This window comes from Thermodesulfobacteriota bacterium, assembly GCA_035559815.1.
Taxonomy (GTDB): domain Bacteria; phylum Desulfobacterota_D; class UBA1144; order Nemesobacterales; family CSP1-2; genus DATMAT01.
In genome coordinates, this window is record DATMAT010000017.1 from 1 (window position 1) to 55,633 (window position 55,633).

A 55,633-nucleotide genomic window follows, 5' to 3' on the forward strand; every position below is an offset into this window, starting at 1 on the left:
GAGCCTACCAGAAGCCAAGAAGAAGATACTAAAAAGAGGGTTTTATTTAGCGCACATAAAATTTCATGGTGGTTCTGGTCCGTATAGTCAAAACCCTATTTCGTTTTTCAGGTGGATAAAGGAAACCTTCCTTTCAGGGGAGAGGATAGAAATTTGAAGGTTAGGAGGTTGGCAGATGAATGATTTATCACTGGTTGAGGTTCTTAGTATAGTAGAGGCAAATAATCCCGGTTTCTTGAGGGATACGAAAATTGAATCAAAAGACGACCTCGAAGCATATCCGATAACTCTAGTTATTCTTTTGGTACAGTCGGACCAAACAGTAGTTGCGAAAGCAGCGAACATCAATATAACGGAAAGAATTATTGAAAGTATCGAGCAAAAAAGCTCTTTTGTGCGAGAAGTATCGGAAACGGTTACTCCTCGACGCCTAACCATACATCTATTCGTGGATGATGATATGCACAATCGGGAAGTAGTTTCGATATAGAAGGTTTAGTGAAATATCAAATTGAGCATACTAATGTTACAGTGATTATCTGTATGCATCGCCCCTTGGGAATATGTTTACAACGGCGATGATTTTTGATTCTTTGATCAATCCAAAAATTATTCTGTAATCGCCTACTCTTAATCTGTAGAAATCCTTTAAATCACCGGTTAGGTCTGTTACATGGGGATGTTCTAAAGGCTTCTCATATTTCGACAAATTCACCAGGGCTTCTTTTATTCTTTGTTTGAGTTTCTTATCCAGTTTGTTGTGATATTTCTCTGCATTGGAAGATACTTTAATCGTCCAACTCATTAATGGTTTTTCCGCCGCCCTTTCTTATATCTTCTAGTCCTTCTTTGGATTCCTCTAAGAATCCCGGTATTCTCAACAGCTCAAGGGTTTCTTTATGCCTTTCTATGTAGCCATCAACCAGTTCCTCAAAGATCTTGCTTAAAGGTCTATTCTCGTATCCCGCTATTGCCCTGAGTAATCTTAATTTTTCCTCAGGAAGTCTTAAGGTTGTTGCTCCCATATTTTCACCTCACCATAATATTGTAAGATCGTGATATTACAATGTCAAATTGTGATTACCCAGAATACTGATGAAAATTGTTGACTATTATTGTATAGTTATGCACACTCATAGTAACTGAATTGCAAATATAAATAAGGAGTTGGCAAAATGGAGGAACTTTTAACTGTAGAGGAAGTGGCAAAGCGGCTTAAGATCAGTAAGGCAACGGTAAGAAGGCATATAAGAGAGGGAAGGCTGAAGGCAGTAAAGATTGGCAGGGTTGTTCGCGTCTCAGCCGAGGAGGTTAAGGAGTTATTTCGTCCAATAGATGAAGTGAAATCAAAGGCCTCGACAAGCAGGCTTGCCTGGGTCGATAAATGCCGAAGACTGAGTCAAAAGATAAAGGAAAGTCACCACGGTGTCTTACTTGAAGATTCATCCGAGACAATAAGGAGCCTCAGGGAAGGAAGAATTCTCAGTGAGTAATCCATCGGATAGAATCTGTATCGATGCGAGCCTGGCTCTTAAGTGGGTATTACCGGAGAAACATACAGACTGGGCTCTGGAGCTTCTTTATGATTGGATATCAAAAGGATTTAAGCTTATTGCTCCCACATTGTTTATATTCGAGGTTACCTCTACTCTAAGAAATAAGGTACATAGACAAATCATCTCTTGGGAAGAGGGTTTCTTGGCACTAGATCAAATCAGGCGGGGCAGAATAGAATTGATCTTATCTCCGAAATTGGTCGATAGGGCATGGGAAATCTCAGGTGGCTTGAGATTGCCGACCGCATACGACGCTTTCTATTTGGCCTTAGCCGAGGAACAAAACTGCCAATTCTGGACCGCAGATAGGAACTTAGTGAGTATTCTCAAGAAACATAAGATGGATTGGGCAAGGTGGATTGGGGATTAAAAATGTCAAATAGATGGACATTATTTCCGTAAGGGTTACGGTTCGTGGAAATACTTAATCGGATTCGAATCTAACCAATTTCCACGGGAACATTAATCTTGGGGTTAAAGGAAGGTTAACCAGAGAAGTAATCTATGAGATGATATTGGTTTCTTAATAAAATATTTCATTTGACGGATAAAGCTTTATGTAACTTTGTGTAATACCTTTATTTTTGGGTAGTGACAATGGGTACGCGTACTGTCCGTTTAGATGATGAGACCGAAAAACTCCTTCAAGAGATCATCCAGGCGACAGGTCTATCTATATCCGCAGCGCTCAAGAAGGGACTCCTGGTGCTTCAGGACGAAATTTCCCGGCAAGTTGAGAGAACGCTCTATGACATTTACCGAGAACTAGATCTGGGGCCGGGGGGCTATGCTATAGGGCCTTCTACCCAAACCCGCCTCGGGGTGAAGGGGGCAATTAAGAAGAAGCTCAAACGATGATTCTTGTAGACACGGGTCCTCTTATTGCGCTATTTGATCCAAAAGATGCATTGCACGAATGCTGTAAGAGTGTACTTAAGACGATCAGGGAGCCGCTTTATACTACTATTCCAGTTCTCACAGAGGCTTTTCACATAATTTCCGCTGGGGAGCTACGGAGCGGATCGGCTAAGAGACTTTATCCTCAAAGGCGGCTTGTTCATTTGGTTCATGGATTATACCCGGGTGCAGCGTGGATTTGAGTTGATGGACAAGTACGCGGATCACCCGATGGATTTTGCAGATGCTTCCCTCATCGTCGCTGCGGAGGTATTGAAAACTAATAAGGTCTTTACTATCGACCGGCAAGACTTTGAGACATACCGGGTACGGCGAGGACATCGCTACTACCGGGTCGAGATCGTGTGCTGACAATGGCAGAATACCTCTATATCGCCCGTTTATTCTTAATATGATGTTGTCTGATCCTGTTTGAGGTACGCCAATTCTGGACGGCTGATCAGAATCTTTATTACTAAGAAACATAGAATAGACTGGGCAAGATAGATAGGGGATTAAAGATGTCAAATAGATAGACATTATGTCCATAAAGTTTACATGACTCTCAACTCTTTTATTATCAATAGTTCCAAACCTATCTTGAATAGCCCTATGTAAAGATCCTTGACACTAGTCCTACACAATATTGTATCTGTAAATCAATTAGTTACTAACCAGAAAGAACCTAACTAGCTTATTTTACTATCTTTCTCCGTTATCACTTCAAACCCAATGCCCTTGGCACAATTCTTGTAAAACTTATTAACATGAATTTTTAAAAAATTTTAGGATTGTGTGCTGTTGATTCCTGTGTATAAGGAGGATTAAAAAATGAATAATATAATGGACTCAAAGTCTTTCCCTATTATCTTAGTTTTTTCATTTTTTATTCTGTTTTTCTCCATTCCTTACAGCAATGCTCAGGATGCGGATAAAATCGCAGAGGGAATTGAGAAGGGTGCAAAAATTACAAAGGGAGTAATTAAAGCTCTCGGAGAAATTTTCGGCGATGATGACAAGGAAGAAAAAAAGAAATCGGGTACCGGAGGGGAAGAAGAAGGTGACTTTGAGTCACAAGGCTTGAATACAGAACCTCCTGGTCAACATAATCCGTATCCCATGGGTCAGACTTCTTCAGGAGGTGAATACAACCAAACACCTCATTATCAGCCTTACGGACAAAACCAAACCGGGTTCACAAGTGGAGGGTACAATCAATCTGGGCCATATCAACCTGGTTATAGGGCTGCCCCTGGTGGCCAGTATACCGTGCCTAATCAAACAGTAGGTCCAGGACAATATCCATCTACGGGAGGAGGTTATTATCCCAATCAAGTTAATCAAGGCAACACCCAGTACGGACCGGGTCAGGGAGGTTACACAGGAGGTGGATATAATCAAACAGCACCATATCAACAGAGCTATGGGACTGCCCCTGGTGGTCAATATACTGCGCCTAATCAACCTTATGGGCAAAACCAAAGTGGGTTTACGGGTGGATATAATCAAACAGCGCCATACCAGCCGGGCTCTGGGGTTAATTCCGGTGGTCAGTATACTGCACCTAATCAACCGGGTGGAATCACCAACCCAAATCAAACCCATCAGAGTAATACTGGTACTGGTACCACTTCCAGTAGCCAATCAGCCTATGTGCCGATAAAACCTGTCTCTGTGCAAAAACAAGCAGAGGCCCTGAGAAACGAGGGATATGTCCTTTATCAGAATACTCAGTATCAAATGGCTATCGATGTTCTTAACAGGGCTATCCAGCTTAACCCTATGGATTCTTATGCCTATTTTTACAGAGGTGTTTCTTACATGGGATTAAAGTTGATAGACATGGCTATCAGGGATTTACAAATGTCAATTGATTTAAATCCTGGATATTCTCATTCGTATAGTAATTTGGGAGCTGCTTTCTTGGAGGTTAAGGATTTGGATAATGCAATTAGGACCTGCAGCACGGCTATACAACTTAACCCGAATCACACACTTGGCTACTACAACAGAGGGGTTGCATATATGTTATCAAAACAGTATCAACTGGCTTTTGCAGACTTTAGTCAGGTACTGAGATTAAATCCCAATCATCAAGACGCTAAGGTAAATATCGAATACGTTCAGAAGAAATTAGCAAAAGGAAATCCGACTGATTGATGAGAGGTGAGTGTTGATCATCAAATTTTTAATTGTAGTAGAGGCAGCCAAATAATGGTATTAAGGAGGTTTAAACAGGTGATAAGAGAAATGAGTTCACTAATTTCATTAATCGTACTAACCTTAACAATTTCACCGATCAATATTTATGCTCAATCTCCAGATTCTGTTGAGCCTTTAGCTAGAACTGTGGAGGCTTTGTTTAAGGCAAAGATTTGGTCGAACTTATATATTAGTTAAAGAACAATTTTTCATTTGGTGCGTAGGGGGGAGAAAATGATAAATGTACTAAAGGATTATTGTAGAGTTAGTTGCATAATAATAGTTATTTGTCTATGTAATATCCCTATATCTCAACAAACATATGCGGTTGATTGTAATACAGATTGTAACAGACATTGCAAGAATGTATTTATCAAAGGGGGTTGCATAACAGCATGTGAGGCAGAAAAAGCGATTTCACGTAATAGTGGTTGTGGAGGCGTAGTCTTAACCCCTAGCAACCCTGATTTTGATAAGACTATTTCCAGTTGGCTCAGACAAGGACTAACTCCGCCGATGGTTCGAGAATACTTCGTTTATCTGGAAAGACAAGGAGATGGCACATGGAAAAGATTGCCACAAAGGCTGCATGAAATTCTAATCTTTGAGTATGTAAAATCTAATCTTCGTAGTGTTAAGTACGCTGAGAGCGTTAATACTGTGCACGGACAGCATATTACGGTAGGGGATAACATATATTTTATAAGACCGATAAACCTGAATTATTGTAATCTGAATGAAGTAAAAGTAGATAAAGAATGCGATCTTCATTTGTTATTACACGAATTAGAACACACGAGCCAATATGCAGTTCATGGAGGTAAGGAAGCCTTTGTTGTTAAGTACTTATTGAATGGAGCAATTGAAATAGGGAGAAATGGGTCATTCAATGTTCATGATGCAATAAATCTCGAACAAGATGCAGAAAATAAGGCTGATCGGATAATCCAAAAGATTTGGAACCAATGGTCGTTACGGCCTGTTTTAATACAAAACCAATGCCGCTATCCGGTGCGCCTATCTCTCTTCTATTTAAATCAATTTGGGAATTGGGTAGCTGAAGGATGGTGGAATTTTAATCCTGATCAGCAGTTCTTTCTGAGTGTAAGCGGTACACGAATAGCAACACGCGACAGTAGATTTGATTATTATGCAGAAATCCCGGGCAAAGGAATTTCATGGGGTGGCGATAAATATCGAAAATTTGATGGCAAAATGCTACCTATGCGCGAACGAAAGTTCGGCGTTGATTCAGATGGAAACTATAAGTTTAGTATAGCCTGTAATAATCTTAGAGAAGTAGAAGTTAGCGTCCAACCTGAGTATGATTATCATGCCGTTACTAAATTGCGATCAGTTGAAAGCACTTACCCGTCTTCAATAACATTTGTCAATAGTTCAAATAAAACTGTAGATGTTTACTGGGTGGATTTTCAAGGTAATGAGAAGCCGTATAAAAAACTACTCCCGGGACAATCTTACGATCAGCAAACATATGACACTCATCCATGGGTTGTAAAATATGAAGGTAGCGGACAATTAGTGCTTACGGTTATTGGAACTAAAACCCCACAGGTTGCAAATATTAAATAAGGTGGGGAGGAAAATGAAGATGAAGGATATATTAAGCGGTTGCAGCATTAAATCAGTTTCATTATTTATAATCATAGGTCTTTGGTTTGTCGTTCCTTTAAATGCCGAAGCTGAATGTGGATATGAGACAAATAAATTTGATTTAAAAGCAGGAGTTGAAGGTGGTGGTTGGACGGCTGCATGGGCAGATGACATTTCCGAGACCGACGTAGCTCAGGGCCTTGTTGCCACAGGTGTTTCTATCTACTCGGCTAACCCTGCTCCATTTTATGCCTGGGTCGAAGAATTAATCAGAAGGACTATTCAGTCACTTTCATCTAGCATTCAGGACAGATTTTCTCAGAGAGTTATAGAACAGGCCAATCAACTAGCTTCCGAAGCGATAAAAGCTGCAATTCGAGGTCAGAGTGCTAATGAAGTACTTAGGCAATTCGATACAGTTGATTTCAAAGCCGGTGCGATACAGTATGCGGGTAGGAACTATTGTAAAGGTTTGGGCCAGGATGTGACTTTATCAAATACTTGGGGAATTAAACCATATGTTGCTTTTAGGTGGAGGGGATCAGGTACAGATACTGGGAGTGGCCAAATTTCTGGTTCTGAGGGGTCGGGTTCTCAAGGACCGACTTATCAGAGTTTTATCCTCCACACTGGAACGGCTCTGCATGAGACAGGTGAGGACTTTGACTTTGTGGTGGGAGACTGGAATAGAGATGGAGCTATAGACTTGATAGCGATAAAGAAAAGAGGTACTGGTTCGAACAGCACAGAGGTGCACGTTCTCAATGGAGCATCAAACTTTAGTAACTTCATCCTCCACACTGGGACGGCGTTGCATGAGACAGGAGAGGACTTTGACTTTGCTGTAGGAGATTGGAATCGGGATGGGAGTTTAGACTTGGTAGCGATAAAAAAGAAGAGTGGAACGGGTTCCAACAGTACTGAGGTGCATATTCTGAATGGAGCCTCCAATTATAGCAACTTTATTCTCCAAACGAGCACTGCATTGCACGAGACTGGTAGTAATTTTGATTTTGCAGTAACAGATTGGAATAGAGATGGGAGACCAGACCTTATAGCACTGAAGAAAAGTGGTAGTGGAACGAATAGTACCGAGGTGCATATTTTAGATGGGGCATCGAATTTTAGTAATTTCTTACTCCAAACAGGCACTGCATTGCATGAGACAGGTGAGGACTTTGACTTTGTTGTAGGAGACTGGAATAGAGACGGAGCTGTAGACTTGATAGCTGTGAAGAAAAACCGAACAGGAAGTAATAGCACTGAGGTACATATACTAAATGGAGCATTGAATTTTAGTAACTTCCTGCTTCAAACTGGCACCCCATTACATCAGACGAGTAGTGACTTTGACTTTGTTGTCAATGACATAGATTTAGGCCTGTTTGCTATAAAGAAAAGAGGAACAGGAACTAACAGCACTGAGGTGCATGCTTTGAGATAGAGAAGGATAAGTTGTACAACAATTAGGATCTAGAACCTATGATCGGGTTTTCGATCCAACGATTTTTTAGTTCTTTATTCTTACTTGTTTTAACTTCATCTTGAAGCGAACACCAGGTTCGCCCCCCTACGTTTTCTTAGGATTTATCTAAGGCGTGTGCGCGACCTTTATGGCATTCCCTTCTTTACTCTCCATGAGGTGATATCCCTTTGGTGTATCGACAAGCGGGAGATCGTGGGTAATCACGGCGGTTCGGCCAACCTTGCCGTGCTCGACCAATAGAAGGAGTTTATTGATGTAGTTTTTTGCCGAGGATACTCTGCCTTTAGGTCTTTCAGAGGATTTAAAAAGCATAACTGCTTTTATTGTCCGGGGTACGCTCTATTGTGTGATGTAAGTTTGCTATTCTACCAGATTGTTTGGATATAAGGATAGCGAGCTATCTTTTCATCACGAGTAATTAGAGGAAATCCTAGAGCAAGCGCAGTAGCAATAATGATTCGGTCGGCAGGGTCTGGATGAAGAGGGGAAGGTAGTTGAACCGACTTGATGGCGATTGAATTGTCAACAGGAATAAAATGGACAAACGGTAGTGCCTCGGACTTGGCCACCCATCCGGTTACATCCAAGGTAAGTTGCAAACGACCTCTCTCCACAAGCTGGGCAATTTCCCATACGCTAATGGAAGATATGTATATAGCATCTCTATTCTTGGCTTTCGTAATTAGACGATTTGCTTTCGAGGAAAGACGTTCGATTCCACTAACCCACCAAACCCATACATGAGTATCGAGCAATATCATTTAAGAGCATCCCAATCTTCTACCCCTACCGGTTCAGTGGGGTCTTTGTATTTGAGTACACTGCCGCGCAGTGACTTTAAGCTCGCCTCTGGGTCTGCGGAGTAGGGCACTATTTTGAGGACAGGTTTCCCTCGGTCGGTTATGATTAGTTCCTTGCCCGTTTTTTCGACCTCCCGGAAATATTCAAGCGCTCGTGGTTTGAATTTGGATTTAGAAACGGACTTTGACATTAGATCTACTCCTGAAATGAGAGAGTAACCATAGTCATATTACTATGGTCATTTAGATTGTCAAGGTAATAACCAGTTGGGCGAAGGCAAGGTTCGCCCCTACGTTTTTTACGCGTTTATAGCAATACTTTCCTTTCAAGATGGAAAAAGGTACGGCATGTTTTGTGCGAAATCGAAGGAAGAAGGTGGGTAGAATCATTTTGTTCACCCTCCCCTTTATCCCCTCCCATCAAGGGAGGGGAAATTCCGGTGATGCGCCTTGCAAAGGGGGAATGATTTGGATTTGACTAAGGCGTGAGGACGACCTTTATGGCATTCCCTTCTTTGCTGTCCATGAGGTGATATCCCTTTGGCGTATCGGCAAGCGGAAGGTCGTGGGTAATCACGGCGGTTGGGTCGACCTTGCCGTGCTCGACCAATGGAAGAAGTTTATTGATGTAGTTTTTTGCCGGGCATACTCCCCCTTTTAAGGTTAAGTCTTTCAGGTAAAAATCGAGCATGGGTATGGGAACCGGTTCTATGAATAGCCCGGCGAACGATATTCTTCCCGCCGGTCTCACTATCTTGAAGGCGTCAAGGAGCGCTTCGCTAGAGCCAATGCATTCTAGGACGGCATCGACGCCCCTCCCGTTTGTTATCTCCATTATTTTTTCAACCGGATTTTCTTTATGCGTATTGATTCCGATATCCGCACCCATCTTCTTAGCTACATTTAACCTGAAGTCGTGCCGTCCTATGGTTATTATTAACGATGCTCCAAAGAGTTTTGCCGATGCTGTAGCGAAGAGACCGATCGGGCCGTCGCCGAATACCACAACTGCATCTCCCGGATTTATGTTCGCACACTCGGCGCAAAAGTAACCGGTCGAGAATATGTCCCCGAGGAATATGATTTTATCATCAGGAATATTATCAGGAACCTTCTCCAGAGTACCATCGGCTAGGGGAACCCGGACATACTCGGCCTGGCCGCCGAAGATATCTCCGAATGCCTTTCCAAAACCGAAGCAGCCTCCCCCTCCGGTGCAAGATGTGGGCACGTTATTTCGGCAATTTACACAGATTCCGCAGCTTACCCAGAATGGAGCTACTACTTTATCTCCTTTTCTAAAATTCTTGACTCCTTTCCCGGCGTCTTCTATCACACCCATAAACTCGTGTCCGACCACGAATCCCTCGTCCATAGGAACGCGGCCGCGGTAGAAGTGTAGGTCCGAGCCGCATATAGCGCTCTTGGTAACCTTGAGGATCACGTCATTCGGGTTTGTAATTTGGGGGTCAGGAACGGTCTCCACCCTTATGTCTCTTACGCCATGATATGTCGCCGCTATCATGAGGAACCTCCTTGATTTGTTTTAGTAACTGTTCGGCCACGAAGACACTAAGACACGAAGTTTGGTTTGTAGTTGTATGGTTGATGGTTAAAAGCTTTAACTATCAACTATCAACTATCACCTTATTTCGTAGTACCTTGGTGGATAGTATAGATACTATCATGAGATCGTATTCCATTTCTAGTAGCAAGTAATTCTATCTAAGAATACCGTCGTGTTCTTTTAAAAACCCCAGTACTATGGCATTAAACTCCTCCGGCTTCTCGATGGGGGGGACGTGTCCGCAACCTTTGATTATTACCAGCTTAGAGCCTTTGATGCTATTATGCAGTATTCTAGAGTGCCGGGGAGGGATGAGGATATCTTCCTCGCCGACGATGATGAGGGTAGGGGCTTTTATCTCGGAGATGCGGTCGGCCAGGTTATGTTTCATGCACGCCTTGGCCAGGTTTATGATAGGCTTAGGTGGGTTGTTCTTTATGCTCGCCTCCCTCAGTGCCATTATGTTCTCCAGGTTTTTCTCGACAAAACTATTGGCAAAGAGAACGGGAAGCGCCACATCGTACCTTAGCTCGCTTCCCCCTACCTCCGTCGCCTTTATCCAGGCCTTGAGTATGAGCTCTAACAAAGTATCTATGTAGCTGCAGGTATCAACCAAGACTAAGGCGCCTACTTTGTCCGGATATTTCAAAGCGAAGTGCTGGGCGACCATACCGCCGTTAGAAAGTCCTACAACGTGAGCCTTACCCACATTTATTTTGTCCAGGAGATTATTCAGGTCCTCTGCATGCATTTCCTGTGAGTAATCCATGTCCGGCTTGTCGGACTGGCCTTGGCCACGGCAGTCGTATCTCAGCACGTTGTAGTTTTGCGAAAAAGCATCAACCTGATAATACCAGCCGTTTACATCCATGGTCAGTCCATTTATGAATACCACTACTGGTCCCTCTCCGTCTAATACGTAGTTTAGTTCTATTCCGTTTATCTTCACCCTGGGCATGATAGATTGGTTTTTTATTCCTAGTGTTATTTTTGAAGGGTTTCTGGAGACACAAAATTTTGTGTCTCTACCCTTATTCTTTTAATAAATCTTCCAGGTTGCTTATAACATAATCGGGCTTGATTTCGGACCGGGAAATCTCCTCTTTGGTTGTCGAACCGGAAAGAACCAGGATAGTGGCCAGCCCGGCGCGCTTCCCACCCAGAATATCCGTATCAAGCCTGTCTCCTATTATGGCAGTCCTTTCTGGTGATGGAAGAAGCTTCTTGGCTACGTCGAACATTATCGATTCAGGCTTTCCTACGGTAATCGCTTTTTTCTCTGATGCAACCTCGATAGCCGCAAGCAGGGCGCCGGTAGCTGGAACAAGCCCTTCCGGCGTTGGGAAAACCGGGTCACGATTTGTACCGAAGAATTTAGCGCCGTTTCTCACTGCCATTGCGGCAAGCTTTATCTCCTGATAACTAACCTGCTGGTGGCCGCCGACTACCACATAGTCGGCAAATTTTGCTTCTTCGTCGTCACAAAGCCTTAGACCTATCCCCCTTATTTCTTCCTTGAGCGCATCGGTCCCGACGACATATGCCTTCTTCCCGTCTAGTTCATAATTCTCTTTTATGTGCTGCGCTATAGCCATTCCCGACGTAACTACGTGGTTGGCAGTTACGGAGATACCCATTCTTTCGAGCTTGTCTGAATACTCTCGGGAGGAGCTTCTGGGGTCGTTGGTTAGAAAAATTATGCCCTTTCCCAACTTTCTCAGGGTTTCGATCGTCTCCCTGGCCCCGGTAACCGGCTTGTTCTCGACATAGACCACGCCGTCCAGGTCGATTATGAAATGATCGAATAGGTCAACGAGTTTCATCAAGATATATTGGTGTTTTTAATACCAGCGGAGGAATATAAGTTGATTCTACTGCTACTCCCAGATGTACTTCTTCAGCAGCTCCTGTTTATCCTCTTTGACAAAGCTCCTCTTCACCTGGATTAACTTCATGTGGTCATCCTGAACCATCTCCACGCCGATCAAGCTGAGAATGTCCGTGGCCGCCCGTTTATATCCTTCATAGTAATCCACGACCTCGCCTGCTGCTCTCACCGTTGTAGAGTCTAAAAACAGGGCAATGGCAGCAAATTCCCTGGGCACATCTTCATCGATCTCTAGGCTATAGCCCTCTAGGGCATCTACAAGGAGATGGTTCTTCCACATCTCTACTATTCTATCAAACTCTTCCACTCTCATTTTGTATTTCCCCTCGGTTGGCTTGTTGTTGGGTACTATAAACGGATTTTGTTTATTATAACCAAAAAGTCCGGGTTTTAAAGCTTGGATTATCCTTTACTCGATTAGACTGCTACTGGCCCCTTTTTTGAAGAAGCTTGCTGGCCACGATTATGTTATCCCTTCCTGCGCTCTCGGCTATCTTCACCGCTTCATCCAGGTTCACGCCTGCCGGTAGTGTGGCTAGCTTGAGAAGCATGGGGAGGTTTACCCCAGATACTACCTCCACGTTTTTAGCCTCCAGAAAAGTCAGGCTGACGTTGGAAGGGGTACCGCCAAACATATCCGTCACGATCAGGATTCCGTCCCCCTCGTCTACTTTTTTCATGGCATTCTTTATATCCTGCTTGAATGTCTCGAACTCTCTGTGTGGGTCCAGGCAAACGCCCTCCATCTTCACCGGCGGTTTTACCGATAACACGAACTGCACGGCTGAGATAAGCTCTTCTGCTAGTTTTCCGTGACTGACTACTATAACTCCGATCATGTGTTCACCTCAGCTTTTGGAAACGTCTCTGTGCCAGATGTTGGGAGCCAGGTCCTTGAATCTTTTTGCTATTTCATTGGTTATGACCACCGACCTATGCTTTCCGCCGGTGCATCCTATGGCCACGGTTAGATAGGACTTACCCTCTTCCTCGTATCGCGGGATCAAGAACTCCAGGAAATCCACCAGTTTTTCGATGAATTCTCTGGTGTCTTGGTGTCCCAGGACAAAGTCGATTATGCTCTGGTCGTGCCCGGTTAAATCCTTTAGACCCTCGATGAAGTGAGGGCTGGGTAGGAACCTCACGTCGAGCACCAGGTCCGCGTCGTAGGGGAAACCGTACTTATACCCGAAGGAGAGAAAGTTTATGGAAATCTTCCGGGGAGTGGTTTTTCCGAATGTGCCCTGGATTATCTCTCCTAGCTGATGGACGTTAAAAGAGGAGGTATCTATGATGTGGTCGGCCATATTTTTCACACGAGACAGCAGTTCCCTCTCTTTTGAAATTCCCTCCAGTATGTTTCCATCCGGAGATAAAGGATGCTTTCTCCTGGTCTCTTTGTAGCGCTTTACCAGGACCTCGTCCGAGGACTCCAGGAATAAGAGCTCGACGGAGTGTCCCTTTTTCTTGACTTCTTCTATTACCTCGGGTACCTCCTCGAAAAAGACACCTTCGCGCACATCCATAACTATACCTACTTTGGTGATATGCTCCGCCGAGTGCTTGGCCAAGTCGATAAAAGTAGGGATCAGGCTGGGTGGGAGATTATCCAGGCAAAAATAACCCAGGTCTTCTAGGGCTTTTACGGCAGTGCTCTTTCCCGAGCCAGAAATACCGCTTAAGATCACAATGTTAATCATGATCTTTCCTTTTTAAAGTTGTTCTTTCCAGCCGGGCTTCAAATTCCTCCGCCGTTCTTGTCCCGCTGATTCTCAGTAACTGATTTCTGACTGCGACCTCCACTATTGTAGCCGTGTTCCTCCCCGGGCTCACCGGGAGAATTAGATAAGGTAGGTCCACCTCCATGATTGAATAGGTTTTTTGCTCAAGTCCCAGCCGGTCGTATTCGGTACTAGGGTCCCATTGAGCCAGTTCGATCACCAAATCAATCTCCCTCTTGTCCATCACCGAAGCGGTTCCGAATAAATCTTTTATATTCACTATTCCCACTCCTCGAATCTCCATGAGGTGTCTGATGTTTTCCGGGCCGCTTCCGATCAGCCTAGACGCTCCTACTTTTCTTATCTCCACCAAGTCATCAGCAATGAGTTTAGAACCTCTCAGTATTAAGTCAAGAGCACATTCGCTCTTGCCAATCCCGCTCTTTCCCAGTATGAGCACCCCTAGTCGGTGTATGTCTATGAACACACCGTGCAGGCTCACGAAAGGAGCGAGCCGCTCTTCCAGTATCTGATTGAGGGTGGAAATAAGCCTTCCGGTGCTGAGTTTGGTAATGAATAGGGTCATCTTATTTTTCTCGCAGTACTCTTTCAAAAAACCGGGTGGGATGAGTCCTTTTGAAACAATGAAGCAGGACACATCCTGGGATGTGAGCTTATCCGCTATTTTCTCTTGCTCCCGGCTGGAGAGTTTATTGAAGTAAGAAACCTCGGTCATCCCCAATACCTGTATCTTTCCCTCTTCCAGTTGAATGTCCGGCTCGATCATTCTTAGTCCCGGCTTTTGCACCCGGTTCCATCTCACGCTACGTCTTAATCCGGACTTTCCGGAGACGACCTCTAATTGAAGTTCTTTGCCCCATAGCCTGTAGATTTCTTCGATCTCCAGGGGTTCCTCAGCTCTAATGCTTTGCATCTTCCTCGGCTATTATATCGTAGATTTCGTCCTGTGATTTTGCTTCCATCAGCCTGGACCGGAAAACCGGGTCCCGGAATATCTTGGATATTCTGGCCAGGAGTTTAAGGTGTGCCCCCGAGGAGTTTTCGGGAGCGAGTATCAGGATGAAAAGATGGGAAGGATGACCGTCTAGGGATTCAAAGTCTATTCCCTCGAGGCTTCTGCCAAAGGAGGCAATAATGTTTGTAATTCCGCCGAGCTTACCATGGGGAATGGCCACTCCGGCGTCGACTGCGGTGCTGCACAGCTTTTCTCTTTCCATTAATACTTGAAAAAGCTGGTCGGGGTTGATATTAGGGTAGAGCGATGATAGTAGTTGAGAAAGTTCCCTGATAACTTCCGGTTTATTTTTAGAATGCAGGTCGGCAATCACTGATTCCTTTTTTAGAACGTCTACTAATTTCATAATCCTAGCTTGACTATTAGGGTGCTATCAGCACTACTTTTCCTCTTCTGTTATGAAGGGTGTTTATTTCTCCCGTCTCGCTGTTGCGGAATGTCAGAATATCCTCCCCGGATACCTTTAATTGCAGTATAGCTTCTTCCACCGACATCGGCTTGAGAGGGACCCTCTCAAGGCTGATCCCTTCCCCTTCGAGTCTTTTTTCATTCGATGGACGGAGAGGCTTTTGATTTGTGCCGCCAGTATTTTCCCTCGGTTTTGCGGAGCCCCTTCTCCTGGTTTTTATTCTCATTTCGCTGAGCTTCTTCAGGCGTTTTATAGTGCCGTCGATTGCCCTATCGATGGCCCCGTGCATCTCATCTGATTCTACAGAAGAAGTGATTTTGAAAGTGCCGCTGATCACCAATATCTCGCAGATATTCCTGAACTTCTCCTCAAAAAGAACCACCCTTACTTCAGAGGGATTTTTTCTCGATTTTATATATCTTTCTACCCTCTTGATTTTTTTAAGCGTGTAATTTCTCAGGTTTTCTTGTCGGGCTTGGTTATCTATATGTCTTATGGTCACGGAAACCTGCATCTTTTTTACCTCTTGTTGGCTCTTTCTGAAGAAGAAGGTATTTTAAGTATTTTTCTGTATTTTGCAACAGTGCGGCGGGCCACTTTTATATTTCTTCTCTCCAGTATCTTGGATATGTCTTCGTCGGAGTAAGGACTCTCTGGTATTTCGGAAGAGACGATTTCTTTTATAAGCGACTTTACCTTTTCGAAAGATACGTCTACTCCATGGGAGGTCTCTATTTTTCTGGAGAAGAGGGATTTGAGTTCTATCACCCCGTGCGGCGTCTGAATATACTTTCTGCTGGTTATTCTGCTTATCGTGGATTCATGCTTGTTTATTTCTTCATCGTTGGCTATGTCTTTCAGTCTTAATGGTTTTATGTATTCTTTTCCGTGCTCGAAAAAATCCCTCTGTCTCTCCACGATTTTTATGATGATCTTTTTTATGATTGTTTCCCGCTCTTCGAGGCATTTTATTATTCTCTGAGCGGCCTCTATCTTTTCTTTGATGTATTTCCGCACTTCGGGGGGAAGGTTATTCTCTTTGTTGACCAAGCTCCGGTAATACTGACTTATCCGGACGGTAGGAAAGTCTCGGTTTAGCTGTATTTTCAGTTCATTTCCCAGTTTATAGACGTAGAAATCTGGCACGATATGCTTTTCGGTGTCTTTGGTGTAAAAAGGTCTTCCCGGCTTGGGTTCTAATGACTTGACGGCAAGGATAGCTTCCTCTACTTTATCCGGCGAACAACCGAGAGAGTCGGCGATTAATTTATGGTCTTTTTTGCCTATATCTTCCAGGTGGTTTTCGATCAACTTAATTATGATACTGTCATCGGTGTAACCAATCATTCGTGCCTGGACCAGAAGACATTCTTTCAAATTCCTGGCGCAGACACCAGGAGGGTCAAAAGAGGCTTGGATTTTTTTTAAAACCTGTTCAACCTTCTCGCAGTAAGTAGGGTCGGACTTGATTTGGTTCTGGTAAAAGTGCGCCTTCTCTTCATCCGACGTCTCCTGGATCTTGGAGTCGGAATCAAACCGGTTCTTAACCATCAAGATGGCAATCTCCTCCAGGTCGGTTTCGAGGTATCCGTCTTCGTTGAGGTTACCGATAATCAGCGAGCCGATTTCTTTTTCCTCTGGAGAGAAATCGGAGAGATTTAGCTGCCATTTTAGGTAGTCTAGGAGGGATTCAGGTGCGCTTACCCTGTTCTCCCAGGGGCTTTCTTCTTCCTGGTCTCCGAATATCTCCCGGAAATAGGGGAGGTTGTCGTCACCACTCCCGAGAAAACTCTTTTCGGCGTCGCTAAAATCATACTCATGGTCATCGGAGTGGTTTTCTTCGTTGGCCTTCTTATCTTCTTCGATTTTTTCCTCTAGGATCGGATTCTCTACGAGCTGTTCTTCGAGATATTCCTTGAGCTCAAGCGTAGTCATCTGTATAAGCTTCAGAAAAAGCTGTAGCTCTTGCGTCAGAATAAGACGCTGCTGTAGTGTCTGTGTTGGGCCTATTCTTTGTCCTGGTGGTGTGCTCATGGGTTATGTTCACCAGCTTCGTAATCGCATTTTAAGCTCGTTTCCCCATAGGAAAGCTTAATTCCTATTTTCCGAAACTTCCAGTCCTTTCAAGCCTTTTCAGACTAAACTAGGCCGGTTACAATTAAATCATACCTGTTACAAATTTTTTTTACAGCATCGAAGATAAAGTCCTTGCCTAATTTTGACAGGGCATTAACCTTGATTGAAGAAGAAATTGTGAGCCAGAGAATAATATGGAAATTCAACCCATTGGGAAGATACTAATAGCTCTGGGCGTGCTTCTGGTAATCGCAGGTGTGCTGATGGTCTTTGCCCCAAAGCTTCCATATATCGGTAGATTGCCCGGGGACATATATATAAAACGGGACAACTTTACACTCTACTTTCCTATAGCCTCTTCTATTCTCATCAGTATTATTCTTACTATTATTTTAAGCTTTGTCCTGAGCAAAAAGTGAAAGTGTGGGAATGACCAGTCCAGCCGCTCGCCGTCCATATATGTATCCATATGTATGTAATGCTTAGGCCATGTCCTACTCCGTCAATAACTACGGATAATTCTGAAAGTTTAACGGCCAGAGTCAAAGTATGTGGAGAGGAAAGATATCAAAAGCTCGATTATATCTTAAGTGGTGAATTTTAGTCTAAGCCCTTTCTTCATAGGCTTTAATCTTATCCTCGAGCTTGAGCGTGAGGCTTATGTCATCAAGCCCCTCTAGGAGGCATTTCTTCGCAAAGGGGTCGACTATAAAGCCGATTGTCCAGCCATCCGGGTCCTTGAGCGTTTGGGATTCCAGGTTGACGGTCAGACTATATCCTTCGTTCTCAAAAACTTTAACGAAGAGTTCTTTGACCAAATCGCCGGGGAGAACGATGGGTAGCATTCCATTCTTAAGACAGTTGTTGAAGAATATATCGGCAAAGGAGGGGGCAATTATTACTTTGAAGCCATAATCCTTTAGTGCCCAGGGCGCATGCTCACGCGAACTGCCGCAACCAAAATTGTCCCCGGTAAGCAGGATAGTCGCTCCCTGGTAACGCTCCTGGTTGAGCACAAACTCCGGATTAAGCTTCCCGTCCCGATATCGCCAATCATAGAATAGAAATTCCCCAAAACCGGTTCGCTCGATACGCTTTAAAAACTGCTTGGGTATGATTTGGTCTGTATCGACGTTGACCTTGTCTAAGGGAGCCACCAGCCCGGTAAAGGTTTTGAACGGTTCCATGTTTTTCACCTCAATAAAATGTTCGTGAAATACTCATAAGGTGTCATTACGAGTGAATGTAATGGGCGAAGCAATCTCTCGAAATATCAGGAGATTGCTTCGTCGCGGAGTTCATCCTGAGCCTGCCGAAGGACTCCTCGCAATGACTTCTTATTAATACCCTTATCATTCTAATTCTGACTGGAGGTCTTGGCTTAATTCCCATTCCCGTATATCCACGAAATGTCCTTCAATTGCCGCTGCTGCGGCCATGATGGGGCTGACCAGGTGGGTTCTGCCGTCTTTTCCCTGTCGGCCTTCAAAGTTCCGGTTAGATGTGCTTGCGCATCTTTCCCCTGGGGCAAGGATATCTGGGTTCATACCCAGACACATGCTGCAGCCTGATTCCCTCCACTCAAACCCGGCTTCCTTGAAAATCTGGTCGAGGCCTATCTTCTCGGCCTCCCGCTTCACCAATTGGGAGCCGGGAACGACCATTGCCCGTACCCGGGGGGAAACCTTTTTCCCCTTCACCACCTCTGCCGCCGCTTTTAAATCCTGCAGGCGGGAATTTGTGCATGACCCGATAAAAACACGGTCGAGTTTTATCTCCGTTATCGGAGTCCCGGGGGTAAGTCCCATATACTTGAGTGCGTCCCTGGTTGCTTTTTGTGCGCTTGGGTCGGTGAAGGAATCGGGGTCGGGGACAACCCCGGTAACGTCCGTAACCATTCCCGGACTGGTTCCCCAACTAACCTGGGGGGCCATCTTGGATGCATTCAGGACCACCTTCTTGTCAAAGGATGCACCTTCGTCGGTTTTAAGCTCCTTCCATATCTCTACAGCCTTTTCGAAATCTTGTCCCTTGGGAACATACTGCCTGCCCTCCAAATAACGGAACGTATGTTCATCCGGGGCGATCATTCCGGCACGCGCCCCCGCTTCTATGGACATGTTGCATATGGTCATTCGCTCTTCCATGGAGAGGGATTCTATTGCCTGGCCTCGGTATTCGATCACGGTACCGGTTGCGCCGGCAGTCCCAATATGTCCGATAATGCTCAGTATAATATCTTTTGCAGTAACTCCTTTTGCTCTTTTCCCGTCGACGCGAACCTCAAATACCTTTGGACGGTTCTGCCAGAGGCACTGCGTAGCTAGTACATGCTCCACCTCGCTCGTACCAATTCCAAAAGCAAGCGCTCCAAACGCCCCGTGAGTGGAGGTATGACTATCCCCGCAAACTATGGTCATACCCGGTTTGGTAAGGCCTAACTCCGGTCCTATTACGTGAACTATTCCCTGGTAAGGGTTTTTGAGGTCAAATAGGGTGATGCCGAAGTCCCGGCAGTTTTTTCTTAGCGTATCTATCTGTTTCGCAGAGATTGGGTCTTCAACCGGAAGAGACCTATCGGTAGTGGGCACATTATGGTCCATCGTGGCAAATGTTAAATCGGGCCTTCTTACTCGGCGGCCGGAAATACGAAGTCCTTCAAACGCCTGGGGAGAGGTTACCTCGTGAACTAGATGAAGGTCGATGTAAAGGAGGGTGGGTTTCCCCGGCTCTTCATGAACTACGTGCCGTTCCCAGATCTTATCGAATAAGGTTTTAGCGCTCATATATCTCCCCTGATTAAAGAATAACATTTAATTATAACCGGGGAAAAAAGAGGTTCAATTGCGGCCAAGTAATAGCCGGAAAGAAGTGATTGCTCATGCGATAGTATATTGATTTTCGTGAAAGTTTGGATTTGGTTAGACGGGCAATGTCGGCACAGGTTAAATCTGAACACGCTATCCAAAAAAATTTCGATACATACAATAAGACTGTCCTGGTTTGTGGTAATGGTTCTTTGCTGAAATTCAGCTTAAACTCTCTGGAGAAAATGGCTCTCATGCTGAACCCTTCGTTGCACTCGGGATAAACTCCGTGAAGCATCTAATAATGATTGGATTCTTCACCTTCGGTTCAGAATGACAGGCTGGAATTGCCGCTTATATATACAATTTGTATGGACACTGTCCGTAATACCTAATGTCGACACTTACATCTATCTAAGAACATGTATTAGTATCTTCCCTTAATGCTTCAAAACTTAAAGGCGGATTTCCCCAAAAATCTTGCCTCCTGGCCGAGCTCTTCTTCAATCCTCAACAGTTGGTTATATTTTGCCATTCTATCGCTTCTCGAGGCCGAGCCGGTTTTTATCTGCCCGGAGTTAGTGGCCACGGCGATATCGGCAATGGTGGAGTCCTCGGTTTCTCCGGAGCGGTGGGATATTATATAGGTGTAGCCAGCCCTTGACGCCATGTTGATTGACTCAAGCGTTTCGGTCAGTGTGCCAATCTGGTTCACTTTAATCAGTATGGAATTGGCTACCCCCTCCTTTATTCCCCGGGAAAGCCTTCGGGTGTTGGTCACGAACAGGTCGTCGCCCACTAGTTGAACCTTGTCTCCGAGTTCCTTTGTGATGATTTTCCAGCCCTCCCAGTCGTCCTCGGCCATCGGGTCTTCGATCGATATGATCGGGTATTCATCGACCCAGCGCTTGTATAAATCTACCACCTTCTCTTTACCGAGCTTGCTGTCCTCGATTATGTATTTCCCGTCTTTGTAGAGCTCGCTCGACGCCACGTCCAGGGCCAGGGAGATTCCCTTTCCGGGCTTGTGGCCTGATTGAACAATCGCTTCGAGCACGCATTCGATAGCCTCTTCGTTTGATTTCAGGCTAGGGGCGAAGCCGCCTTCGTCTCCTACGGAAGTTGAATACCCCTTCTTTTTCAGGATCGCTTTCAGGTTGTGGAACACCTCAACACCGGCTCTAATCGCATTCGAGAATGTAGTAAATCCAACGGGCACTATCATAAACTCCTGAATATCCAGGTTGTTATCGGCATGTACTCCACCGTTTATTATGTTCATAAGCGGGACGGGCAGGATACTAGCGAAGACACCGCCCAGGTAGCGGTATAGCGGAAGACCGCTGGAGTTGGCGGCGGCTTTTGCCGCTGCCAGGGATACTCCCAGTATGGCGTTTGCACCCAGCTTAGATTTATTCGGGGTTCCATCTAGTTCGATCAGGGTATTGTCTATCTCTATTTGAGATGTCACTTCCATGCCCATTATCCTACGAGCGATTGCATTACTTACGTTATCCACGGCTTTTTGAACCCCTTTTCCCAGGTATATCTTTTTGTTTCCGTCCCTAAGCTCTAGTGCCTCGTGTTCTCCGGTAGAAGCTCCGGATGGTACGGCGGCTCGGCCGAATGACCCATCATCGCATCTTATGTCCACCTCGACTGTAGGATTTCCTCGGGAATCGAGAATCTCTCTTGCTCTTACCGAAGCTATCTTGGGCACTTTGGTTTTCCCTCCGTTTTCATAGTATTTGATATTGGCTAAGAGGGAAAGTACCATGAGAGATAGTCTTTATCAAATCGTAGTCTAAGGACGTATTCCAGAAAGTCTGGCCATGAAAAAAGCTATTGTAATTGGCTATGGCGTTAGCAGCCTCGGTGTAATTAGGTCACTTGGATTGAAGGGTTTGCAGGTGGCTTCTATGTATTACGACAAAACCGATTTTAGCCATACTTCAAAATACGTCTACGAGGGTATCCAGGTTCCGAGCCCAAATAGAGGGGAAAGGGAGTTTATCTATACGCTCATCAAGCACGCGGATAGGTGGAAGGGGTCGCTGGTATTCGATACTGATGATGCAGTTACCGTCGCTATTTCAAGACATAGGCGGGAGCTCGGTGAATTCTATACCGTGGTAACTTCGGGTTGGGAAGTGGTTAGAAGGTTTATAGAGAAAAAGGAAACCTATCGGATTGCGAAAAAATGTGATGTTCCTTACCCGATGACCCTCTTCCCAAATTCCTTGGATGAGTTAGAGGAGATTAAGGATAAAATAGAATACCCCTGCATACTGAAGCCGGTTCGGGTACATGAATTTGCACGCCGGTTTAATTCAAAAAACTTCAAAGTAGATAACTATGACCAGCTTTTATCCAAATTCATACTTAGTCTGGAGACCGGGCATGAGGTCATGGTGCAAGAGATAATTCCAGGCCCTCCCGGTAATATGGATAACTACACGGTCTACGTGAATACGAATGGTGATGTCGGTGCTAGGTTTCATCGCCTGAAGGTCAGGCAGAATCCCCCTCAATTTGGAATAACCAGAGTCGGTATCAGTCACGATAGGATTCTGGAAGTGGAGGAATTTACCGAAAAATTATTGAGAGAGGCCGGTTTCAGGGGAATCGCTACAGCCGAGTTCAAGAGAGACCCTAGAGACAATAGGTTCAAGCTCTTGGAGGTTAACGCTAGGACGATCAGGTCCAATTGGCTTTCGACTTACTGCGGCGTGAATTTCCCATGGATTGCTTACCTGGACCTGGCTGAAGGGAAACAGATTGACGTCAAAGACTACCGAAAGAATGTGTACTGGATAGATTTGAATGCGGATATCTACAACTTGACTTTTCGCCGCAGCCAGGAAAATTTGGGAATTAAAGACTTTCTCAAACCTTACTTGGCAAGGGACAAATCATTCTCGGTACTATCCCTGGATGATCCTAGACCGTTTCTGACCGAAATAGCTACACTTCCCATAAGACAGTATAGATTATTCCGGTCAGGTAGTTATGAATAAAAATGGAGAGATATGACCAATGATTCCGAAACCGATAGGCTTTTTGAAAAAAATATTGGGCCGACCGGACGTCAAATAAACTTGGCTCTTGAGTGTTCCTCGAATGCTTCCTACCAGGACAGTTGGAATGTACTCAATAGTTCGGTAAAATTCATAACCCTAAAAACCAGCCGAGGCCAAGCTATATGAATAATCAAACAAAGTTAAATTTAATCGTTTCATCTCTTCTCTTTGCGCTTTCATTAACGATTAGCTCTTGCGATACCGGTATCAGCGTAGGGGATGATACCCCTCCGGCTACTACCGAGGACCTCAGTTTTGACCCTTTGACAAAGCTGTTTAATTGGACTGCCCCTGGGGACGATGGAAATAGTGGGACGGCGACTATATACTTTTTTCGGTTTTTAGAGGATACCCAAGTTGAAAGCATTCTCGGTGTAGATTCATTAGAGGGTGTGCCTTTCAGCACCATACAACAAGTCGTACAAGATAATTTTAATGATGCTACACAGATGATAAACGAATTGGAACCGGATAGGGCAGGCACGCCACAAAGCCTTCCGGTCATCAGGCTGGATATTTTAGGGATCCAAAGATTTTTTTTCGCCATGTTTACTAATGACGAAGTCGGTAATTCGTCGGGGGTATCGAACGTTGTCGAGGTGACAACGCCCTTGCGTCCGGTGCAATTTGAGGATAGCGGCGAAGGGAGTTGCTTGGGAGATGCAATTGGCAGCGGTAATTTTAACGGCGACCAAGATTCTGACACTCCAAACCGCTTTGGGCCTGACGACCTGGTTATGGGCGACCCCTGTCTGGGCAGGGTCTATATATTTTATGGCGGTGTCGAACTGGCTCAGTTAGCGGATGACGGAGTTGTTGATGTGACCCAAGCCGATGTAACCATAATCGGCGATCCGGGCATCATGTTTGGGGCGGCGGTGGCGGGGATTGGTAATATTTCCGGTGATTCAGCGGAGGAGTTAGCGATAGGGGCCCCGGGCTTTAATGAAGATACGGGGCAGGTCCTGATTTTTGACGGCAGCAATAAAGGTCTGCCGGCAGTCATAGACCTAACGAACGGAGCCGAGCCTGACCTGGTAATTAATGGCGAGAATGCCGGGGACAACTTTGGTTTTACGATAACTTTGAGCAGGAGAATATTCGTTGGCGCGCCTAACGCCCAGTCCGGCACGGGAAAGGCTTATGAGTTTCGCGGAGATGACATAAAGAGGAATACTCCGGCCAGTGATGCCCGGGCGATAATCGTCGGCGAATCGCCGGGTGATATGTTTGGCTTTGCCATTGCCGATGTAGGACAGGTAGACGACGGCTCTTCGACTGATACTGCCATTAGCTCCCCCGGTGCGGGAAAGGTATATGTATTTTTTGACATTCGGAGCGGCGTGACCAATCTTTCAACGGATGAAGAAGATGTGGTCGTACTTCAAGGTGACCCTGTGGATGGATTTGGTTTTAGTATTTCCGGCGACGGTGATATCGTAGGCATTGTTGAAGACGATGATGACAACAAGTTTGGCGCCGACACTGACCCTGACAATGACGAATGGGACGACATTATCGTGGGCGCCCCTAACTCCGGTATGAATACGGGCTCGGTTTTCCTCTACTCCGGAGAGGATATAAACACGGCTAAAGATAACGGTACCAGCCCCGGTTTCGTTACGGAATTTACCGGCCTGAATACGGAGGACCGGTTTGGGACTTCCGTAGCTGTCCTCGGCGACGTTAATCCGGAGATCGGCTCCGACAAAAGACCGGAGGCTTTTATACTTGAAGTTACTGACACCAATGCCGACTTTATCGTGGGCGCTCCGGGCATATCTCAGGTCTACCTGTTTTTCGGCCAGGAAGAATTTCCGGTTCTAGTTGACGCGGGAGAAGCTGACCTAGTCTTGCCCCTTGCCGATGACCCACCGGCTCCTCCAGGATTTGGAAAACTGGTCTTTAACCTGGGCAACGTGCTCACAGCCCCCCTCGAAGAGAGGGACTTAAATGAGGAATATATGGGGCTCAACACCGATTTTGCCGTCGGCGGGGACGGTTCTGTTAGGATGGAATTTTAATTGCGGTTTAAGCAGTTAAGAGTCTAGAGTTTAAACTTGGATTTAAGATTAATGTCCACAAATTGTTTTTACTCGGAACTCTGAACTTAGAACTGAAAACTGTCTGTTTACTCATACCGCAATGCTTCGATCGGGTCCAACTTAGACGCTTTTTTTGCCGGATAAAGGCCGAAGAAAACACCGATAAGAGCGGCAAATCCAAAAGCTAATATGATCGCACCCACGGAAACCAAGCTTGGCCAACCGGTTAATAGTGAAGCGGTCTTTGTTGCTATTATTCCCAACAATATGCCTATGATCCCGCCTACCAGTGATAGCACCACTGCTTCGATCAAAAACTGAATAAGGATGTCTCTCTCCTTGGCGCCCACGGCCATACGTATTCCGATTTCCCTAATCCTCTCCGTTACGGAAACGAGCATAATGTTCATTATCCCGATCCCTCCCACTATGAGAGAAATAGAGGCAATGCTGCCTAGCAATATAGTCATAATCCTGGAAATGGTGAATATTCTATCGATTATGTTTTGCTGAGTCCTGATATAAAAATCATCCTCCATGCCCGGACGTATCTGGTGACGTTCTCTCAGGAGTTGAGCAATTTGAGCCTCAGCGTATGGTATGTCATCCTGAGTCCTCACGGAGACGGATATTTTTTCTACCTTGGCCATTCCCATTATTCTTTTTTGGAGGGTGGAGTATGGGACTATGACCACATCATCTTGATCCTTTCCGCTCGGGGTCTGGCCTATTGTGGTTAAGACACCAATAACCTTGAATGTGATTCTCCCAATTCTAACAGTCTCGCCTACGGGGTTATGATATCCAAACAGGTTTAAGGCTACGCTTCTTCCAAGAACACATACCCTTTCTGCATTAATAATATCTTGGTCGGTGAAAAAGCTGCCTTGCTCGGGAGGCCAATCATTTATGTAGGTAAAATCGGGAGAAGCCCCTACTATGGTCGTGAACCGGTTACGGTTATTCCATACGACCCACTCGTTTGTATCTAATATCGGCGATACATGGGTTACCATGCTCAGTTTTCCTATAGCTTCTGCATCTTCAGCTGTGAGTGTATCTACTGCCGAGCGTTCGGTTGCCCCGCTTCCTGCTCTCATTCCCGAGCCTATAATCAGGGAATTTCCTCCAAGACTTATGAGTTGTTCTTCGATTAGTTTCTTTGCTCCTTGCGTAACCGCTACCATGGTTATCACCGCGGCAACCCCGATTATGATCCCAAGTGTAGTAAGCATGGAGCGAACCTGGTTCTTTCTGAGGGCGCGGTATGAAACTCTGAGCGCTGCCATCGGGTTCATTTGCTACTCCAAAAGTATAGAGTCATAGATATTGGATAAACGTTAAACACATATTGACTTTCAACTCTTGATTCTTAACTCTGAATTCTTCGTTCTGTCATCGAGAACCTTTCCGTCCCTGAACAAAATTATCCTTTGAGCGTACTCGGCTATCTCTTTGTCGTGTGTGATCATTACTATAGTTTTGCCCTGACGATTTAGCGTCTTGAATATCTCCATTATCTCTATACTGGTATCGGTGTCCAGGTTACCGGTGGGTTCATCAGCCAATATAATGCTTGGCTTGTTTATGATTGCTCTAGCTATTGCTACCCTCTGCTGTTGTCCGCCTGAAAGCTGGGATGGGTAATGTTTTTCCCATCCTTCAAGCCCGACCATAGATAGTGCTTCCGTAGCCAGTTTATTTCTCCTGTTTGCTGGAGTGTTGTTGTATATGAGGGGAAGTTCTACGTTCTCGAGTGCCGTTGTCCTAGCGAGAAGATTAAAATTTTGAAAGACAAACCCGATTTTCTTGTTTCTCATTTCCGAGAGTTCATCTTTGTCCAGTAGCGAAACTTCATTTCCGTCGAGAAAATAACTTCCCTCTGTTGGTTTATCCAGGCACCCTATGATGTTCATGAAAGTGCTTTTTCCCGAGCCGGAGGGACCCATCACCGAGACAAAATCTCCTCCTCTTATTTTGAGAGAGACCCCTCTTAAGGCGTGAACATCGACGTCGCCCATCTTGTATATTTTATGAAGGTTATCCACTACAATGATATTATCCACGGCTTAAAACCTGATTGGCTTTGGTAGAATCGATTCGAGTGAGTCTGAGTTAGATTCACCTTTAATCGTCGCTTCGATAATCACCTCTTCTCCTTCCCGGAGGCCGCCGCCGACGATTTCAGTAAAGTTATCGTCACTGATACCGGGATTTATCCTGACCGGCTTTATTTTCTTGCTTCCAGCAGGAATCCATACTACCGAGGTACCGTCCGGCTCTTGGGAATTTCGCTCGACCAAGGCGTTTGGAGGAGGGATAAACCGGAGGGCTGCCCGGGGGACTCTCAGCGTGTCATCCCGGTGTGCTACCAGTATCCTTACCTCTGCAGTCATTCCCGGCTTGAGTTTAAGCTCTTTGTTTTGTACCCGGATCACCACGTCGTAGGTTACTACGTTGTTGCTGACGATAGGCTCGCTTCTTATCTGTTCCAGTTTGCCGGAGAATTCTTCGTTTGGATATGCGTTCACGGTGAAGACAGCATCCTGGCCGACCTCAATTTTGCCTATGTCTGACTCGCTTATGTGGGCAATGACATTCATGGAAGAAAGGTCTTCGGCTATGACGAAAAGGGGAGGGGAGTTCTGCCCTGCGGTTACGGATTGGCCGACATTGATGTTCTTGGAAATAACGATCCCGTCGATCGGGCTCCGAATTGTCGCATTCAAGAGATTCGACCTGGCTATATCTACCTCCGCTTTTGTCTGCTCCACCGTGGCTGTATCTCTAGAATATTTAACTTTTGAATCATCATACTCCTGCTTGGAGATTAGCCTCTTTTCATAAAGCTCTCTGTTTGCATCCATTATGGTTTTATTGAGTTGGGCATCTGCCTGGGCTTTCTTCAGGTCAGCCAGAGCCTGTTCCAGCTTGGCCCGGAAGGGTGTAGTGTCTATCTCGGCAAGCGGTTCATCTTTCTCCACTGCGGAGTTAAAATCCACATATATTTGTCTTATGGTCCCGGAAACCCGGCTTCCGACCTCTACTCTGGATATAGGATTCACTGTACCGGTGGCAGTGATGTAGGATGATATATCCCCCCTATCCACCTTGGCGGTCCTATAAGCTATCGACCCGTCATCATTCTGTGAATATCGGACGGCGATAAGGATGATAACGACCAGTATTACCAGCAAAAAGATGATCTTTTTACTCTTCAGGTTCATTCTTCGGCTATCTTCTCCCCGGTGGCTCTCTCCAGTTGGGCGATGGCGATTTTATAGTTGTAGATGGCCTCGATGTGGTCTGCGTTTGTGGAGGCCAAAAGTGCTTCCGCTTCTGCCAGGTCGACCGCTGAGCTTTTCCCCAAGCGATACTCCTCCTCGGTCAGTTCGAGATTTTCTTGTGCGGATGTCTCCGATATCTTGGTTACCTCGAGGGCTTCTTCCGCCGTCTTCAGGTTAAGATATAGCTGCTTTACTTCTGATGTTATTTGATTCTTCAGGGATTCTATGTTTGCTCGAGCCTGCTTTAGTTTTGCCCTGTCCTCATTCACCCGGGACAGGTCTGCAAATCCCTCGAACACCGGGAACCTGAGCCCGACACCGGCTATAAAATCCGGGCCGGTTGCCCCCTCGCCATCAAACCGGTATGCCACCCTTCCCAGGATCTCCGGGAAATAAAGGGACTGCTTAGAAGCAGATAAACTCGCCTTCATTCCTGCTTCCTTTGCTCTCAAACCCTTTAATTCGGGACGTCTATCCAAGGCCTTGTTTATGGCGTCATCCAGGTTCAAATCCACCAGTTTATATTCTAACATATCCACGAGCTGGTAGTTAAAGCCGGATTCGTCTATGCCCATGGCGTTTATCAACCTCATCTGGGCATTCTCCAGGTTATTTTTTGCGGTGATTAGGTCGAGCTTGGCGTTACCCAGGTTTACCCTTGCTTTGGTAACTTCCAGCCTGGAGGCCCTCCCGGCTTTAAAAAAACCCTCCGTCTGCTCCAGGCGCTTTTCCTGTTCTTGGAGCGTCTTCTCCGCCGCCTGCAGGATATGCCTATGGGCAAGCACCATATAATAGGAAACCTTGGTATCCAGGATTACGTCCTCCTCCGTTGCCTCCTTATCGAAGATCGAGGACTCCACCTGCGCTTTGCTGGACTTGATTATGTTCGGGGTGCGCCAGAAGTCCCAGATAAGCTGGTCTGCAAATATGCCCGACTCACGCTCGATGAAAGGTATGATAAACCTAAATTCGACCTGAGGATAAAGAATCGATTTTGAATCCTGCAAACGGGCTCTCATGATGTCGACCGATGCGTCTGAGGCCATGATGTTGGGGTTATTTTCGAGCGCGATTCTGATGGCTTCGTCCAGGGATAGAAGTTCGATATCTTGCTCGGCAAGGGCAGTGAGGCTAAAAAAAAGCGAAAATATGAACATAACCTTCAATCTTTTCATTTATGCGCCTCCCTCTTGACCTTTAAAGGAGTATAAATATGATTCTAAAATGTACTTGTTGCAACAGTTTATTTGTCATGGTTCAAGCGGTTGTGTAAAATAGGCCCATGGCTTTCGGAATCTATGTTCATATCCCCTACTGCGTCAAAAAGTGTCCCTATTGCGATTTTAATTCCTACGGCGTGGGGAAGCTGATACCGGAGGAGGAATATACAGAGGCGTTATTAAAAGAGGTCGATTTCTACGAGGAGTGGATAGGGGAGTTGCCCATCTCCTCGGTCTTTTTTGGCGGCGGCACCCCGTCGTTATTTTCTTCACAAAGCGTCGAGAGGATAATCGATCAGATTGTGAATATTGCTCCTTCATCGGACCGCGTCGAGGTCTCCTTAGAGGTAAACCCGAAAACGGCTGATTTAGGGAAGCTCAGGGGCTTTCGAGAGGTAGGAGTGAATAGGATAAGCGTTGGAGTTCAATCCTTCTCCGAGAGAAAACTCAAGGTCCTGGGCCGGATCAATTCGCCCGAGGACAGCCGAAAGATACTGGAGGATGTGGTTAAGGCCGGGTTTCATAATTTTAACCTAGACCTCATGTACGGGGTTTCTGACGAAACGCTCGAGGAATGGAAGCTAGATTTACTTAAGGCGCTAGAGTTTAACACGACCCATATATCGGCGTATAACCTGACCATCGAGGATGATACCGAATTTGCCGCGCTAAATGCGGCGGGGAGGTTAACGCTTCCAGACGAGGATACGCTGGCGGATATGATCGTGTTTACCAGTGAGTTTCTTGAGGAGGCCGGCTACGGACAATACGAGATATCGAATTATGCCAAACCCGGGTTTGAGTGTAGACATAACCTCCTTTACTGGAGGGGGGAGAGTTACTTAGGTCTTGGGGCAGGGGCGCATTCGCATCTAGCTCAAGATGAGAGAACCCCCTGGGGCACTAGGTGGGCTAATCTCAAGGACCCGGTTGCTTACATCAATACTCTCAAGGACGGTAAGAGACCGCTAGCGTTTACCGAGTGGCTAAGTAGAGACGAGGCCATGGAAGATAGGGTTCTGATGGGTCTTCGGCTAAAAGAGGGGATAAGCCTGATTAACCTCGAACAAAAATTCGGTGTAGGATTGTCTTCGGATAAATTGGATTACCTTATGGATAAAAACTTTATACAAATGTCCGATAACCGTCTCCGGCTTACCGGTAAAGGATTCCTCCTATCTAATGAAATTATCTTGAAGGTTCTGGATTCTTTGATATCTTAGAACACGATTATCTTTTGCGTTTTACCCGATGCTTTATTCCTTTGGCCACGATATAAAAGTTATCTCCTTCCTCGATTAGATGCTTGGTTAGCTCGTAATAAGCGGGTCTTAGCAGCCTGGCCTCGTATCGGTCGTTTTTTACCTTGGTATAGGCTACGTTTTCTTCGTTCATCCATAGTTTGCCTAGGTCCAGTTTTTCCTCGGTTTCATCGTTCAGGATTGCGTAGAATCCATCTTCACGCATATCGACCATTTTTACTACAAAAGGCGTGTCTTCAACCTTCACATAAAGCCTGCCGCTGCCCTCATCTACGTAGTATCTTCCTTCTTCGTCTCGGCTGAGTAGCCTGTTATTGTGAAGATAAGTCCATCTATGCAGGACCGGGATACCGTCCTGAAACCAATTGCCCTCTTTATCGATGAAGAACCTAGGCTTAAATTTGTCTGTTTTCTGCTCTTCCATATCGGCCTTGGTGTAACATACCGGAGTAAATTTTTACTCACCCATTACCTTCACAACTACCCTCTTCTTCCTCTGCCCGTCGAACTCGGCGTAGAAGACCCTCTGCCAGGGGCCCAGGTCTAAATCGCCATTGGTTATGGGGACGATTACCTGATGGTGCATTATCAGGTTCTTGAGATGAGCATCGCCGTTGTCTTCCCCGGTTTGATGGTGTTTATAGTCTTTTCGATATGGTGCCAATTTTTCGAGCCACTCCCATATGTCCTCAAATAATCCCTCTTCCAGGTCGTTGACGTAAACGGCTGCGGTTATGTGCATGGCCGAAACCAACACAAGACCCTCCTGCACCGAGCTTTTTTTCACGATTTCCCTGACTGTATCGGTGATGTGTATGATTTCTCTCCTTTTTTTGGTGTTAAACCATAGATACTCGGTGTGGCTTTTCATGCCTAAATCTCTCCGATAAATAGTGTGCTATGCTTCGGCTTATGTTCCATTCTGGTTTTGTGTTGTTGATTTTTCGTCGAGGTACTTTTGTAGCAGTTTGTTCTTCCCTTCTATGTACTTTTCGATTAATGCCTGTTGTCTCTGCTTAAACTCTTCGTATTTGATCCTGAGTTTGTCGGTAAGATAACCGTTAACCAGCTCTTCCCTGAGCCTCTGGTAATCTTTCCAGAGGGATTCCTGTGCGTTCTTATATTCGCCGTAGATATCGTGCTTTTGCTCTTGGCTTTGTGTTTCTTCTTTTCTCGCCGGGGTATTTGAGTATTCCTTTTGTTCTGCGGATACCAAAAGACTGGGAAGGAGAAGAGTGAGAAAAATAAGCGTATAAAATATCGAGACGAATTTTGCCAAACTTGTGTTCCTCCTCCTGTGGTCTTAATACGAATTATAAACTCTTATCCACATTTTTTGAAGAAACTTTCTTTGGTGCGCTGGACGGTGAATTCATACATTTTTTTGGCTAAATAGGCGTGTTTTATTAAGTCATAGCAACCCAAAATTTATAGAGAGAAGCGAATGAAGAATTGAAAGTAGGAGATGGACTGGAGAATCGACTGGGTCGATTTGGCTGCGATCATCCAGCGATTAGAATAATTCAAGACAATCAACACAGGTTGTGCCGGCCAATAAAGCAATTAAGTTAACATCCTCTTGATCGAGTACTAATCATTACCCTTTTCTTACAAGGAAGGTTAAGAAGTAAACCGTAGAAATAACGGGTAATTATATTGATATCTTATTATATAACATAAAGTATGATCAGGTTATATATAAGATGTTCTAAAGCATTATCTCAGAAACTGTGGATAGATAGCTCGAAGCTGGAAATTTGCTTTAAGAGTTGTGGAGACTGGAGGAGTTCGAATATCGGATTGGGCTTTAATGTAATACCCTAGTTCACTGTTATTATTGTCATTATTAAGTGAATTTAATCTTATGCTACTCCTCAATAATCGCAATATGTTGACCTCAATTATACCTTAAGTTTGAATGGCTTGAGCTAGCGGATTAACTATCTGTAATTTCGGTGCGGAACTTAAATTTCGACATTAAAGTTTAATTTAAAATGATGGAAAACGTGAGGAGACGGACACAACCCGTTTCTGTTGTTTGATTATCTTCTTAAAGTTAATTCTTAAGCGTTATTTGATATTCTGGAAATAGCGTACAACTTCTTTGACCAGCTCCTCCACCGTGTATTTACTGCAGATTATTTCCGGTTCTTTGCCAAATATCCTAACCGTATCGGCGGTGATGGGACCGATACAGGCTGCGATTAGGTTTGAAAGAACTTTTTCATCACGGCCCAGAAGCGAGAGGAAGTTTTTAGCCGTGGAGGAGCTAGTAAACGTGACCACATCTATCCTGCCCCTCTTTAGCATCTGTTTGACCTCTAAAACGTTATCGATGGGAGGCTTTTTAGTTTGATAGGCGGTTATGACGCTGACATCTGCTCCCATTCTCCTAAGCTCTTCCGGGAGGATTTCCCTTGCCTCTTTTGCTCGGGGGATGAGGATTTTTTTTCCTCTTATGTCACTTTTGCTAAATTTCTCCACAAGGCCTTCTGCCCTGAAGTCTCCCGGAATCATATCCGTGGCTAGTCCCAGGCCGGCTATTTCTTTCGCCGTCTGTTCTCCTATAGCGGCGAATTTTATTCCCTTTAGCTCCCTTATATCCTTTTTCAGGCTTCGAAATCTTTCAAAGAAAAAATGAACCCCGTTCACGCTGGTAAAGATGACCCAGTGGTAGTTGTTCAAATTTCCTATTGCTCGATCCAGTTCGTCCCAGTTATCGGGAGGGAAGACTTCGATCGTGGGGAATTCTATGACCTCTGCTCCCTCCGCTTCGAGAAGTTCTACCAATGGGCCGGACTGTTTTCTGGCCCTGGTCACCAGTACCTTTTTTCCAAAAAGCGGTTTGGTCTCAAACCAGTTGATTACATCCCTCAGTCTTACCACCTCGCCGACGACTATAACTGCGGGGGCTTTCACTCGGTTTGGTTTTACTAATTCCCCTACATCTCCGATGGTCCCGGTCACCGTTCTTTGAGCCGGGTGGGTTCCCCAGGAGATTATAGCAACAGGCGTCTCCGGGGGTTTTCCAAATTCGACGAGCTTCCTCATATTCTCTTCGATGTTTTTCATGCCCATGAGAAATACTACTGTTTCGGCCTTGGCTAGATTCTCCCATGATAGTCTTGATTTCTCTTTCTTCGGGTCTTCGTGTCCGGTGGCTACTACGAATGAAGAGGTAAAATCCCGGTGGGTAATAGGGATTCCGGCGTAGGCAGGCACGGCAGAGACGGAGGTTACCCCCGGGACGATTTCAAAAGGAATGCCGCGTCTGGCTAGCTCCTCCGCTTCCTCTCCGCCCCTTCCGAAAATAAACGGGTCACCCCCTTTTAATCGGGCGACGATATTGCCTTCCCCGGCCTTATCCACTAAGAGCCGATTTATCTCCTCCTGGGGTAATTCCTTATGTCCTCTCTTTTTCCCTACATAAATCCTTTCCGCTTCCGGTTTGGCGTGTCGTAACAGCTTCGGGTTTACCAAATAGTCATAAATTACGACGTCGGCTTTAGTCAGGCAATCTTTTCCCTTGATGGTAAGAAGCCCGGGGTCGCCGGGGCCGGCGCCGATCAGATAAACTTTTCCTTTTCTATTCATTGTTTAAACAAAAGAAAACCTAAGCCAAGAGGGTTGTCAAGAAAGTCCTTTGTCTTATCCTGGGTATTCCCTACTGGCACGGAACGTTAGCCGGGGTTCCGCCGGTAAGGGCCGCGCATCTGGCCACGTCTGCACAGCTAATTTTTAGATTTTTAAGCGAAGGGTCCATGTACTGGAACCTGGCAATTCCTACGGGAATTTCTGCGCAAATGTCTCTCTGCCTGATTTTGATGTGTTCTTCATCGGAAGTATAGTTTCCTCCGGCACAAGCGGAAAGTAAGAAGAAACCGAATAGCGTCAATATTATTCTCATCCTTTAACACCCTATTATAAAAATCAAACCATCGTATTTGCTCGGGGGATATTCACAATAAATATATCACACGCTGGATAACCGTTCATCGTTCTTTTATTTGTTCTTTTTTACTGCCGACATAGTTATATTTTTCAAGCGCTTTATCCTCGACCCGCCCTTTGGGAATCAGGAAGGAGGAGAGAAACGCCAATACAGCCATGACTAACCCGGCTATGAAGACGTAGTGAAGGGAATGAGCCAGGATTTCCCTGAGCGGCCCCAGAACCTCCGGGGATATCTGTTCTCTCACCGCCGGATTAAGAATCAGGTCTGGATTTTTAATATAAGGTAGTTGGTCGGCTGAAAGGCCATTTGCCGATGTATTCAGGCCTTGATGCATGAAAGCGTTCATCACCACTCCCATTACACTTACGCCCACCGTTGCGCCGATCAACCGAAAAAACTGGGTTGCCGAGGTGGCGATTCCCAGACGGTTCCGGGGCACTGAATTTTGCACGGAAAGGAGTAGGGGTATGAAAATCATTCCCATTCCTGACCCCAGAAATAGCATATTCAATATAGCGTTTAATTGTTTGGTCTCCTCGTTCATCCGGGTAAGCAGGAGAAAGCCTATGGTCACAATAGCGGTGCCGACCAGTATGAGCGGACGGTAACCGAAGCCCAGCATCAGTCTTCCGGAGATGCTGGAGAAAAATACCCAGCTCAGTAACAGCGGCGAGAGGATCATTCCGGCCCTGGTTGCCGTTGTGCCTATTACCCCTTGAATGAATAGCGGGAGGAAGGAAATAGACCCAAACATGGCCATCCCTATCAGGAAGCCGGTTATCGCCGATGTCTTGAAAAAGGGATTTGAAAAAAGTTCGAGGGGAAGAATGGGGTCCTCTGCCCTTTTTTCCGCGGAGATGAAAATCCAGAAGAGGGGAATGCATATTAAAAGCATGAGTAGTGTGGGCGGAGAATCCAAACCGTTTTCCTTCCCGATCTTCATTAGTCCGGTCAGAAGGAGTGTTATGAGGGTGGAGATGATGATCGCTCCCTTGTAATCGAGGGATACCTTTTTGCTTTTGTCTATGCGTTCCTTGAATGCCAATCCCATTATCAACGCCGCTATCAGGCCAAACGGAATATTCAGGTAGAATACCCAGCGCCAGGAAAAGTGGTCGGTAATAAACCCTCCTAAAAGTGGCCCGGCAATACTGGACAGGCCCCAAACACCGCCGAAAAGACCCTGCACCCGGGCCCTTTCCTCGAGCGAAAATATCTCGCCTATTATTATCATCCCGAGCGTTAGAAGCGCACCCCCGCCGATTCCTTGAATAGCCCGGAAGATGATAAGCTCCAGCATGGATTCGGATTGTCCGGACAGGGCAGAGCCCAGGAGGAAAATGGTTATGCCGATGACATAAAAGATTCTCCTTCCGTAGAGGTCTGACAGCTTTCCCCAGAGGGGCAGAGTGACGGTGGAGGTGAGAAAGTAGGCGGAGAAGACCCAACTGTATATGTTTAGACCACCCAGGCTTGATACCACCGTGGGCATGGCCGTGCTCACAGCCGTGGCTTCGATGGCCGCTAGGAACATCCCCACCATCACGCCGGCGGTGACGAATATACGTCTTTTGTCCGAGATTACCCTTGCTATTTTCTCAGGCCCGGCGGAATAGTCTGAGATTGTTTTTTTCGGAGCTGAACCTTGCATTTTTCCTCTTACGGCCTACTGATCATATTTCTAGTTATCATACTGGGAGGACTAGATCTAATTTTACTAAATCCCTAATTCTTATTCTGTAGGTGTTGAATAAACTAAAAGATTTAAGTATACCCGAAATGTAAACCCTGACTGTTTTCTGATTTTCTCGGTATGTCTACATCACTTACAGGTAATTTTGTCTTAGAACCGAGAAACGGATCCAGCTTGTCAGCTTTCTAATTCGTTTTTGCTATATCCCTGATTTATTGCCTTCCGATGTTCGGTCAAGCTATGGTTTTTGAAAAAACCTGGAAAACAGCCTCACTTTTTAGTTTAAGTTTCTGGAAGAATGGTTATAATCTTGAAACCTTTTGTAAAATTCATGGTTATTTAATAGAGAAAGCAAGCGGTATGCAGATGGAAAGCGATATCGAGCTCATGATGAGGACTAAGTCGGGGGATGACTCTGCTTTTACCGAGCTTATGAAAAGGCATTATAAGGGATTGGTGAACTATATATACAGATTTACGAACAGTAAGGAAAACTCGGAGGATTTGGCACAAGAAGTCTTCTTGAGAATTTACCGTTCTGCCGGCAGTTACGAGCCCCAGGCAAAATTTTCTACCTGGCTTTATAAGATAGCTACTAATCTTTGTCTGACTAAGGCTAAATCCAGAGCCAGGGAGAATAACCAGAGCCTCGATGAATTACAGGAGAACAGCGGTGACCTTCAGGATTCAAACTCGGAGAATGCATACGACATAGTCTTCCGGAAGCAGATTAAAGAGGCTATTTTTGAGGCGCTGGAATCGTTGCCGGAAAGGGAGAGAATTGCTATTATACTGTGTAAATATGAGGAACTTCCTTACGAAGAGGTTGCAGAGGTAATCGGATGCACCGTAGGGGCGGTCAAGACCCATGTTTACAGGGGGAGGATGAAGCTTATAGAAAAATTAAAACCTTTTTTGAGGGGGAGAGAGTACCATGAGGTGTGAAGAAATTAGGGAGTTGTTCCATGAGTACACAGCCGGAGGTTTGGACCAAGGCCAGAAGCTTTGGGTGGAGTCCCACGTCCGGGATTGTGAAGACTGCGGTCTATTTTTTAGGGAGTCTAACGAATTGTGGAATATCCTGGACAATTGGGACCGGGTTGAGCCCGGGGAGGATTTTGTTACCGGGTTCTGGAAGAGGGTCTCGGAGGAAGATGTAAAGAAGGGAGGGATTCTCGATTTTTTTAGGAACTTGAAGCTCAACTGGGCCTTGGGTGCGGCCTTAGCGGTGATAATGGTGGTGAGCGTGATAACCTTGAACGTTTTTCATTCGGATAGGGCTAACGTGGTTTTCACCGAGAATGACGAAGCCGATGAGGAGCTTTTGATCAAGCTGGACAAGGCTATTTCCAGAGAGACGGCCACGGCGCTCGATATCTACGGGCCTTGGGAGCAATTCGACAAGAATAACTAGGGAGGGTAAGAGTTGAGAAGTCTATTCATATTCTTTTGTCTGATGGTCTTAGTACCTTCAGGTATTCATGAAGCTTATGCCAAAAAAGAGGGGCATATTAAATGGTGGAAGAATCCCAAGATAGTGAAGGAATTGGACCTTAGCTCGGCCCAGGTTGAGCGCATAGAAGATATCTTCTCGTCTTACAAGGGCAAGATAGTCACCCTCAATTCAGAGCTGGACAAGAAGGAGAAGGAATTAAGAAAGGTAGTTAAGGACCCAAATTCAACCAAAGAAGAGGTGCTCAAGTTAAGTGATGAAGTGGGCCGTACCAAGGGGGAATTGAGAAGACTCGAAGTGAACATGTTTCTGGAGATTAGAGACGTCCTGACCCCGGCACAGAGGGAAAAGCTTCAGACTATAAAGGCAAGATATAGGTAGTTGCTTTTTATATCTCTTCAAAATGAAAAGTCTTGGCAAGCCTTTTTAGCCCTCTACCACCCGTTCTTCAATTCAAAACATTTACAGTTACGGGCACCTGAATTAAACTTAATACCGGTCTATCGTATGACTGCCGAATAGGACAATCTAGGAATGGATTTTGATTTTCCCTGTCATAAGGCGAGTGAATAGAACTGGTTTCATATTATAGGCACGTTGGCAACGGATGCTAGTCACCTCTCGAACTTACGTAAATTTATGGGATTCATCGGTTCCTTCACCCCTTAAAAATGACAGCATTAGCATTTATGAGGCCGTCTCCGGCAATAAAATTGAAGATATCGGCATCGGTCTAAGGGAGTAGTTTTATGAAGGTATCGCAGGCGCTTAGCTTGTTTACTCATCTGATCGCACTGATAGGGTTCTTTACCATCTGCGTCTCTGGGCAAGTGAGCGTGCTGGGAATCACTATTTTTCTCTCTTCACTCTTCCTCAGCTACATAAACGAGAGATACCAGAAGCAGTATTACCTAGACCAGAGGTTTGTAACCCTGCTGGCATTTGCGCTTTTGCTGTATGCGTTTTTAAGTATAGTGGTTTTTGGTAAGGATGCCTTTAATGTTATCCTGACTTTCCTGATATACACCCAGGTCATAAAGCTTTTGGGAAGAAAGGATATGAGGGATTATATCCAAATCTTCATCCTCAGCTTCTTTCATTTTCTTGCCGGAACCATCCTCACCGTCGATTTTTCTTATGGAATAGCCTTTGTCGTGTATGTCTCCGTTGCTCTATGGGCAATCATCGTCCTTAGCATGAGAAAGGAATCCATGGAAGCTTCGAGCAACGATGACCCGCGAGTGGTAACCCCTCTTTTTCTGAGCTCGACCGTGATAATCAGCTTCGGTATTTTTGCGTTCACCGCATTGATGTTTGTTTCTATCCCCCGCTTGAAAAGCGGGTTTCTGACCAGCGCCTTCATCAGACCGGAGGCTTTGAAGACCGGCTTTTCGGACGAAGTTAAGCTAGGACAGGTGGGAGAGATTAAGCTCGATAGCTCCCCGGTGATGAGGGTCAAGATTCTAAATAGCGACCCGGAGTCTCTTCCGGAGACTATATACTGGAGGGGGATAGCGCTCGACCATTTTGACGGAACTACCTGGAGGGCCAGCAACAGAGACTACAAAATGTACAAGAGTGACCCGGAGGGGGTCATACGGGTAAAGGAAAATGGGGACAGAGTTCTGGTGCAGGAAATAGTCACCGAACCCCTTGACACCGATGTAATTTTTGCCGGCAGCTTGCCGGTTGGATTTAAGGGAATAGCCGGGGGCAGGTTAGCCGAGTTTAACGATTCCTATGTGCTCCCGGTTAAACTTTCTTACAGGTTAAAGTACACAGCTTACTCTGACTTATCTAGCCCGCTGCCTAGGGACTTACGTGAAGAAAAAAATAAGTATCCTGCCCTTATAAAAAGGCATTACCTTCAGCTCCCCCCGATGGACGAGAGGATAAGCGAGCTGGCCCGAGAGATAACTAAGCTTGATAGGAATCCCTATGACCAGGCAGTCTCGGTCAAAAGATACCTGGTCACCAACATGGGCTATACCCGGACTCTTCCCCCCGGGGCCGGCGAATTTCCGCTTGAGGACTTCCTCTTTGAGAGTAAAGCGGGCCATTGCGAGTATTTTGCCACGGCCATGGTGGTGCTCTTGAGAGAGGTGGGCATACCGGCAAGGATAGTAAACGGGTTTGTGGGAGGAGAATGGAACGAGTACGGTAACTTCTTTCTCCTCCGCGAAAGCAACGCTCATTCCTGGGTAGAAGTATATTTTCCGGAGAGCGGATGGGTTATTTTTGACCCCACTCCTGCCGGCAATGATAGTCTAGCTGCCGACGACTCTCTCTTTTTTATCCGCTCCTATCTCGATTACTTGAAATATAAATGGAGCAGATACGTTGTGGACTTCAATCAGCAGGACCAGGTCCGTCTCTTCGATGAGTTTCGGAGCGGCTGGTCCTGGCGGAAAAATAACCTGGAAAATAGAGTAGACCGAGTAACAAGTCTTCATAAGAAATGGCTCGTTGGGTTTCTCCTCGTAGCTCTGGTAGGATGGACTCTCTATAACCGGTCGGACCTGAGATACTTCATCGGTTATAGGAGTAAGAAGCCGCTGGAGAAGGCTTCCGTAATCTATAAAAAAAGCCTTTCCCTTCTCTCCAAGAAGGGCTATCCCAAGGCCGAGCACTTAACCCCAAGAGAATTCGCCCGGGATGTGACCAAAGAGGGTGGAGCACGGTTTCATACCTTTGTCGAACTCACCGAAAAATACCTGAACCTCAGGTTCGGAGGCGAAGCCGTGAAGTCTAAACTTCTCGAGTTGGAAGCGCTATTAGATAGGCTTAGAAAAGAGATCAAGTAAAGCCAGCATTTCAATTCGGAGTTAGCTTAAACTTAGATTAATTAGATTATTACTGCGTCTTTTATGAAGTTGCTTATGTTTGCCTATCCAGGAATGTAGAATGTAGGGAACGCATATATGCGTTCCTTACAATTAAAATTGTTCATGCGTAAACCGTGGAATCAAGCATACTTTTACCACGAAGCCGTAGTGAATCAGTCATTTAAGTTTTACGAGAAATTAATCTTGAAACGAGTTATATCCACTCTCATAAACCAAAAGCAAACCGAATTATTACATATGGAATAGAGCTCAAGATTACGACCACTATTGCCCTTGGCGTCTCGCAGTCTAAGGCCTGCCTTACCGCAACGACGAAGGCGGCCAGGCCCCAGAAAAATACTACCGCATATACTAAAAAGCCGACCAAGGGTATTAGACCGAGGATATTTAACACATGCGGAGAATAAGCAAATCCGAGACACCTCAGGAGCTCGCTGATTCCCACTCTCCGGTTAAGGAGTATGGCTACCAGGAAAATAATGGCGCTCCACAGTACCCATCCCACTATTGCCGATATCAGCCCTTTTAATATTCCCACCGAGTCCCCCGTCCCCAGTGTTCCGATCGCGCTGCAGATCCCCACTATTAAAACGACCAGCAAGGCTTCTCTTGTAGCCTCCTCGTCCTTTTCCACCTCTTCATAGAACTCGGCCTCGAGCTTCGCCGCTCTTATCATCTTCTCGATTAGATTCATTCTTGGCTCCCCTGAAGATAGTTTCATAATTTATAACAATTTTTTGGTAATAAAGTCAAATCCGTTTTCTTTGGATTAACCATCAAAAATCTCCTCTAGAGACCTGTCCTGAGCAGCGCCGAAGGATGTGTTCCTTGTAAGTCCCCGCTAGAGAGGGGTGTCCCGAAGGGACAGGGTGTGTTGTAACAGCAGATGCAAATCCGCTCGTACTGAGCCCATAGTAAGTAACACCTGTCCTGAGCCTGGTTGAAGGGCAGAGAGATACGTTCCTATTTTTCAGCCCTGCTACCGATTATCTGGCCAGTTTATGAAGCTTTTCTTTAAGCCAGGTGTTAATCAGTTTCTCAGATGACACTTTCTTCTTTTTAGCAACTTTATTCAGCTTGGGAATTATTTCTTCATCAATTGCAACGAGATGTTTTCTATTTTTGATTCTTATATCAAAATGAGCTTCTGGCATTTGATCTACATACTCGCCCATATCGTGAGTATCGAAGAACTCTATAAGCTTATCTAATGATTCAAATTTCGGTAGGGCTTTAGCTTTATTTCTTGCCATATAATTTTCTTTCCTTATCTGCCATGTCTCTTGCGCTCAATACCAAGGCCTCTTTAGTTTTCTTGTAGATAAACAATACTGCCAGGTACCTACCAGCGTCTGTTCGTCCTAGTGCCATATATACATCCTCTCCTTTTCGCTCACCCTTTTGAATAAGCCGAATTTTAGGCTTGCTATTGAGTGCTTGTTCAACCTCATCGGGTTCGACGTGATGTTTGAAGGCGAGTTTGTCTACTACTTCTCTGAGCCAGATTACGCCCTCAATTTTCATCAGGTGTTCTCTCACTTGCACCTGTGCAGTCTATTTTACCCTATTTTTTCAATGCACTGAAACGAGGTTTGTATCAAACAGAAACCGTTCTATATTAACCTGGGTTCTAGGTTAGAGTAGGTTGTAGGAAATGTAATTCTTGGTAGGGAACGCAGAACCTGTCCTGAGCAGCGCCGAAGGATGTGTTCCTTGTAAGTCCCCGCTAGAGAGGGGTGTCCCGAAGGGACAGGGTGTGTAACTGTGTCCTACTTTCCGTGCTTTTTCTCATACTCCAAAATCCAGCTTTCTATGGATTGAAGAACGCTGTTTACATCTTTTTTAACTTCTCTATCATCAAACCTTAAGAAGCGAACTCCGAGGCTTTCCAGTCTTTGCTCCCTGGTCATATCTCTTATATAAACCTTCTCGGAATCATGGCTGACTCCGTCGATTTCTACTGCCAGCATGAGCTTGCTGCAAAAAAAATCTACGATATAGTCGTCAATCGGTTTCTGTCGGTGAAAATCGTAACCGAGCATTTGTTTCCCCTTCAGATGTTGCCAGAGAAAGATTTCAGATAATGTGCTGTTCTTCCGCAATTTTCTGGCGAGTTCTTTTAGCTTGGGGTTGTAGGGGATGATTGTGCGTCTCTTCAATATGCACAGATTACACACCCCTAAATCCCCTCTCAAGAGGGGACTTGATAGAAAATCCCTCTACAGAGTTGTGACTCAGGGGGGTCGTGGTGTGTGCCTCTCGAGAGGGTGTCCCGAAGGAATGGAAAAGATATTTTAAGGAATATGGCCAGGGCAGAACTTACATAGCAAATATAAAAAGAAGGTAATCTGATTTTAAGAAGGCGTTTTTATCTGTAGGGAATGCATAACCTATCCTGAGCAACGCCGAAGGATGCGTTCCTTGTAAGTCCCCTCTAGAGAGGGGTGTCCCGAAGGGACGGGGTGTATTGGTTTTAACAGAGGTATCCCTAAGGGTACAAAGGCTGTTTAATCAAATATGGTCAGGACTGCAGTTGCATAGCGAGCACAATTAATGTCAATTCGGAGTATAAGTAGGTTGCGAGAGTTGTGCTTTCTGTAGGGAACGCCGATCTGCGTTCCTTACAATTTCAGCTCAGAAAAGGCTTTTGTACCAGCTAGCCAGCTCTCTACCAATGAAATGTGGATTGTCCTCTTGCAGGTAATGGATCCCCGGTCCAATATCCACCGTCTTCAAGTGCCTCAAGTTCTGCTTACACCATTCCAACACCGGCGCTTTGATAAGCGCACCCGGATTACCATAGAATAGTAGCTTCGGCAGGTCCGTCCTCTGGAGCCACGCGTTGTAGGTTTCGACAGTCTTTACCACATCGGCGGGTTCTCCTTCGATGGGGAGTTCGTTGGGCCAGCGCCAGACGGGCCTAAGGCTGCTCGTTTCTTTGAACGGCTCCCGGTAGTGGTTCATTTCCTCTACGCTCAACTTTCGGACTATTGATCCAGGTAGTATTAGTTCGATGAACATGTTCTTGTTCACAATCATGTCCCAGCCCACATCCGGAGTCCGAAAGCCCTGGAAAATCTCTTTGACTTCCTGGGGAAACATTTCCCAACTTGGCACTGGTAGGACGATCGCTTCCATGAATGCCAGACCCTTAACATTGCTCTCGTGGCGCATGGCGTAGTAGAAGCCGAGGGCCGAACCCCAGTCGTGTACCACTAAGGTAATATTCCTTAGACCCATCTTTTCGATGAAGCCATCTATGTATTTCAGGTGGTCGAAAAAGCGATATTCTATATCCGGCTTGTCCGACTTGCCCATTCCGATGAGGTCAGGAGCTATGCAGCGGGCCAAGGGTGTCACATAAGGGATGATGTTCCGCCAAAGGTATGAGGAAGTGGGATTGCCGTGAAGAAAGAGCACCGGGTCTCCTGTGCCCTCGTCAACATAGTGCATCCTTGAACCGTGAACCTCGATGTAATTGGGTTTGTAAGGAAACTCCGCCGAGATTTCTTGTTTTGTAGTCATTATTATTGCTCCTTGATTGTGATATTTGAGTGTTACACACTCCTATATCCCCTCTCAAGAGGGGACTTCACAACAAAATCCCCTCTAGAGAGGGGTGACTCGTAGAGTCGGGGTGTGTTAGTCACGCCGTCGCCCACTCATAAGAAAGCACTTCCGCCTGCTCAAGCACGGTCTGTGTTGCCTTTTCCTGTTTGTCCGGCGGGTAGCCGTATTTACGCAAAATACGCTTAACCAGTACCCGTAAATGAGCGCGTACGTTCTCTCGCATAGTCCAATCAATGGTGACGTTGGCGCGAACTGTCTTTACCAACTCGCGCGCAATCGTGCGAAGTGTCTCATCACCCAATACCTTCACTGCACTGTCGTTGGTCTCAAGTGCGTCATAGAATGCGACTTCTTCTTCGGTAAGGCCGAGTGCCTCTCCCCTTGCGTTTGCCTGTCGCATCTCTTTGGCCAGCTCGATCAATTCCTCGATTACCTGTGCCGCTTCGATTGCCCGGTTCTGATAGCGCCGGATGGCTTGCTCCAGCATTTCGGAGAAAGAGCGTGCCTGTACTACATTTTTACGCCTGCGAGTACGAATCTCGCCGGACAGCAGCTTACGTAAGAGTTCCACGGCGAGGTTTCGCTGTGGCATCCCTCGTATCTCAGACAGGAATTCATCCGATAGAATAGAGATGTCAGGCTTTTCCAGCCCGGCGGCGGTAAAGATATCTATCACACCTTCGGGTGCAATTGCACGCGAGACGATCTGCCTGACAGCCTGGTCCAGCTCTTCCTCAGTTCTTGCCTCACCCGGGGCGCGTTTGACCAGGCTGGCCCGCACTGCCTGGAAGAATGCAACGTCGTCCCGAATGCGAAGCGCATCTTCATGAGGAACGGCCAGTGCAAAGGCCTGGGACAGCTCTAGTACAGCATGCAACAATCGGTTCTTCCCATCCTCCTGGGCCAGGATATGTTCCTGTGCAGATGGCAGTACCCCAAGACGCTCCCCAGGGGTTCCAGTGATCCACTTTGACCAGTCAAAGCCGTGGAAGAGGCCGCAGCAGACTTCATATTTTTCCAGCATCGCCGCGACTGCTTCCTTTTGGTCGATGGCCGTCTTTCCCGTGCCGCCGCTCTCGGTGTAGGTGGCGAGCGCCTGCTTGAGTTCGTGTGCTAATCCCAGGTAATCCACCACCAGACCGCCCGGCTTTTCCCGGAAGACGCGATTCACCCGCGCAATCGCCTGCATAAGACCATGCCCGCGCATAGGTTTATCCATATACATTGTATGGAGTGATGGTGCGTCAAAGCCGGTGAGCCACATATCACGAACGATTACGATTTTGAACGGGTCTTTCGGGTTTCGGAAACGATTGGCAAGTATTTCTCGGCGCAGTTTGTTGCGGATATGAGGCTGCCAGTCTAGCGGGTCAGAGGCCGAGCCGGTCATAACCACCTTAATCATTCCCTTATCATCGTCTCCGTGATACCAGTCAGGCCGTAATTCAACGATCTCGTGATGAAGCTCGACGCAGATACGACGGCTCATGCACACTACCATCGCCTTTCCTTCATCACCCGTCTGCCGCCACATAGCATCGGCACGCTTTTCGAAGTGCTCGACTATATCTTTGGCGATAAGCTTGAGACGCTTCTCAGAGCCTACGATAGCTTCAAGCTGGGCCCACTTGCTCTTGAGCTTCTCCTTACGTTCAACCTCTTCGCCCTCGGTTACCTCCTCAAACTCCGGGTCGATTCTCAGCCTTTCCGATTCGTCCAGGTCGAGTTTCGCCAGTCTACTTTCATAATAGATTGGTACAGTCGCCTTGTCTTCGACCGCCCGCTGGATGTCATATATGCTGATGTAATCGCCGAATACCGCGCGGGTGTTCTTGTCGGTGAGCTCGATCGGAGTACCGGTGAAACCGATAAAGGAAGCATTAGGCAGGGCATCATGCATGTGACGGGCGAAGCCGTCGATGAAATCATACTGACTCCGGTGAGCCTCGTCGGCTATGACGACGATGTTGCGGCGAGAGGAGAGCACTTCTTTTCTTCTCCCTCTCCCCTCCGCGGGAGAGGGTAGGGGTGAGGGGGATTCAGGCAGGAACTTGTGAATGGTGGTGAAGACAACGCCGCCCGCGTCTACTGAAAGTTTAGCCCGCAGGTCCTCGCGGTTCTCTGCCTGTACCGGGGGCTGTCGCAGTAAATCCTTACATCGTGAGAATGTGCCGAAGAGCTGGTCATCCAGGTCGTTACGGTCGGTGATAACGACGATGGTGGGATTCGACATTTGCGGCTCTCGGATCACGCGGCCTGCATAAAAAGCCATAATAAGGCTCTTTCCCGATCCCTGTGTGTGCCAAACCACTCCGATACGCCGGTCTCCGGGCTGGCCGCCGTGCCGGAGACCTGCTTCGTATCTGCCCTCTTTTTCTTTTATGCGCTTTAAATTTGCTGCCCTGAGAGTCTCTGTAAGGGCAACATTAACAGCATGAAACTGGTGATAACCGGCCATCTTCTTGACCGGCACGTCGCTGCCGTCATCCTCGAACACTATGAAATATCGGATCATGTCGAGCAGTCTTCGTTTCTCGAAGATACCTTCGATCATCACCTGAAGCTCCGGCAGATGTGGATCGGCCAGGGTCTCTCCGGTGATTGTTCTCCAGGGCTTAAACCACTCGCGGTTTGCAGTGAGTGTGCCTATTCGCGCTTGCATACCATCGGAAATAACCAGCAGTTCGTTAAAAGCAAAGAACGTAGGCAGTTCTGCCTTGTAGGTTTGTAACTGCTGAAAAGCAGACCAGATTGTTGCGCCCTCGTCGGCCGCGTTCTTAAGCTCGATTGCGGCGAGAGGCAAGCCATTGATGAATAACACTACGTCTGGCCGCCGCGTGTGCTTGCCTGCCTGTCCGGCAGACAGGTTCTCACTGATAGTGAACTGGTTGACGACGAGAAAGTCGTTGTTGTCCGCATTGTCAAAATCAATCACCTGCGCCTGTGCGCCGTGGATAGAGCCATCAGACATGCGGTACTCCACCGTCACACCGTCTACGAGCAGATGGTGGACAGCACGATTTCGCACCTCCAGTGTCGGACCCTCCGGTCGTGTGAGTTTGCGAAAGGCGTCTTTAACGGCTTCAGCGGGAAGCATTGGATTGAGCCTCATGAGGGCGTCCTGTAGTCGTTGCTCCAGCACGACTTTGCCGTAATCTGCCCGCTCTGCAAAAAGCTCACCTGGAGCAATGTCAAGGCCGTGCTTAACCGTCCAGCCGAGTCTTTCCAGCCAGTCGAGGGCAGCATCTTCGACGACTGATTCACTGAAACTACTCATATGGCTACCACCGGCGATCCCGTTCCGAGCAACTTGGATACGGTTTTAGACGGCAAGCACGACTCTACAAGTTCACAAAAAGCATTGATCTTGGCGGCATTTATTTTTCCTGTTTCGTAGAGATAGAGAACGTGTTGTGGTTTTCGGTGGTCGGACCCAGCGGCAGGAATCTCTAACATCGCCTCCAATTTCCCCGGGATACGCTTAATGTTCAGCGTAAAAGTCGGGTGCTTTGAGTCTTCGATCAACTGATTAATTTCCTTATGCTCTTCCTTGTCATTGTCGTCATCATGAAGCACCGCATGAGGCACTCCAAGGTGACTCAAGAGATTCATGAACCTGTGGATGTTGTACTTACCGATGCAGTCGAGAACATAAAGCCCGCAGTCGGCCTTCTTGATCTTTCCATCACCTACGAGCCTGTTGATCAGCGCTACCTCTGTCGGTCCTTCTACCAAGAGCACGTGGTTTGCAAAGAACAAGCTCGAACGGTCGGGATTCAACCAGAGGAAGTGCTTCACCGCTTCCATCTCGGGCTTTGCATCGTCGTCGTGGAGGCGCTTTTCCATCTTCGGATACTTTTTCGCGATTGCTATGATCACTTGATTAGCGTCCACTATGGTCTTCCACTCGCTTTCCTCGATCTGGAATTTGACAACCTTTCCATCGGAACGGCGCAGGCGCACGATGGCTGGAATGTCGGCAGCGTTCTTACTCACAAAGTGAGCGGAATGGCATGCACACACAACCTGCCAATGGTCGGCTTCGGAAACGGACATCAGATTTCGTGCGAGCACCTCCTGTTGAGGTGGGTGAAGAAATGCTTCTGGTTCCTCGAAAAGGATAAGCGTTAAGGAAGGCGTGAAATCTTTGACTTTCTTCACCGGTTTTTTGCCGACATAGCGTGAACCGAGCTGAATCAAAGAGTAGATGAAGTGTCGCTGGAATCCCGAGCCGTAGTAGTCAATGCTTTGTGCCTTCCCGTGGGCTTGGTCAAACAAGTCCCATCCGAGCATTGACTTTATGATTTCCGCGGCGGAAGGCGGAGGAAATTTGAGCTTGAACTGCGTTTCCCAAGGCTCAAGAAGGGCGTTCAGTTCAGTCTCGAAACCCGACAGGGAACGGTCGTCCGCTGTTTTTTCGTCTCTGATTGAGTCGGCGAATGTTTGCACGTTCGAGGTGAAGTCGACATAGGCTTTACCAGCCTCCACGACGTCACTCATGATGTCGGTAAGTAGGTCCCGCAACGCAGAGGGGCCACTGAGCTTGGCGTGCTCATCAACTTTGCTAATCGCGGGTATATATACTAGATCTCCGAATTTGCCACTTTGCACATTCTTCGCACCGAAGAATGGCTCGTTGGACAGGGACCCATCCGTCTTGTAGGCAAAGATAGATCCTGCAGATGGCTTGCCGTCATGCGTCTTACTTTCAGTCTGGAAATACTTTCGAACGGTAAGTTCTTGCTGTGCGATCTTGTAGTGGTCGGGAAGAGAATCATGCTCTTCTTTGTTGAGAGAAAACGTAAGTTCAATCCACGATTCCTCATCGGTGCTACCAAGGTGTGGAAAGTCATGCTCTTTCTTGTACTTGAAACCATCCTTCTCGTAGAAGGCTCGTATAGCATCGATGACGCAACTCTTGCCTGCGTTATTCGGGCCAACTAGCAGGGTATAGTTTTTAAGCACTATCTCCTGCTCAATAATCCCGCGGAAATTGTGGATCTTCACACTCTTTAGCTTCATCACAATGTCCCCGTAATTGCTTTGAATTCCCTACCCGCAACTCGCCGGAGATAAGTTTCGGCAGCAACGTATCGCGTAGGGCGGTTAGGGTGCGGGATTCTTCATCGTTATGATATATTTGCTCGAAAATCGGTCGTACCATCTTGTCGAATGCATCCAAAGGTGGGGTTTTTGGGGTAACCGCCTGGCTCATGTAGACCAATTTTCGATTCAGGCCCGGTACTGCTGAGTCTGCTCCAAGCGACGCGAGATCTTGAGAGCGCAGAGCATGGTAGAGAAAATAGAGGCTGCGACATTTACCCCTCGGAACAACATAAAACGTTGTGTCGATGGCGAAGAAATCTGTTGGTGACCAGGTGACCATACCAGGATTACCCTTGCGACCTACTATAATGCCAGGGCCAGGTGCAAGCTTTTCATTGTGCCAGCCAACCTGGCCGTTTGAACCAAACACCGGAACACTACCTGAACGACGGTTGGCTTCCTTCAAGGCCTTACCATAGGCAAGCTCAAGTAGTTCGCCAAGGAACTTTACCTCCCATCCCTCCGGTATCTCACCCAGCTCGGAGTCTTGGAAGCGGTCGGGGAAGAGGTCTGCGATATGCTTGGAAAGGCCGGGATCACGACCCTCGGACTTGGCGCGGACCGGATCGAAATCCACGAACCACGACTTGAATATTGCCTTCGCCATCGCCTCCAATGTTTCGTTCATCCGCCGGTTTAACTCTATCTTATCATCTAGTGTACCGAGGATATGGGCGATGGCGCGTTGTTCGGAAAGAGGAATTTGGGGAACTTCGAGCTTAGCTAGGTCACTTGAGCGGATACCAGATGCTGCAACTTGCTCAACGATGCTTTCTATAGCGCTGCGTCCAATAAGGGAACTAAAGAAGTAGTAAAAAAAGACGGGATCAGCGATCGCCGCGTTGAGCCGTGCACGAATGATGTGCGACTCGAACGTAACTGGTTCGTCGTCGCCTAAGAATACCGCACACTTACCTGCGCCTTGAAGTACGAGCGACTGGCGTGCGAAGAGCAGATCACCGGGTTCAAGGAGAAACGAGCTTGCTTCGTGCTCAGTGAGAGGAACTCGCTCCATCTCAATGTTTCTAATGCGGCTATATGCGAACAACTCACCCATATTGACCATCTTCGTACCCATGCCACGTACAGCCTTGGGTCGTGTAAGACCGTTTCGAAGTGGAACTGCGAATGTCTTCTCGAACGGTATAAACTCAATTCCCGCCATACTCAACCTCCCTGGTCATAAAGCAAGCATTGCAATTTCAGCCTATCTTGGCGCCCAAGTCACGCAGCATCTGAAACGTGTCGACGTATCGGACTCCGAATGCCTGACAGACATTAGGGATTGGAATCCTTGACCTCACATCCTGGTCGAACTGCTCGTGAGTGACGATCATGCACCCCTTTGCTAGCGCATACGCAACTAGCCACGCATCTGCATTTTCAGCCCGTGAGAATGTGGCTTTAGCGGCATTGGTAAACTGAGCTTGGCTGTGAACCCAGGCCATGATTTGACGATAGGCTTCGATGACGTCAGCCTGGTCTGTCGGGACAAACCACTCGTGGAAGTCATTGTTCGCCCAATCTTTTAGCGCGTCTGCGCCTCGGTCGATCTCTGCTTTCACACGATCAATGCTCAGCACACGATCACTCTTTGCTTGATCAACCAACGCCTGCCAAAACGATAAGACGATATCAAAAGCATAGTATCGACGTGCAGCTTCTATAAACACATTGGCATCTAAAACATAGCGAGCAGGGCTACCATTCACAGCCGTTCTCCCAACAGAAACCTGGTATACTGCTCGAAAGTTCTCCCGTAAAGACCGGTCAGCCTGTACGCATCACGATAAAGGAGTTTGCCTTCCTTAACTGCACGAACGACTGTTTCGGCAAAGCGACGACCAAGACGGAGGTTTTGCGTAGCGTAGAAGTTGCCTCCATCTCGATCTGAAACAGTACGATGCTCGAGTTCCTGATATGCTCGATAGAAGTTAAGAAACTCGTCTTTAGTGATGAGCTGAAGGTCGAGTGCTCTACGTGCGGCAACTAGCTCGCTGACCTTGAACTGACGTGCAATCATCTGGAAGCGATTTGGGTCTTGCCGAATAGAAGGCCAGATCTGACGCAACTCAACGGTGGAAACCAGAAACTCCGCGGCCACTCGGTTACACGCTCGTTCAGTCTCGTTTTTGGCTGGTTGCAATTCCCGTAAGTCGAAGGCTGCGCTGCTTCCGAGCCAAATATGCGCCAGCTCATGCGCTAAGGTGAACATTTGTGCTGCTTTGCTATCTGCGCGGTTGACAAACACAAGTGGTGCATACTCATCCACCAGAACAAAGCCACGAAACTCGGTTGGATCCAACTTGCGGTGAGTGTTATTGCCAACGATGCTATTTAACACAACAAGGATGCTGGCCTCCTCAATCTTATCCCGTAAGTTTTCTAGAGCACCACTCCAGGTGGAATGTTCCGTTGCCCATCCGTGGGATAGGTTGAGCGTATCTCGTATGTGGTGCGCTATTCCCTCCGGGTCGTCCGTGACTTGTGCAGAGCTGACAAAGCTTAATGGTTCGTAACCCTGTTCCATTAAATATTCGCGCATCCAGGCTTGGCGCTGTTCCATCGTTTGAACCATCTCAAGTAAGTTGGGACTGGCCTGCCGCAGAGGCTCGTCGCCAAGGGTGCGGAAGTAGGGGATGGGTAGTTGCTCCTGTGGTGGTTCAGAAAGGAACAAGTATCCAAGGGGGGTAGACGTCGCTTTCGCAAACGCTTCAAGCTGACGAAGCGTCGGTCGGCTCTCGCCCTGCAGCCACTCGGACAGCTTCGGAAACCTAAGTTTGACCGCCTCAGGATTACTGGACCGCTCCAATGCCCAACTAAGGACTGATTCCCTTACGGCAACCTCTGTCATGCATGAACATCCTTTCGCATATCGGATTTAAATTACACCACATACAAGTCTTATGCGGTTCTAAGTTGCAGCAGCATATTTCAGGTTAGAGATCACAGACTGTGACCTCAATTTCTGCCCCGTATGAGAAAGATTCAAGACTTGATGCATTTCAAGGGGATGATTACCCTCTTATCAGCCATAACCCAGCTCCTTCAGGTTCTTCTTAATGATACCCTCCAACTTTGCGCTCTCCGCGAATTGCTTTTCCAGTTGCTTTGTCAGCCGCGTCATTTTTTCTTCAAACGGCTCGCCACCCGCCTCCTGCGCTTCTGCGCCCACATAGCGTCCTGGTGTGAGCACGTAGCCGTGCTTCCGAATTTCCTCGATTTTAGCACTCTTGCAGAAGCCAGGGATGTCTTTGTATTCCCCCTCACCCTGACCCTCTCCCGCGAGGGGAGAGGGAGAAATTTTTTCGCCACGCCAGGCGTGATAGGTATTAGCGATTTTGGCGATCTCTTCGTCGGTCAACTCGCGATGGGTGCGGTCCACCATGCGGCCGAGTTTGCGGGCGTCGATGAAGAGTATTTCACCCCGGCGGTCACGGAATCGTTCACCCCCACCCCGACCCTCCCCCATCGATGGGGAGGGAGATTTTCCGGATTTGTCACGTGCAAGGAACCAGAGACAGGCTGGAATCTGTGTCGAATAAAAGAGCTGGCCCGGGAGTGCTACCATACAGTCAACGAGGTCTGCCTCGATGATGTTCCTACGAATCTCGCCTTCGCCGGACTGGTTCGAGGACATTGATCCGTTGGCAAGAACGAATCCGGCTAAACCCATTGGCGCCAGGTGGTGGATGATATGCTGTACCCAGGCGAAGTTGGCATTACCAACGGGCGGGACGCCGTACTTCCAGCGCTTGTCATTGCGAAGCAGTTCGCCTCGCCAGTCACTCACGTTAAAGGGTGGATTAGCGAGTATATAATCTGCCTTTAAGTCGGGAAAGCGATCGTTATGGAAACTGTCACCATGGGCGATCTGGCCGTCGATGCCTCGGATAGCCAGGTTCATGCGCGCCAATCGCCAGGTGGTGTAGTTTGATTCCTGACCGTAGATACTGATATCACTCCTTACCTTGCCGCCGTTGCCGTTGCTGTTAGCATGAGCCTGTATGAATTCAACGGACTGGACGAACATGCCGGAGGACCCACAGCAAGGGTCATACACACGTCCTTTATACGGTTCCAGCATCTCAACCAGTAAACGTACTATACAGCGTGGGGTGTAGAATTCTCCACCCTTCTTCCCTTCGGCGCTGGCGAACTCGGAGAGGAAATACTCGTAGACCCGGCCTAGAATGTCCTTGGAGCGGTTATCCGTATAGCCTACGCTGATGTTGCTAATGAGGTCGATAAGTTGGCCAAGCCTTTGTTTGTCGAGAGCAGGGCGGGCATAGTCTTTTGGCAAAACGCCTTTGAGTGAAGGGTTGTCTCGCTCGATGCCGGCCATTGCATCGTCTACGAGTTGTCCGATTGTAGACTGCTTTGCTTGAGCCTTGAGGTGAGACCAGCGCGCCTCGGGTGGCACCCAAAAGATATTCAAGGCCCGATACTCGTCCGGGTCTTCGGGGTCTGCACCCTGTACGCGCTCTTTTTCGAGCTTGGTGTGGTGTTCTTCGAAAGCGTCTGAAATGTATTTTAAGAAAATAAGGCCAAGGACAACATGCTTGTACTCGGCGGCGTCCATGCTACCGCGCAGGGCATCGGCGGCCTTCCAGAGCTTGGCTTCAAAACCGAGGTTGGCAGCAGTGTCGTTCTTCTTGCTCGAACTCCTTGCCATCATATCCTCTCTTAACCTCTCGATAAAAGTGATTATCAGGATGTCCGGGGCAGGGTTAATTAATTATTAAACACGTGAATAAAAGTTTCTATATTCCAGAGAGAGAGGTTTTTATTTGAAACTATAAATTAAAACGTCATTTCAGGTCAATAGTTTTATTTAAGGAACAATGGGCAAAGGTGCTTCTGGATCGAGTTTGCATTTACAAGTCGTCCGGTTTTAAACCTGTTACTTTTGCAATACGGGCAAGCATACGTGATCCTATTTCCTCATTGTCATGAAATGCAAAGACTACATCCGGCCAGCCAGGTCGAGAGAGTGTGCGATGTGAGCCGGATTGACGTTTGATACCCCAGCCGATGCGTAGAAGTGCTGCGAGTACGCGTTTAGCTTTTGTAGAGGGCCATTGAGTCATGCCGTGGCAAATGTTACGCTCACGGAATCAGGGGCAATCTCTCCATGTTCAAGCCGATCGGCAACTACACGGAGGGCTAAAGCCTGAACCTTAGCTTTGGCCTCATTTGGAGTTTGGCCATAAGCCAGCACCCCAGGAAGCTCTATCACTTCGGCTATCCAGCGGCCGTCTGCCTCTTGCTCAAGCTCAACAACAAAATTCATGCAAACCTCACTTTTCTTAATTCTGCTTCGCTTCGACTATACCACAATCATACATTTGCAATAATTATACAAATATAATTTCGTATAACCACTTCGAACAACCTTATCCTTTTTCCACTTGTTTAAGAGTATAAATAAAGACGCCTTCAACCGTCAATAAGTTATAAATGGGAAAGAAAATCAGGTACATGAGGTTTGAGATTGACTATACAATAGATTTCTACTTTTAGTCCTACTCACACTGCCTTCAGTGCGCGGACTTCCTTTTTAATTCTTCATCCGATTTTTTTTCTGGGCTACCTCTAGGTCGTAACGGGCCTGCAACCTTAACCATACTTCCGCACCTGTGCCGAAATAACAGGACAACCGTATTGCCGTATCTGCTGTTATCGCCTGTTTTCCGTGTATGATTTGGCTAATGCGAATCGGTGAAACCCCGATATCTTTAGCAACCCTGTATTGACTTAACCCCAGCGGTTTCATAAAGTCTTCAAACAATACTTCCCCTGGATGAACCGGCGGCATCCTCTTCATTTTTTCTTCTTTACGAATGATAGTCAACGATTTCTACCTCCTCATTTATCTCAAAAAGCTTCCTCCCTCAACTGATGATCGGGCGTGAAGTATCTCCTGAACCGGAGTTTGGTCAGGATATAAGCCGAGACCGCCACGGAGAAGGCGATGAGGTACATGATGATAATCTGATACTTGACGGCGATGAATGGCGAGGTGCCGGAGAGAATCTGGCCGGTCATCATTCCGGG

Annotated in this window: 59 protein-coding genes and 1 pseudogene; 16 read left to right on the top strand and 44 right to left on the bottom strand. The window is 46.7% G+C overall.

Going from position 1 to position 55,633, the window contains the following annotated elements; all coding sequences use genetic code 11:
- Positions 1 to 175: 175 nt before the first annotated feature.
- Complete coding sequence (locus tag VNN20_03420) at positions 176 to 490, top strand: hypothetical protein (protein HWP91235.1); 315 nt, start codon at positions 176 to 178, stop codon at positions 488 to 490.
- A gap of 45 nt (positions 491 to 535) precedes the next feature.
- Here VNN20_03420 and VNN20_03425 read toward each other — a convergent pair whose 3' ends face one another.
- On the bottom strand, positions 536 to 805 hold the full coding sequence (locus VNN20_03425) for a type II toxin-antitoxin system RelE/ParE family toxin (protein ID HWP91236.1): 270 nt from the start codon (positions 803 to 805) through the stop codon (positions 536 to 538).
- On the bottom strand, positions 789 to 1,025 hold the full coding sequence (locus VNN20_03430; protein ID HWP91237.1) for a hypothetical protein: 237 nt from the start codon (positions 1,023 to 1,025) through the stop codon (positions 789 to 791). Before VNN20_03430 ends, VNN20_03425 begins: the two co-directional genes overlap by 17 nt.
- Positions 1,026 to 1,175: 150 nt before the next feature.
- Here VNN20_03430 and VNN20_03435 point away from each other — a divergent pair, with 150 nt between their 5' ends.
- The 7 genes from VNN20_03435 to VNN20_03465 all read left to right on the top strand — a co-directional run bounded on the left by VNN20_03435 (position 1,176) and on the right by VNN20_03465 (position 7,713).
- Positions 1,176 to 1,493 (top strand): helix-turn-helix domain-containing protein, encoded by a 318-nt coding sequence (locus VNN20_03435; protein HWP91238.1) that lies wholly within the window; start codon positions 1,176 to 1,178, stop codon positions 1,491 to 1,493.
- Positions 1,486 to 1,926: a type II toxin-antitoxin system VapC family toxin gene (locus VNN20_03440; GenBank protein ID HWP91239.1), complete on the top strand. Its 441-nt coding sequence runs from the start codon at positions 1,486 to 1,488 to the stop codon at positions 1,924 to 1,926. The genes VNN20_03435 and VNN20_03440 overlap by 8 nt, the downstream gene beginning before the upstream one ends.
- Before the next feature lie 227 nt (positions 1,927 to 2,153).
- Positions 2,154 to 2,414 carry a hypothetical protein gene (locus tag VNN20_03445; GenBank protein HWP91240.1) on the top strand — a complete coding sequence of 87 codons (261 nt, stop codon included), beginning with the start codon at positions 2,154 to 2,156 and terminating at the stop codon, positions 2,412 to 2,414.
- Between the two features lie 246 nt (positions 2,415 to 2,660).
- Positions 2,661 to 2,825: a hypothetical protein gene (locus tag VNN20_03450; GenBank protein ID HWP91241.1), complete on the top strand. Its 165-nt coding sequence runs from the start codon at positions 2,661 to 2,663 to the stop codon at positions 2,823 to 2,825.
- Positions 2,826 to 3,284: 459 nt separating this feature from the next.
- On the top strand, positions 3,285 to 4,613 hold the full coding sequence (locus tag VNN20_03455; GenBank protein HWP91242.1) for a tetratricopeptide repeat protein: 1,329 nt from the start codon (positions 3,285 to 3,287) through the stop codon (positions 4,611 to 4,613).
- A gap of 276 nt (positions 4,614 to 4,889) precedes the next feature.
- Positions 4,890 to 6,248, top strand: coding sequence for a hypothetical protein (locus VNN20_03460; protein HWP91243.1), 1,359 nt, complete (start codon positions 4,890 to 4,892; stop codon positions 6,246 to 6,248).
- 19 nt (positions 6,249 to 6,267) lie between these two features.
- On the top strand, positions 6,268 to 7,713 hold the full coding sequence (locus VNN20_03465) for a VCBS repeat-containing protein (protein ID HWP91244.1): 1,446 nt from the start codon (positions 6,268 to 6,270) through the stop codon (positions 7,711 to 7,713).
- Between the two features lie 147 nt (positions 7,714 to 7,860).
- Here VNN20_03465 and VNN20_03470 read toward each other — a convergent pair whose 3' ends face one another.
- The 13 genes from VNN20_03470 to rpoN form a co-directional block, all read right to left on the bottom strand.
- On the bottom strand, positions 7,861 to 8,067 hold the full coding sequence (locus VNN20_03470; GenBank protein HWP91245.1) for a hypothetical protein: 207 nt from the start codon (positions 8,065 to 8,067) through the stop codon (positions 7,861 to 7,863).
- 53 nt (positions 8,068 to 8,120) lie between these two features.
- Complete coding sequence (locus tag VNN20_03475) at positions 8,121 to 8,516, bottom strand: type II toxin-antitoxin system VapC family toxin (GenBank protein ID HWP91246.1); 396 nt, start codon at positions 8,514 to 8,516, stop codon at positions 8,121 to 8,123.
- The gene (locus VNN20_03480; protein HWP91247.1) at positions 8,513 to 8,746 is read right to left on the bottom strand and encodes a type II toxin-antitoxin system prevent-host-death family antitoxin; all 234 of its coding nucleotides are present in this window, start codon (positions 8,744 to 8,746) and stop codon (positions 8,513 to 8,515) included. The genes VNN20_03475 and VNN20_03480 overlap by 4 nt, the downstream gene beginning before the upstream one ends.
- A 287-nt stretch (positions 8,747 to 9,033) precedes the next feature.
- Positions 9,034 to 10,080, bottom strand: coding sequence for an alcohol dehydrogenase (locus VNN20_03485; protein ID HWP91248.1), 1,047 nt, complete (start codon positions 10,078 to 10,080; stop codon positions 9,034 to 9,036).
- Between the two features lie 196 nt (positions 10,081 to 10,276).
- Positions 10,277 to 11,080, bottom strand: a complete 804-nt coding sequence (locus tag VNN20_03490; GenBank protein HWP91249.1) for an alpha/beta fold hydrolase — start codon at positions 11,078 to 11,080, stop codon at positions 10,277 to 10,279.
- 73 nt (positions 11,081 to 11,153) lie between these two features.
- Positions 11,154 to 11,945 (bottom strand): HAD-IIA family hydrolase, encoded by a 792-nt coding sequence (locus tag VNN20_03495; GenBank protein HWP91250.1) that lies wholly within the window; start codon positions 11,943 to 11,945, stop codon positions 11,154 to 11,156.
- A 54-nt stretch (positions 11,946 to 11,999) separates the two neighbouring features.
- Positions 12,000 to 12,323, bottom strand: coding sequence for a hypothetical protein (locus tag VNN20_03500; GenBank protein ID HWP91251.1), 324 nt, complete (start codon positions 12,321 to 12,323; stop codon positions 12,000 to 12,002).
- Between the two features lie 112 nt (positions 12,324 to 12,435).
- Entirely contained in the window at positions 12,436 to 12,849 is a 414-nt protein-coding gene (locus VNN20_03505) for a PTS sugar transporter subunit IIA (GenBank protein ID HWP91252.1), read from the bottom strand.
- A 9-nt stretch (positions 12,850 to 12,858) separates the two neighbouring features.
- On the bottom strand, positions 12,859 to 13,707 hold the full coding sequence (rapZ, locus tag VNN20_03510) for an RNase adapter RapZ (protein ID HWP91253.1): 849 nt from the start codon (positions 13,705 to 13,707) through the stop codon (positions 12,859 to 12,861).
- Positions 13,703 to 14,665 (bottom strand): HPr(Ser) kinase/phosphatase, encoded by a 963-nt coding sequence (hprK, locus tag VNN20_03515; protein ID HWP91254.1) that lies wholly within the window; start codon positions 14,663 to 14,665, stop codon positions 13,703 to 13,705. The genes rapZ and hprK overlap by 5 nt, the downstream gene beginning before the upstream one ends.
- Positions 14,652 to 15,113, bottom strand: coding sequence for a PTS sugar transporter subunit IIA (locus VNN20_03520; protein HWP91255.1), 462 nt, complete (start codon positions 15,111 to 15,113; stop codon positions 14,652 to 14,654). Before VNN20_03520 ends, hprK begins: the two co-directional genes overlap by 14 nt.
- A 16-nt stretch (positions 15,114 to 15,129) precedes the next feature.
- Positions 15,130 to 15,690 carry an HPF/RaiA family ribosome-associated protein gene (locus tag VNN20_03525; protein HWP91256.1) on the bottom strand — a complete coding sequence of 187 codons (561 nt, stop codon included), beginning with the start codon at positions 15,688 to 15,690 and terminating at the stop codon, positions 15,130 to 15,132.
- Positions 15,691 to 15,695: 5 nt separating this feature from the next.
- The gene (rpoN, locus tag VNN20_03530; protein HWP91257.1) at positions 15,696 to 17,210 is read right to left on the bottom strand and encodes an RNA polymerase factor sigma-54; all 1,515 of its coding nucleotides are present in this window, start codon (positions 17,208 to 17,210) and stop codon (positions 15,696 to 15,698) included.
- A 305-nt stretch (positions 17,211 to 17,515) separates the two neighbouring features.
- Between rpoN and VNN20_03535 the strand changes: the two are divergent.
- Positions 17,516 to 17,593: pseudogene (locus tag VNN20_03535) on the top strand (DUF2905 family protein).
- Here the strand turns inward: VNN20_03535 and VNN20_03540 are convergent.
- The 4 genes from VNN20_03540 to eno all read right to left on the bottom strand — a co-directional run bounded on the left by VNN20_03540 (position 17,593) and on the right by eno (position 21,779).
- On the bottom strand, positions 17,593 to 17,721 hold the full coding sequence (locus tag VNN20_03540) for a hypothetical protein (GenBank protein HWP91258.1): 129 nt from the start codon (positions 17,719 to 17,721) through the stop codon (positions 17,593 to 17,595). The pseudogene VNN20_03535 and the gene VNN20_03540 sit on opposite strands and share 1 nt — an antisense overlap.
- Before the next feature lie 136 nt (positions 17,722 to 17,857).
- Positions 17,858 to 18,439, bottom strand: coding sequence for a 3-isopropylmalate dehydratase small subunit (leuD, locus tag VNN20_03545; protein ID HWP91259.1), 582 nt, complete (start codon positions 18,437 to 18,439; stop codon positions 17,858 to 17,860).
- Positions 18,440 to 18,604: 165 nt separating this feature from the next.
- Positions 18,605 to 20,038, bottom strand: a complete 1,434-nt coding sequence (leuC, locus tag VNN20_03550; GenBank protein ID HWP91260.1) for a 3-isopropylmalate dehydratase large subunit — start codon at positions 20,036 to 20,038, stop codon at positions 18,605 to 18,607.
- A 469-nt stretch (positions 20,039 to 20,507) separates the two neighbouring features.
- Entirely contained in the window at positions 20,508 to 21,779 is a 1,272-nt protein-coding gene (gene eno, locus VNN20_03555; protein HWP91261.1) for a phosphopyruvate hydratase, read from the bottom strand.
- 112 nt (positions 21,780 to 21,891) lie between these two features.
- Between eno and VNN20_03560 the strand changes: the two genes are divergently transcribed.
- Together VNN20_03560 and VNN20_03565 are read left to right on the top strand one after the other, a co-directional pair.
- Positions 21,892 to 23,076, top strand: coding sequence for a hypothetical protein (locus tag VNN20_03560; GenBank protein HWP91262.1), 1,185 nt, complete (start codon positions 21,892 to 21,894; stop codon positions 23,074 to 23,076).
- Positions 23,077 to 23,261: 185 nt separating this feature from the next.
- Positions 23,262 to 25,163 (top strand): integrin alpha, encoded by a 1,902-nt coding sequence (locus VNN20_03565; GenBank protein ID HWP91263.1) that lies wholly within the window; start codon positions 23,262 to 23,264, stop codon positions 25,161 to 25,163.
- Positions 25,164 to 25,270: 107 nt separating this feature from the next.
- Here the strand turns inward: VNN20_03565 and VNN20_03570 are convergent, their stop codons facing one another.
- The 4 genes from VNN20_03570 to VNN20_03585 are packed head-to-tail and all read right to left on the bottom strand — an operon-like array spanning position 25,271 to position 29,646.
- On the bottom strand, positions 25,271 to 26,482 hold the full coding sequence (locus tag VNN20_03570) for an ABC transporter permease (GenBank protein HWP91264.1): 1,212 nt from the start codon (positions 26,480 to 26,482) through the stop codon (positions 25,271 to 25,273).
- Positions 26,483 to 26,542: 60 nt separating this feature from the next.
- Positions 26,543 to 27,241, bottom strand: a complete 699-nt coding sequence (locus tag VNN20_03575; GenBank protein ID HWP91265.1) for an ABC transporter ATP-binding protein — start codon at positions 27,239 to 27,241, stop codon at positions 26,543 to 26,545.
- Between the two features lie 12 nt (positions 27,242 to 27,253).
- Positions 27,254 to 28,411 (bottom strand): efflux RND transporter periplasmic adaptor subunit, encoded by a 1,158-nt coding sequence (locus tag VNN20_03580; GenBank protein ID HWP91266.1) that lies wholly within the window; start codon positions 28,409 to 28,411, stop codon positions 27,254 to 27,256.
- The gene (locus VNN20_03585) at positions 28,408 to 29,646 is read right to left on the bottom strand and encodes a TolC family protein (protein ID HWP91267.1); all 1,239 of its coding nucleotides are present in this window, start codon (positions 29,644 to 29,646) and stop codon (positions 28,408 to 28,410) included. Before VNN20_03585 ends, VNN20_03580 begins: the two co-directional genes overlap by 4 nt.
- A gap of 107 nt (positions 29,647 to 29,753) precedes the next feature.
- Here VNN20_03585 and hemW point away from each other — a divergent pair, with 107 nt between their 5' ends.
- Positions 29,754 to 30,914, top strand: a complete 1,161-nt coding sequence (hemW, locus tag VNN20_03590) for a radical SAM family heme chaperone HemW (protein ID HWP91268.1) — start codon at positions 29,754 to 29,756, stop codon at positions 30,912 to 30,914.
- Between the two features lie 7 nt (positions 30,915 to 30,921).
- Here the strand turns inward: hemW and VNN20_03595 are convergent, their stop codons facing one another.
- From VNN20_03595 to VNN20_03620, 6 genes are all read right to left on the bottom strand, one after another.
- A complete protein-coding gene (locus tag VNN20_03595) occupies positions 30,922 to 31,377 on the bottom strand; it encodes a DUF2946 family protein (protein HWP91269.1) in 456 nt (151 codons plus the stop codon).
- 33 nt (positions 31,378 to 31,410) lie between these two features.
- Positions 31,411 to 31,824 carry a secondary thiamine-phosphate synthase enzyme YjbQ gene (locus VNN20_03600; GenBank protein HWP91270.1) on the bottom strand — a complete coding sequence of 138 codons (414 nt, stop codon included), beginning with the start codon at positions 31,822 to 31,824 and terminating at the stop codon, positions 31,411 to 31,413.
- 39 nt (positions 31,825 to 31,863) lie between these two features.
- A complete protein-coding gene (locus VNN20_03605) occupies positions 31,864 to 32,232 on the bottom strand; it encodes a hypothetical protein (GenBank protein HWP91271.1) in 369 nt (122 codons plus the stop codon).
- A 791-nt stretch (positions 32,233 to 33,023) separates the two neighbouring features.
- Positions 33,024 to 34,547, bottom strand: coding sequence for a uroporphyrinogen-III C-methyltransferase (cobA, locus tag VNN20_03610; protein ID HWP91272.1), 1,524 nt, complete (start codon positions 34,545 to 34,547; stop codon positions 33,024 to 33,026).
- A 70-nt stretch (positions 34,548 to 34,617) separates the two neighbouring features.
- Positions 34,618 to 34,860, bottom strand: a complete 243-nt coding sequence (locus VNN20_03615; protein HWP91273.1) for a hypothetical protein — start codon at positions 34,858 to 34,860, stop codon at positions 34,618 to 34,620.
- Positions 34,861 to 34,945: 85 nt separating this feature from the next.
- A complete protein-coding gene (locus VNN20_03620; protein HWP91274.1) occupies positions 34,946 to 36,559 on the bottom strand; it encodes an MDR family MFS transporter in 1,614 nt (537 codons plus the stop codon).
- A gap of 282 nt (positions 36,560 to 36,841) precedes the next feature.
- Between VNN20_03620 and VNN20_03625 the strand changes: the two genes are divergently transcribed.
- The 4 genes from VNN20_03625 to VNN20_03640 all read left to right on the top strand — a co-directional run bounded on the left by VNN20_03625 (position 36,842) and on the right by VNN20_03640 (position 40,858).
- Entirely contained in the window at positions 36,842 to 37,546 is a 705-nt protein-coding gene (locus VNN20_03625; protein ID HWP91275.1) for a sigma-70 family RNA polymerase sigma factor, read from the top strand.
- Positions 37,536 to 38,015: a zf-HC2 domain-containing protein gene (locus VNN20_03630; protein ID HWP91276.1), complete on the top strand. Its 480-nt coding sequence runs from the start codon at positions 37,536 to 37,538 to the stop codon at positions 38,013 to 38,015. The genes VNN20_03625 and VNN20_03630 overlap by 11 nt, the downstream gene beginning before the upstream one ends.
- A 12-nt stretch (positions 38,016 to 38,027) precedes the next feature.
- Complete coding sequence (locus VNN20_03635) at positions 38,028 to 38,435, top strand: Spy/CpxP family protein refolding chaperone (protein HWP91277.1); 408 nt, start codon at positions 38,028 to 38,030, stop codon at positions 38,433 to 38,435.
- A 368-nt stretch (positions 38,436 to 38,803) separates the two neighbouring features.
- The gene (locus tag VNN20_03640; GenBank protein HWP91278.1) at positions 38,804 to 40,858 is read left to right on the top strand and encodes a DUF3488 and transglutaminase-like domain-containing protein; all 2,055 of its coding nucleotides are present in this window, start codon (positions 38,804 to 38,806) and stop codon (positions 40,856 to 40,858) included.
- Positions 40,859 to 41,105: 247 nt separating this feature from the next.
- On the opposite strand, the gene VNN20_03645 is transcribed toward VNN20_03640, so the two are convergent.
- The 15 genes from VNN20_03645 to VNN20_03715 all read right to left on the bottom strand — a co-directional run.
- Positions 41,106 to 41,594, bottom strand: a complete 489-nt coding sequence (locus tag VNN20_03645) for a YIP1 family protein (GenBank protein ID HWP91279.1) — start codon at positions 41,592 to 41,594, stop codon at positions 41,106 to 41,108.
- 292 nt (positions 41,595 to 41,886) lie between these two features.
- Positions 41,887 to 42,153 carry a CopG family antitoxin gene (locus VNN20_03650; GenBank protein ID HWP91280.1) on the bottom strand — a complete coding sequence of 89 codons (267 nt, stop codon included), beginning with the start codon at positions 42,151 to 42,153 and terminating at the stop codon, positions 41,887 to 41,889.
- Entirely contained in the window at positions 42,140 to 42,424 is a 285-nt protein-coding gene (locus tag VNN20_03655; protein HWP91281.1) for a BrnT family toxin, read from the bottom strand. Before VNN20_03655 ends, VNN20_03650 begins: the two co-directional genes overlap by 14 nt.
- A 245-nt stretch (positions 42,425 to 42,669) precedes the next feature.
- Positions 42,670 to 43,059, bottom strand: coding sequence for an endonuclease domain-containing protein (locus tag VNN20_03660; GenBank protein ID HWP91282.1), 390 nt, complete (start codon positions 43,057 to 43,059; stop codon positions 42,670 to 42,672).
- Positions 43,060 to 43,534: 475 nt separating this feature from the next.
- Positions 43,535 to 44,425 (bottom strand): haloalkane dehalogenase, encoded by an 891-nt coding sequence (locus VNN20_03665; protein ID HWP91283.1) that lies wholly within the window; start codon positions 44,423 to 44,425, stop codon positions 43,535 to 43,537.
- Positions 44,426 to 44,546: 121 nt separating this feature from the next.
- Positions 44,547 to 47,747 carry a type I restriction endonuclease subunit R gene (locus tag VNN20_03670; GenBank protein ID HWP91284.1) on the bottom strand — a complete coding sequence of 1,067 codons (3,201 nt, stop codon included), beginning with the start codon at positions 47,745 to 47,747 and terminating at the stop codon, positions 44,547 to 44,549.
- Complete coding sequence (locus tag VNN20_03675) at positions 47,744 to 49,492, bottom strand: AAA family ATPase (GenBank protein ID HWP91285.1); 1,749 nt, start codon at positions 49,490 to 49,492, stop codon at positions 47,744 to 47,746. The genes VNN20_03670 and VNN20_03675 overlap by 4 nt, the downstream gene beginning before the upstream one ends.
- On the bottom strand, positions 49,446 to 50,741 hold the full coding sequence (locus VNN20_03680; GenBank protein HWP91286.1) for a restriction endonuclease subunit S: 1,296 nt from the start codon (positions 50,739 to 50,741) through the stop codon (positions 49,446 to 49,448). Before VNN20_03680 ends, VNN20_03675 begins: the two co-directional genes overlap by 47 nt.
- Before the next feature lie 37 nt (positions 50,742 to 50,778).
- Entirely contained in the window at positions 50,779 to 51,288 is a 510-nt protein-coding gene (locus VNN20_03685) for a DUF4411 family protein (protein ID HWP91287.1), read from the bottom strand.
- The gene (locus VNN20_03690; GenBank protein ID HWP91288.1) at positions 51,285 to 52,430 is read right to left on the bottom strand and encodes an ImmA/IrrE family metallo-endopeptidase; all 1,146 of its coding nucleotides are present in this window, start codon (positions 52,428 to 52,430) and stop codon (positions 51,285 to 51,287) included. The genes VNN20_03685 and VNN20_03690 overlap by 4 nt, the downstream gene beginning before the upstream one ends.
- 174 nt (positions 52,431 to 52,604) lie before the next feature.
- Positions 52,605 to 54,251 carry a class I SAM-dependent DNA methyltransferase gene (locus VNN20_03695; GenBank protein ID HWP91289.1) on the bottom strand — a complete coding sequence of 549 codons (1,647 nt, stop codon included), beginning with the start codon at positions 54,249 to 54,251 and terminating at the stop codon, positions 52,605 to 52,607.
- A gap of 202 nt (positions 54,252 to 54,453) precedes the next feature.
- Complete coding sequence (locus VNN20_03700; protein ID HWP91290.1) at positions 54,454 to 54,666, bottom strand: type II toxin-antitoxin system HicA family toxin; 213 nt, start codon at positions 54,664 to 54,666, stop codon at positions 54,454 to 54,456.
- Positions 54,663 to 54,869, bottom strand: a complete 207-nt coding sequence (locus VNN20_03705; GenBank protein ID HWP91291.1) for a type II toxin-antitoxin system HicB family antitoxin — start codon at positions 54,867 to 54,869, stop codon at positions 54,663 to 54,665. Before VNN20_03705 ends, VNN20_03700 begins: the two co-directional genes overlap by 4 nt.
- 267 nt (positions 54,870 to 55,136) lie before the next feature.
- The gene (locus tag VNN20_03710; protein HWP91292.1) at positions 55,137 to 55,430 is read right to left on the bottom strand and encodes a HigA family addiction module antitoxin; all 294 of its coding nucleotides are present in this window, start codon (positions 55,428 to 55,430) and stop codon (positions 55,137 to 55,139) included.
- A 23-nt stretch (positions 55,431 to 55,453) separates the two neighbouring features.
- A partial coding sequence (locus VNN20_03715; GenBank protein HWP91293.1) for an ABC transporter permease occupies positions 55,454 to 55,633 on the bottom strand: 180 nt, incomplete at its 5' end.

Excerpts from the sequence above, each read along its gene's own strand:
- VNN20_03525 (HWP91256.1), bottom strand. The coding sequence starts at position 15,690 with ATGCAGGTTTCCGTGACCATAAGACATATAGATAACCAAGCCCGACAA.
- VNN20_03455 (HWP91242.1), top strand. The coding sequence starts at position 3,285 with ATGAATAATATAATGGACTCAAAGTCTTTCCCTATTATCTTAGTTTTT.
- VNN20_03485 (HWP91248.1), bottom strand. The coding sequence starts at position 10,080 with ATGATAGCGGCGACATATCATGGCGTAAGAGACATAAGGGTGGAGACC.
- VNN20_03520 (HWP91255.1), bottom strand. The coding sequence starts at position 15,113 with ATGAAATTAGTAGACGTTCTAAAAAAGGAATCAGTGATTGCCGACCTG.
- VNN20_03420 (HWP91235.1), top strand. The coding sequence starts at position 176 with ATGAATGATTTATCACTGGTTGAGGTTCTTAGTATAGTAGAGGCAAAT.
- VNN20_03650 (HWP91280.1), bottom strand. The coding sequence starts at position 42,153 with ATGGCAAGAAATAAAGCTAAAGCCCTACCGAAATTTGAATCATTAGAT.
- cobA (HWP91272.1), bottom strand. The coding sequence starts at position 34,547 with ATGAATAGAAAAGGAAAAGTTTATCTGATCGGCGCCGGCCCCGGCGAC.
- VNN20_03460 (HWP91243.1), top strand. The coding sequence starts at position 4,890 with ATGATAAATGTACTAAAGGATTATTGTAGAGTTAGTTGCATAATAATA.
- hemW (HWP91268.1), top strand. The coding sequence starts at position 29,754 with ATGGCTTTCGGAATCTATGTTCATATCCCCTACTGCGTCAAAAAGTGT.
- hprK (HWP91254.1), bottom strand. The coding sequence starts at position 14,665 with ATGCAAAGCATTAGAGCTGAGGAACCCCTGGAGATCGAAGAAATCTAC.
- VNN20_03540 (HWP91258.1), bottom strand. The coding sequence starts at position 17,721 with ATGGATACATATATGGACGGCGAGCGGCTGGACTGGTCATTCCCACAC.
- VNN20_03570 (HWP91264.1), bottom strand. The coding sequence starts at position 26,482 with ATGAACCCGATGGCAGCGCTCAGAGTTTCATACCGCGCCCTCAGAAAG.
- VNN20_03565 (HWP91263.1), top strand. The coding sequence starts at position 23,262 with ATGAATAATCAAACAAAGTTAAATTTAATCGTTTCATCTCTTCTCTTT.
- VNN20_03640 (HWP91278.1), top strand. The coding sequence starts at position 38,804 with ATGAAGGTATCGCAGGCGCTTAGCTTGTTTACTCATCTGATCGCACTG.
- VNN20_03505 (HWP91252.1), bottom strand. The coding sequence starts at position 12,849 with ATGATCGGAGTTATAGTAGTCAGTCACGGAAAACTAGCAGAAGAGCTT.
- VNN20_03425 (HWP91236.1), bottom strand. The coding sequence starts at position 805 with ATGAGTTGGACGATTAAAGTATCTTCCAATGCAGAGAAATATCACAAC.
- VNN20_03705 (HWP91291.1), bottom strand. The coding sequence starts at position 54,869 with ATGAATTTTGTTGTTGAGCTTGAGCAAGAGGCAGACGGCCGCTGGATA.
- VNN20_03495 (HWP91250.1), bottom strand. The coding sequence starts at position 11,945 with ATGAAACTCGTTGACCTATTCGATCATTTCATAATCGACCTGGACGGC.
- VNN20_03500 (HWP91251.1), bottom strand. The coding sequence starts at position 12,323 with ATGAGAGTGGAAGAGTTTGATAGAATAGTAGAGATGTGGAAGAACCAT.
- leuD (HWP91259.1), bottom strand. The coding sequence starts at position 18,439 with ATGGAACCGTTCAAAACCTTTACCGGGCTGGTGGCTCCCTTAGACAAG.
- VNN20_03560 (HWP91262.1), top strand. The coding sequence starts at position 21,892 with ATGAAAAAAGCTATTGTAATTGGCTATGGCGTTAGCAGCCTCGGTGTA.
- VNN20_03700 (HWP91290.1), bottom strand. The coding sequence starts at position 54,666 with ATGACTCAATGGCCCTCTACAAAAGCTAAACGCGTACTCGCAGCACTT.
- VNN20_03580 (HWP91266.1), bottom strand. The coding sequence starts at position 28,411 with ATGAACCTGAAGAGTAAAAAGATCATCTTTTTGCTGGTAATACTGGTC.
- VNN20_03435 (HWP91238.1), top strand. The coding sequence starts at position 1,176 with ATGGAGGAACTTTTAACTGTAGAGGAAGTGGCAAAGCGGCTTAAGATC.
- VNN20_03645 (HWP91279.1), bottom strand. The coding sequence starts at position 41,594 with ATGAATCTAATCGAGAAGATGATAAGAGCGGCGAAGCTCGAGGCCGAG.
- VNN20_03450 (HWP91241.1), top strand. The coding sequence starts at position 2,661 with ATGGACAAGTACGCGGATCACCCGATGGATTTTGCAGATGCTTCCCTC.
- VNN20_03665 (HWP91283.1), bottom strand. The coding sequence starts at position 44,425 with ATGACTACAAAACAAGAAATCTCGGCGGAGTTTCCTTACAAACCCAAT.
- rpoN (HWP91257.1), bottom strand. The coding sequence starts at position 17,210 with ATGAGCACACCACCAGGACAAAGAATAGGCCCAACACAGACACTACAG.
- VNN20_03470 (HWP91245.1), bottom strand. The coding sequence starts at position 8,067 with ATGCTTTTTAAATCCTCTGAAAGACCTAAAGGCAGAGTATCCTCGGCA.
- VNN20_03595 (HWP91269.1), bottom strand. The coding sequence starts at position 31,377 with ATGGAAGAGCAGAAAACAGACAAATTTAAGCCTAGGTTCTTCATCGAT.
- VNN20_03475 (HWP91246.1), bottom strand. The coding sequence starts at position 8,516 with ATGATATTGCTCGATACTCATGTATGGGTTTGGTGGGTTAGTGGAATC.
- VNN20_03655 (HWP91281.1), bottom strand. The coding sequence starts at position 42,424 with ATGAAAATTGAGGGCGTAATCTGGCTCAGAGAAGTAGTAGACAAACTC.
- VNN20_03465 (HWP91244.1), top strand. The coding sequence starts at position 6,268 with ATGAAGGATATATTAAGCGGTTGCAGCATTAAATCAGTTTCATTATTT.
- leuC (HWP91260.1), bottom strand. The coding sequence starts at position 20,038 with ATGAGCGCTAAAACCTTATTCGATAAGATCTGGGAACGGCACGTAGTT.
- VNN20_03480 (HWP91247.1), bottom strand. The coding sequence starts at position 8,746 with ATGTCAAAGTCCGTTTCTAAATCCAAATTCAAACCACGAGCGCTTGAA.
- VNN20_03630 (HWP91276.1), top strand. The coding sequence starts at position 37,536 with ATGAGGTGTGAAGAAATTAGGGAGTTGTTCCATGAGTACACAGCCGGA.
- VNN20_03670 (HWP91284.1), bottom strand. The coding sequence starts at position 47,747 with ATGAGTAGTTTCAGTGAATCAGTCGTCGAAGATGCTGCCCTCGACTGG.
- VNN20_03615 (HWP91273.1), bottom strand. The coding sequence starts at position 34,860 with ATGAGAATAATATTGACGCTATTCGGTTTCTTCTTACTTTCCGCTTGT.
- VNN20_03585 (HWP91267.1), bottom strand. The coding sequence starts at position 29,646 with ATGAAAAGATTGAAGGTTATGTTCATATTTTCGCTTTTTTTTAGCCTC.
- VNN20_03695 (HWP91289.1), bottom strand. The coding sequence starts at position 54,251 with ATGGCAAGGAGTTCGAGCAAGAAGAACGACACTGCTGCCAACCTCGGT.
- VNN20_03675 (HWP91285.1), bottom strand. The coding sequence starts at position 49,492 with ATGAAGCTAAAGAGTGTGAAGATCCACAATTTCCGCGGGATTATTGAG.
- VNN20_03600 (HWP91270.1), bottom strand. The coding sequence starts at position 31,824 with ATGAAAAGCCACACCGAGTATCTATGGTTTAACACCAAAAAAAGGAGA.
- VNN20_03690 (HWP91288.1), bottom strand. The coding sequence starts at position 52,430 with ATGACAGAGGTTGCCGTAAGGGAATCAGTCCTTAGTTGGGCATTGGAG.
- VNN20_03445 (HWP91240.1), top strand. The coding sequence starts at position 2,154 with ATGGGTACGCGTACTGTCCGTTTAGATGATGAGACCGAAAAACTCCTT.
- VNN20_03680 (HWP91286.1), bottom strand. The coding sequence starts at position 50,741 with ATGGCGGGAATTGAGTTTATACCGTTCGAGAAGACATTCGCAGTTCCA.
- VNN20_03620 (HWP91274.1), bottom strand. The coding sequence starts at position 36,559 with ATGCAAGGTTCAGCTCCGAAAAAAACAATCTCAGACTATTCCGCCGGG.
- VNN20_03430 (HWP91237.1), bottom strand. The coding sequence starts at position 1,025 with ATGGGAGCAACAACCTTAAGACTTCCTGAGGAAAAATTAAGATTACTC.
- VNN20_03625 (HWP91275.1), top strand. The coding sequence starts at position 36,842 with ATGGTTTTTGAAAAAACCTGGAAAACAGCCTCACTTTTTAGTTTAAGT.
- VNN20_03490 (HWP91249.1), bottom strand. The coding sequence starts at position 11,080 with ATGCCCAGGGTGAAGATAAACGGAATAGAACTAAACTACGTATTAGAC.